41 protein-coding genes and 7 pseudogenes are annotated in these 50,832 nt (G+C 71.1%); 19 read left to right on the top strand and 29 right to left on the bottom strand.

Annotated elements, in window-relative coordinates:
- On the bottom strand, window positions 1-365 hold a 365-nt coding region (locus ACZ62B_RS29630), incomplete at its 3' end, for an IS6 family transposase (protein WP_469692746.1).
- A 93-nt stretch (window positions 366-458) separates the two neighbouring features.
- Window positions 459-905, bottom strand: a pseudogene (locus tag ACZ62B_RS29625) (hypothetical protein); the annotation flags it as partial.
- Between the two features lie 282 nt (window positions 906-1,187).
- On the opposite strand from ACZ62B_RS29625, the gene ACZ62B_RS29620 reads away from it, so the two are divergent.
- The 3 genes and pseudogenes from ACZ62B_RS29620 (at window position 1,188) to ACZ62B_RS29610 (ending at window position 2,568) form a co-directional block, all read left to right on the top strand.
- Window positions 1,188-1,769, top strand: coding sequence for a hypothetical protein (locus tag ACZ62B_RS29620; protein WP_469692733.1), 582 nt, complete (start codon window positions 1,188-1,190; stop codon window positions 1,767-1,769).
- Window positions 1,770-1,830: 61 nt separating this feature from the next.
- Window positions 1,831-2,028 (top strand): annotated as a pseudogene (locus tag ACZ62B_RS29615) (hypothetical protein); the annotation flags it as partial.
- Window positions 2,029-2,142: 114 nt separating this feature from the next.
- Window positions 2,143-2,568 carry a CBS domain-containing protein gene (locus tag ACZ62B_RS29610; protein WP_469692731.1) on the top strand — a complete coding sequence of 142 codons (426 nt, stop codon included), beginning with the start codon at window positions 2,143-2,145 and terminating at the stop codon, window positions 2,566-2,568.
- A gap of 1,025 nt (window positions 2,569-3,593) precedes the next feature.
- On the opposite strand, the gene ACZ62B_RS29605 is transcribed toward ACZ62B_RS29610, so the two are convergent.
- Both ACZ62B_RS29605 and ACZ62B_RS29600 read right to left on the bottom strand, forming a co-directional pair.
- Entirely contained in the window at window positions 3,594-4,070 is a 477-nt protein-coding gene (locus ACZ62B_RS29605; RefSeq protein ID WP_344566529.1) for a hypothetical protein, read from the bottom strand.
- A 347-nt stretch (window positions 4,071-4,417) separates the two neighbouring features.
- Window positions 4,418-5,209 carry an MmyB family transcriptional regulator gene (locus ACZ62B_RS29600; protein ID WP_469692730.1) on the bottom strand — a complete coding sequence of 264 codons (792 nt, stop codon included), beginning with the start codon at window positions 5,207-5,209 and terminating at the stop codon, window positions 4,418-4,420.
- A gap of 133 nt (window positions 5,210-5,342) precedes the next feature.
- Here ACZ62B_RS29600 and ACZ62B_RS29595 point away from each other — a divergent pair, with 133 nt between their 5' ends.
- Entirely contained in the window at window positions 5,343-6,146 is an 804-nt protein-coding gene (locus ACZ62B_RS29595) for an SAM-dependent methyltransferase (RefSeq protein ID WP_468722312.1), read from the top strand.
- Between the two features lie 1,323 nt (window positions 6,147-7,469).
- Here ACZ62B_RS29595 and ACZ62B_RS29590 read toward each other — a convergent pair.
- From ACZ62B_RS29590 to ACZ62B_RS29580, 3 genes are all read right to left on the bottom strand, one after another.
- Window positions 7,470-7,979 (bottom strand): hypothetical protein, encoded by a 510-nt coding sequence (locus ACZ62B_RS29590; RefSeq protein WP_469692728.1) that lies wholly within the window; start codon window positions 7,977-7,979, stop codon window positions 7,470-7,472.
- Window positions 7,980-8,480: 501 nt separating this feature from the next.
- Window positions 8,481-8,945, bottom strand: coding sequence for a hypothetical protein (locus ACZ62B_RS29585; RefSeq protein ID WP_469692727.1), 465 nt, complete (start codon window positions 8,943-8,945; stop codon window positions 8,481-8,483).
- On the bottom strand, window positions 8,942-9,397 hold the full coding sequence (locus tag ACZ62B_RS29580) for a DUF6228 family protein (RefSeq protein WP_344566543.1): 456 nt from the start codon (window positions 9,395-9,397) through the stop codon (window positions 8,942-8,944). Before ACZ62B_RS29580 ends, ACZ62B_RS29585 begins: the two co-directional genes overlap by 4 nt.
- A 193-nt stretch (window positions 9,398-9,590) precedes the next feature.
- On the opposite strand from ACZ62B_RS29580, the gene ACZ62B_RS29575 reads away from it, so the two are divergent.
- Together ACZ62B_RS29575 and ACZ62B_RS29570 are read left to right on the top strand one after the other, a co-directional pair.
- Window positions 9,591-10,160, top strand: coding sequence for a DUF3885 domain-containing protein (locus ACZ62B_RS29575; RefSeq protein WP_469692725.1), 570 nt, complete (start codon window positions 9,591-9,593; stop codon window positions 10,158-10,160).
- A 588-nt stretch (window positions 10,161-10,748) separates the two neighbouring features.
- Entirely contained in the window at window positions 10,749-11,735 is a 987-nt protein-coding gene (locus ACZ62B_RS29570; RefSeq protein ID WP_469692724.1) for a hypothetical protein, read from the top strand.
- A 161-nt stretch (window positions 11,736-11,896) separates the two neighbouring features.
- Here the strand turns inward: ACZ62B_RS29570 and ACZ62B_RS29565 are convergent, their stop codons facing one another.
- The 4 genes and pseudogenes from ACZ62B_RS29565 to ACZ62B_RS29550 all read right to left on the bottom strand — a co-directional run bounded on the left by ACZ62B_RS29565 (window position 11,897) and on the right by ACZ62B_RS29550 (window position 15,178).
- The gene (locus ACZ62B_RS29565) at window positions 11,897-12,442 is read right to left on the bottom strand and encodes a hypothetical protein (protein WP_469692722.1); all 546 of its coding nucleotides are present in this window, start codon (window positions 12,440-12,442) and stop codon (window positions 11,897-11,899) included.
- A gap of 375 nt (window positions 12,443-12,817) precedes the next feature.
- A pseudogene (locus tag ACZ62B_RS29560) lies at window positions 12,818-13,135 on the bottom strand (inositol monophosphatase family protein); the annotation flags it as partial.
- A 61-nt stretch (window positions 13,136-13,196) separates the two neighbouring features.
- Complete coding sequence (locus ACZ62B_RS29555; RefSeq protein WP_468722302.1) at window positions 13,197-13,883, bottom strand: response regulator; 687 nt, start codon at window positions 13,881-13,883, stop codon at window positions 13,197-13,199.
- The gene (locus tag ACZ62B_RS29550) at window positions 13,880-15,178 is read right to left on the bottom strand and encodes a sensor histidine kinase (RefSeq protein ID WP_469692720.1); all 1,299 of its coding nucleotides are present in this window, start codon (window positions 15,176-15,178) and stop codon (window positions 13,880-13,882) included. Before ACZ62B_RS29550 ends, ACZ62B_RS29555 begins: the two co-directional genes overlap by 4 nt.
- A 221-nt stretch (window positions 15,179-15,399) precedes the next feature.
- On the opposite strand from ACZ62B_RS29550, the gene ACZ62B_RS29545 reads away from it, so the two are divergent.
- The 8 genes from ACZ62B_RS29545 to ACZ62B_RS29510 all read left to right on the top strand — a co-directional run bounded on the left by ACZ62B_RS29545 (window position 15,400) and on the right by ACZ62B_RS29510 (window position 24,513).
- Window positions 15,400-16,092 carry an ABC transporter ATP-binding protein gene (locus ACZ62B_RS29545; RefSeq protein ID WP_344566555.1) on the top strand — a complete coding sequence of 231 codons (693 nt, stop codon included), beginning with the start codon at window positions 15,400-15,402 and terminating at the stop codon, window positions 16,090-16,092.
- Entirely contained in the window at window positions 16,089-18,536 is a 2,448-nt protein-coding gene (locus ACZ62B_RS29540; RefSeq protein ID WP_469692719.1) for an ABC transporter permease, read from the top strand. Before ACZ62B_RS29545 ends, ACZ62B_RS29540 begins: the two co-directional genes overlap by 4 nt.
- A gap of 503 nt (window positions 18,537-19,039) precedes the next feature.
- Window positions 19,040-20,452, top strand: a complete 1,413-nt coding sequence (locus ACZ62B_RS29535) for a Mucin-2 (protein WP_469692717.1) — start codon at window positions 19,040-19,042, stop codon at window positions 20,450-20,452.
- A gap of 13 nt (window positions 20,453-20,465) precedes the next feature.
- Window positions 20,466-20,903: a contact-dependent growth inhibition system immunity protein gene (locus ACZ62B_RS29530; RefSeq protein WP_469692715.1), complete on the top strand. Its 438-nt coding sequence runs from the start codon at window positions 20,466-20,468 to the stop codon at window positions 20,901-20,903.
- 551 nt (window positions 20,904-21,454) lie between these two features.
- Window positions 21,455-21,961, top strand: coding sequence for a DUF2617 family protein (locus ACZ62B_RS29525; protein ID WP_468880411.1), 507 nt, complete (start codon window positions 21,455-21,457; stop codon window positions 21,959-21,961).
- Window positions 21,958-22,362: a DUF4247 domain-containing protein gene (locus ACZ62B_RS29520; protein WP_344566563.1), complete on the top strand. Its 405-nt coding sequence runs from the start codon at window positions 21,958-21,960 to the stop codon at window positions 22,360-22,362. Before ACZ62B_RS29525 ends, ACZ62B_RS29520 begins: the two co-directional genes overlap by 4 nt.
- A gap of 96 nt (window positions 22,363-22,458) precedes the next feature.
- Complete coding sequence (locus ACZ62B_RS29515) at window positions 22,459-22,896, top strand: DUF350 domain-containing protein (RefSeq protein ID WP_344566565.1); 438 nt, start codon at window positions 22,459-22,461, stop codon at window positions 22,894-22,896.
- 12 nt (window positions 22,897-22,908) lie between these two features.
- Window positions 22,909-24,513 (top strand): polyamine aminopropyltransferase, encoded by a 1,605-nt coding sequence (locus ACZ62B_RS29510; RefSeq protein ID WP_468722288.1) that lies wholly within the window; start codon window positions 22,909-22,911, stop codon window positions 24,511-24,513.
- 429 nt (window positions 24,514-24,942) lie between these two features.
- On the opposite strand, the gene ACZ62B_RS29505 is transcribed toward ACZ62B_RS29510, so the two are convergent.
- The 9 genes and pseudogenes from ACZ62B_RS29505 to ACZ62B_RS29465 all read right to left on the bottom strand — a co-directional run bounded on the left by ACZ62B_RS29505 (window position 24,943) and on the right by ACZ62B_RS29465 (window position 33,877).
- Window positions 24,943-25,881, bottom strand: a complete 939-nt coding sequence (locus tag ACZ62B_RS29505; RefSeq protein ID WP_344566569.1) for an NAD-dependent epimerase/dehydratase family protein — start codon at window positions 25,879-25,881, stop codon at window positions 24,943-24,945.
- Window positions 25,878-27,023, bottom strand: a complete 1,146-nt coding sequence (locus ACZ62B_RS29500) for a cytochrome P450 (protein ID WP_469692713.1) — start codon at window positions 27,021-27,023, stop codon at window positions 25,878-25,880. Before ACZ62B_RS29500 ends, ACZ62B_RS29505 begins: the two co-directional genes overlap by 4 nt.
- A complete protein-coding gene (locus tag ACZ62B_RS29495; RefSeq protein WP_344566575.1) occupies window positions 27,020-27,784 on the bottom strand; it encodes a glycosyltransferase in 765 nt (254 codons plus the stop codon). Before ACZ62B_RS29495 ends, ACZ62B_RS29500 begins: the two co-directional genes overlap by 4 nt.
- Window positions 27,781-29,244, bottom strand: a complete 1,464-nt coding sequence (locus ACZ62B_RS29490) for a class I adenylate-forming enzyme family protein (RefSeq protein WP_468722280.1) — start codon at window positions 29,242-29,244, stop codon at window positions 27,781-27,783. The genes ACZ62B_RS29495 and ACZ62B_RS29490 overlap by 4 nt, the downstream gene beginning before the upstream one ends.
- On the bottom strand, window positions 29,244-29,984 hold the full coding sequence (locus ACZ62B_RS29485) for a glycosyltransferase family 2 protein (RefSeq protein WP_468880422.1): 741 nt from the start codon (window positions 29,982-29,984) through the stop codon (window positions 29,244-29,246). Before ACZ62B_RS29485 ends, ACZ62B_RS29490 begins: the two co-directional genes overlap by 1 nt.
- Entirely contained in the window at window positions 29,981-31,009 is a 1,029-nt protein-coding gene (locus ACZ62B_RS29480; RefSeq protein ID WP_344566581.1) for a 3-oxoacyl-ACP synthase III family protein, read from the bottom strand. The genes ACZ62B_RS29485 and ACZ62B_RS29480 overlap by 4 nt, the downstream gene beginning before the upstream one ends.
- Before the next feature lie 702 nt (window positions 31,010-31,711).
- Window positions 31,712-32,245 carry a 2'-5' RNA ligase family protein gene (locus ACZ62B_RS29475; protein WP_344566585.1) on the bottom strand — a complete coding sequence of 178 codons (534 nt, stop codon included), beginning with the start codon at window positions 32,243-32,245 and terminating at the stop codon, window positions 31,712-31,714.
- Window positions 32,246-32,730: 485 nt separating this feature from the next.
- A pseudogene (locus tag ACZ62B_RS29470) lies at window positions 32,731-32,986 on the bottom strand (ISL3 family transposase); the annotation flags it as partial.
- An 18-nt stretch (window positions 32,987-33,004) separates the two neighbouring features.
- Complete coding sequence (locus tag ACZ62B_RS29465) at window positions 33,005-33,877, bottom strand: aldo/keto reductase family oxidoreductase (protein WP_344566587.1); 873 nt, start codon at window positions 33,875-33,877, stop codon at window positions 33,005-33,007.
- Window positions 33,878-34,009: 132 nt separating this feature from the next.
- On the opposite strand from ACZ62B_RS29465, the gene ACZ62B_RS29460 reads away from it, so the two are divergent.
- A complete protein-coding gene (locus ACZ62B_RS29460; protein ID WP_344566589.1) occupies window positions 34,010-34,456 on the top strand; it encodes a winged helix-turn-helix transcriptional regulator in 447 nt (148 codons plus the stop codon).
- Window positions 34,457-34,758: 302 nt separating this feature from the next.
- Here ACZ62B_RS29460 and ACZ62B_RS29455 read toward each other — a convergent pair whose 3' ends face one another.
- Window positions 34,759-35,754, bottom strand: coding sequence for an L-histidine N(alpha)-methyltransferase (locus tag ACZ62B_RS29455; RefSeq protein ID WP_468887150.1), 996 nt, complete (start codon window positions 35,752-35,754; stop codon window positions 34,759-34,761).
- A gap of 272 nt (window positions 35,755-36,026) precedes the next feature.
- A pseudogene (locus ACZ62B_RS29450) lies at window positions 36,027-36,155 on the bottom strand (IS5/IS1182 family transposase); the annotation flags it as partial.
- 709 nt (window positions 36,156-36,864) lie between these two features.
- Here ACZ62B_RS29450 and ACZ62B_RS29445 point away from each other — a divergent pair.
- Together ACZ62B_RS29445 and ACZ62B_RS29440 are read left to right on the top strand one after the other, a co-directional pair.
- Window positions 36,865-38,244: an FAD-dependent oxidoreductase gene (locus ACZ62B_RS29445; RefSeq protein ID WP_469692744.1), complete on the top strand. Its 1,380-nt coding sequence runs from the start codon at window positions 36,865-36,867 to the stop codon at window positions 38,242-38,244.
- Window positions 38,245-38,329: 85 nt separating this feature from the next.
- Window positions 38,330-38,657 (top strand): annotated as a pseudogene (locus tag ACZ62B_RS29440) (hypothetical protein); the annotation flags it as partial.
- A gap of 285 nt (window positions 38,658-38,942) precedes the next feature.
- Here the strand turns inward: ACZ62B_RS29440 and ACZ62B_RS29435 are convergent.
- Window positions 38,943-39,647 carry a S1 family peptidase gene (locus ACZ62B_RS29435; RefSeq protein ID WP_344566594.1) on the bottom strand — a complete coding sequence of 235 codons (705 nt, stop codon included), beginning with the start codon at window positions 39,645-39,647 and terminating at the stop codon, window positions 38,943-38,945.
- A 706-nt stretch (window positions 39,648-40,353) separates the two neighbouring features.
- Here ACZ62B_RS29435 and ACZ62B_RS29430 point away from each other — a divergent pair.
- A pseudogene (locus ACZ62B_RS29430) lies at window positions 40,354-40,527 on the top strand (helix-turn-helix domain-containing protein); the annotation flags it as partial.
- A 187-nt stretch (window positions 40,528-40,714) separates the two neighbouring features.
- Here ACZ62B_RS29430 and ACZ62B_RS29425 read toward each other — a convergent pair.
- From ACZ62B_RS29425 to ACZ62B_RS29410, 4 genes are all read right to left on the bottom strand, one after another.
- Window positions 40,715-42,058 carry an MFS transporter gene (locus ACZ62B_RS29425; protein ID WP_344566596.1) on the bottom strand — a complete coding sequence of 448 codons (1,344 nt, stop codon included), beginning with the start codon at window positions 42,056-42,058 and terminating at the stop codon, window positions 40,715-40,717.
- 778 nt (window positions 42,059-42,836) lie between these two features.
- Window positions 42,837-43,265, bottom strand: a complete 429-nt coding sequence (locus ACZ62B_RS29420; protein WP_344566598.1) for a VOC family protein — start codon at window positions 43,263-43,265, stop codon at window positions 42,837-42,839.
- Window positions 43,266-43,358: 93 nt separating this feature from the next.
- Window positions 43,359-44,849, bottom strand: a complete 1,491-nt coding sequence (locus tag ACZ62B_RS29415; RefSeq protein WP_469692709.1) for a carboxylesterase/lipase family protein — start codon at window positions 44,847-44,849, stop codon at window positions 43,359-43,361.
- 22 nt (window positions 44,850-44,871) lie between these two features.
- Entirely contained in the window at window positions 44,872-45,786 is a 915-nt protein-coding gene (locus tag ACZ62B_RS29410) for an MBL fold metallo-hydrolase (RefSeq protein WP_344566602.1), read from the bottom strand.
- A gap of 176 nt (window positions 45,787-45,962) precedes the next feature.
- Here ACZ62B_RS29410 and ACZ62B_RS29405 point away from each other — a divergent pair, with 176 nt between their 5' ends.
- A complete protein-coding gene (locus tag ACZ62B_RS29405; protein ID WP_469692707.1) occupies window positions 45,963-48,752 on the top strand; it encodes a helix-turn-helix transcriptional regulator in 2,790 nt (929 codons plus the stop codon).
- A 187-nt stretch (window positions 48,753-48,939) separates the two neighbouring features.
- On the opposite strand, the gene ACZ62B_RS29400 is transcribed toward ACZ62B_RS29405, so the two are convergent.
- Together ACZ62B_RS29400 and ACZ62B_RS29395 are read right to left on the bottom strand one after the other, a co-directional pair.
- The gene (locus ACZ62B_RS29400; RefSeq protein WP_469692705.1) at window positions 48,940-49,218 is read right to left on the bottom strand and encodes a hypothetical protein; all 279 of its coding nucleotides are present in this window, start codon (window positions 49,216-49,218) and stop codon (window positions 48,940-48,942) included.
- A 344-nt stretch (window positions 49,219-49,562) separates the two neighbouring features.
- Window positions 49,563-50,813 carry a GNAT family N-acetyltransferase gene (locus ACZ62B_RS29395; RefSeq protein WP_344566608.1) on the bottom strand — a complete coding sequence of 417 codons (1,251 nt, stop codon included), beginning with the start codon at window positions 50,811-50,813 and terminating at the stop codon, window positions 49,563-49,565.
- Between the last annotated feature and the right edge of the window lie 19 nt (window positions 50,814-50,832).

Raw genomic sequence — 50,832 nt, 5'->3', positions numbered from 1 at the left:
AAACGCCGGGCCGCGGCCTTGTCCCGCCGGTTCTGCACGAGGATGTCAAGGACGGCGCCGTCGGCGTCGACGGCCCGCCACAGGTACTTCGACTCACCGTTGATCCTCACGAAGACCTCGTCCAGGTGCCACTTGTCGCCCGGCCGGGGCCGCCGGCGGCGCAGGCCGTTCGCATAGACCTGCCCGAACTTCGCGCACCGGCGCCGGACCGTCTCGTGGGAGACGAGCACACCGCGCTCGAGCATCAGCTCCTCGACCTCGCGGAAGCTGAGCGGGAAACGGAAGTACAGCCACACGCAGTGCGCGATCACCTCGACTCCAAGATCATCCCAGGCCGGCCGGCCAACGTGACAACGCCTCCGCAGGGCCTTCGGAGTCGGCGAAGTGACCGGCACGTCCGCCCGCTTGTCCCGGACGAGCCGGTATCCGACTTCGGGAAAGAGACACATCGCCAGCAGGAAGTAGCTACCGACACGGGACGGCAGATCACGCAGTCGACTCTGGAGACGGCGGCAGCCGGCAAGGCAGGCCGTGGTGCGTTCGATGGTCCAACGGTGCAGGCCGAGCCGCTGGAACGCCTCGACGCCCTTGCGGGTGATGCGGTACCGGACACCGCGCTGGGACAGCCATTGCCGCAAGTGGCGGTGGTCGTAGCCCTTACTGCACGACGATCCGCTCACCGTTTTCTCCGGTGGTGATGACGTCCGCTCCTCTGTCGCCGGCACCGCCGTGCGCGCGCTGCACCTCGTGTCCGTCGCGTTCCAGCAGTGAAGCGATGAGCGGCTCGAACTCCCGGTCCAAGAGGTCGCACACCTGGTCGAGGGAGATGCTGTCGTCGCCAAGGAGACCAGCCCTTGCAGGTCGTCCCTGAGGACCGCCTCTGCCGCGCAGCGTCCGTAGCGCATCGCGAACGCGGCCTCCACATCCACAGACGTCGCCTGCTCAAGCGCCGACTCCAGCAGCTTGCGCACCGTGTGTTCGGGCGACGGGCGGATCGAATCCGCGGAAGGTTCCAACACGCTCATGCGAGCAGCCCGGAAACGACCACTGACGCCTCGGCTGGAGCTGGACCCACCACACCACCAAGAGCTTTCTCCAAAGCCGTTCTCCGAATCGGCTACTTTGGCTAAAGTGCTGAGGCGAGGCGGGGCGTGCCCGTCCGTCCACCGACGAGAGGACCGTCCGCCGTGCGCATCATCGAGGGCTCACCGCAGGAGATCGTGGAGTACGAGCACCTGGCCGGCGTCGGCACGGAACCAATGCCCGCAGAGGACAACGCCGCCTCTCCGGACGAGGCAACAGAACCCGCCCGTGAGACGGCGGCACCTGACGGCTCCGCTTCCCTGACGCCTGAAGACCATGTGGCCCTGATGAAGTTCATCTACGGACGGGCCGGCAAGAACGACGTGCGCACCTTCCTGACCGAACGGTTCATCATGCGCGTGCTGGACGAAGAGGACGTCGTCGTGGCATTCGGCCGCTCCTCCAAGACCTTCGACGGCCTCGCCGACTACCTGATGATCCGCGACGACGGTCCCCAGCGCTACGGGGCGGTCGCCTACCTCCGCCCCAGCAACGGCGGCATGACCGTACGCCTCGGCCCTGACGACATCGAGCACCTCGGCAAGGAGGACAACCCACACATCCAGTACCGCAACGTCGCGCCCTCCGACCCCTACAAGATCAACTGCCCCCTCGCCGACGAGGACGCCCTCGACCTCGCTCTCGAACTCGTGCGCGCCGCCCTCGACATCGTGCGCAACGAGTAAACCGGGCACACACCGCCCAACCGGCGAGGACCAGAAAGCCCGAAATCCAAAGCCGAGGGCACGGATCGGCAAGCTGCGCACCGGCATCGACATCCCGACCTCCGAGCAGGGCTGTCCCCTGAGCTGGGCCGAGCGACTCGTCCGGCGCCTGGCCGAGGCACCGGCGGACCTGCCGCCCAAGGACAACGCCAAGATCACCGGGTTCCGCCTGTCGCTGCTCAAGGGCATGGGAAGCGGCCGCGGCAACGGGCGGCCTGGACCTGGTTGAGGCGGCCGCGTCACCGAGATTCACCCGGATGACGCACACTGCTCGCTCGGTCGGGACCCTCTGCGGACGATGAAGTCGACCGAGCCGGCAGAGAGGAACACGCCCATGACCACGGCCGCCGACATCATGCACCCCGGGGCACAGTGGATCCCCGCCACCGAGACCCTGGACCGCGCCGCCCAACTCATGCGGGAACTCAACGTAGGCGCACTGCCCGTCAGCGACCCCCAGGATCCCAACGAACGCATGTGCGGGATCATCACGGACCGGGACATCGTGGTCGGCTGTGTCGCTGCCGGGCATGACCCCGCCCAGGTCACCGCAGGCGAGTTGTGCAAGGGCACCCCGCGCTGGATCAGCACCGATGCGAGCGTGGAGGAGGTGCTGCGGGAAATGGAGAACAGCCAGATCCGCCGCCTGCCGGTGATCGACCACAACAAGCGCCTCGTCGGCATGATCAGCGAAGCCGATCTGGCCCATCACCTGTCCGACAATCAACTCGCCCAGTTCGTCGAGCGGGTATACGCCTGACCGTTGCCGCGTCTGCCAGCCGACGCTGAGCGGCCTGCGCAGGCAGCCGGGCAGGACCGCCCCTGTCCGGCTGCCTGGCGGGCTTCGCGCTCGTCCCGCCGGCGACGTCGTGCGCTTCACGACGGTGGGTGCCGATCGCTTCCAGGAGCGTTCGGCGGTGAGCGGCCCGAAGCCGCCCGGCCTCGCCGAGTACCGCCTGTTTCCCTTCGGCTTGTTCTTCGAGGTCAGTCCGGGACAGCGGCGACGTGCGGCACCAAGTCGCCGACCGCCCGAGCAAATCCGTTGGCACCGAGCGCCTTCAGACGACAAGACCGCGCTGGTGAACGCCCTGCCGCCGTTGCCCGGCCCGCTCCCTCCGCCGGTACCGGACCCGCGTGCCCGCGATCACGGCATCATCGACGCGTTCACCAAAGCCAGGATCAGATGCTGGACGGGCAAGGCGTACCAGGGTGCCGGCCGACCGGTCCGCGTGCCGTTCAAGGGCCGGCGACGCCTGCGGAGACTCCGGTGCGGCACCAACCGGACCACCACGATCGTGAAAGCCGTATTCGTCCTTCACACGCATCAGCGTGAGGCTGCAAAGAGCTCAAGGACTCCTCCAACTCGTCTGCATCATCGTCCACTTGATACGGCTACGCACCGCATTCCGAAACGGATCAGTCAGGCCACGCCTTCGCCGGGGCGGTCTGCAGCAGGTCCTCGGTCCGGTGCGCTGCCGCTGTTGTCCAGCGCGCCGCTCATGCTCCCGCCGCCGTGCCCGTGCCATCGCCCTGACTCTCACTCCAGGTGAGCCATGTGACCCACGGATCGGATTGCCCAACGAGGCCCATGACCTGCGAATATCCCCGAAGTCGTTGCAATATAAAGTACCTCTCGGAAGGAACGGCTCCACCGGGAGCCGTGAGCATGGTCCGGCCCGGGGAGAACCGAGTGGCGAGAAAACGCAGGACCCCCGTGTCGGTACGCGGCCACAAGCGCCGCCTGCCCAACGGGAGAACGACGTACGTACGTCGGCACACCCGAACCTACTGGACCGGGCGGAAGCCCTCACTCTCCGTGCGCGGGCCGGAACGCTCCACGGAATCGGCGCGACGCATCCCGACGCGATCGACGTCAAGCAGTACGCGATCCCCCTCATCGAAGGCTTCGACGACCACATCGGCCAAGCCGACGGAGGCAAGCGCGGCCTGTGGCGCGTGGGGATGCTTCGGTCTTCTGTCCACCGTCATGATTCTCGCCTCGCTGATATCGGAGGACGGTGAGCGGCCGTACCTGTCCATCATCGTTCCGTTTTTCCTCGCGGCGGTGGTCGCGGGCTGGCTGTGCGGCCGCGCCTTCTCGCCCAGCACGCCCCAGGGACGGAGGCGGTTGACGACAGCCAGACGGATCGCGCTGGTCTCGGGCATCTCCATCGCGGTAGTACCGATGCTCATCTGGGAGGCGGTGTCCAACACCGCGGAGCTGGCGCCCCTGTGGCTCAACGTCATCCGAAACATCGGCATGGGCTTCCTCCTGTCCTGGGTGGCCGGCGCGCGGAGGGGAGTCCACCACGCCGCTTCGGCGCAGAGCGCGCCTCCCGAGTCATGCCCGCCACGGCATGAGGCTGCTCGGAACAACCGGACCGTCGCCCCGGAGGGGGCCGTACCGCCCCGTCCCACCAGGTATGACGAGCCGCAGATACGACACGAGGGCGAGTCGGGGGCGGCCTGAGGACGACTGATCGTTCCAGAACGAGACCGCTCGGTCGGGCGTGAGGGCCTGATACGCGGCGAGCTTGTGGACGAGGTTCCGTCTTGACCGTTGGCCGTCGGATGAAGTCCGACGGCATCCAGCCGACGGACGGCCCCCGTCACATCACATCGCCGGCTTCCGCCGGATCACCATCGAGCACCTCACAGGCCCTACCCGGCCGGGCGCGTGTCCGGCTGGGTGAAGAGGTGTTGGAGACGGTGTTCCGACAGGTTGCCGGACCGCTGGCGGTTTCGGAGACGCCGGGCCCTGGTGGCACGGCCTGCGGATCAGTCTCCGTCGTGCCGGTCTTCGCGGTGTGGTCGGGGGTGGCCGCCAGACCGGCGAGGAGCTTGAGACGTTCCTCGGAGGTGCTGCCCGGTTCGGTGGCGTAGAGACTCGGGTCGTGCACGGCCCGCTGGGAGACGGGCAGGTCCACCGACCGGTGGGTGAGTTCCAGCTCGCCGATCGGCTCGCGCAGGGTCCGGTCGTGGGGTTCACGCCCGGCCTCGGCACGCAGCAGAGCGACGGTGGCCCCCGCGCCGGCGTCCCAGTCGAGGAAGTGGTACCGGGCGGAGTTGGGACGGCCGCTTTTGTCGGTGGTGGGGCTGTCGGACATCGGCGCGTGCAGGGCGCGGCCGAGCGCGTTGTGGGCGATGACGTCCAAGCGGCCGTTGCGGACGGAGGCGGCGGACATCGTGACGGAGTCCAGCAACCAGTGGATGCGGGGCGGAACGGCGACGTCACGGCGGCGTGAGGGTGAGCGGTCGCGTTCTTCCGCCCAGTCCTGGGCGACCGTGCGGACCCACAGGCTGCGGCCGTTGAGTGTGGCCTGCGGTGGCGGGACGTCGCGCTGGTCGCGGGAGATGCGGGCGCACAGGGTGGAGGCCACGATGCCGCCGATCTGTGCCATCTCGGCTGCGCCGGTGAGCTGGTCGGCGGCGGGTTCCGGCGCGGCCCTGGCGGCGTTCCTCAGCCCGAACGAAGTCGAACCGGTATCCCGGTAGTTGCTCTACGGAGCCACATCTCCGTGTGAAGCTTTCCCCATGACCCATCCGCGTGAAGAAGTCAGGGCCAGGCTGCAGACCGATCGCCCGCACTCCGCCCGTGTCTGGAACTATCTGCTGGGAGGCAAGGACAATTACCCTGCCGACAGTGAGGCCGGTGAGGTCATCCTGAAGACTTTCCCGGAGTTCGCCGCCGTCGCGCGGCTGCAGCGGGGGTTCCTCGCGCGTGCCGTGCGCTTCCTGGCGGGCGAGGCCGGTGTCCGCCAGTTCCTCGACATCGGCACCGGACTGCCCACCGCTGACAACACGCACGAACTGGCCCAGCGCATCGCGCCGGAGAGCCGCATCGTGTACGTCGACAACGACCCCCTCGTCCTGGTGCACGCGCAGGCCCTGCTCACCAGCAGCACCGAGGGAGCCTGCGCCTACATCGACGCCGACGTCAGGGACCCGGAACGCATCCTTGCCGAAGCAGCGAAGACCCTGGACCTCAGCCGCCCGGTCGCCCTGACCATGCTGGGCATCATGGGGCAGATCTCTGACGCCGAGCGTCCCGCCGACCTGGTGAGCACGCTGATGTCGGCCCTGCCCTCGGGCAGCTACCTGGCCCTGAGCGACGGCACGAACACCAACGGGGCACTCAACACCGCGGTCGGGGTCTACAACGAACAGTCGGCCAACACCTACCACCTGCGGTCACCGCAGGAGATCGCCTCCTTCTTCGCCGGGCTGGAGCTGATGGAGCCGGGAGTCGTGTCCACGGCCGCCTGGCGCCCGGACGCCGACCGGTCCGGGGAGGACACGGCCGACGTCTCCGTCTGCGGTATCGCGGTCAAGAAGTGACCCGGCCTGCCGCTCGGTAGTCCCGCAAAGGTACCCGGCTCGGGAAGGGCGTGGCGCGCGACGGTGCCCGCCGAACCGCTCGAGAACGCCTGGAAGTTCTACGGGTCCGGGTCGGCGGCGGCCGCGCGGGGCGCCGATCGGAGCCTGAGTGCACCGGTGGCATCCGGGACCGTGTGCGTGCCGAAAGCACGAAGGCACCACCCACTGGACGGAAGAGACTCTCACCCGGTATTTCTCTGTGTCCCAACAGGATTCGAACCTGCGACATCCGCTTCAGGAGTTCGATCCGGGCCCGCTGCGGTGGCTTTCGTCGACTGGTGCGACAGCCGGACAGAGGTGCTGGTGTATGCCTCCGTCCGGTGCCGTGGATGTCAGAAGTCTTCTGATCCGTAGTCATAGCCGGAGCGGTCACTGGGGTTGTGGTGCGGCGCTGCTGTACCGACGTGGAGACCTTGTCGAACGTCTGGGCGCCCCACCGCCGGAGGCTCAACACATCCTGCCCGCCTTCGTCCCGCCTCTTGCTGGAGGCGACGTTCGGAGAACCGAGCACTCTTCATGCGCCTTGGCCGTACAGCGGCCCGGCAGACGGGCCCACGGACACGCTTCCGTGGCCCCTGCTGGAGGCGCAGCCGGCGAAGCTCCCCGGCCGAGGAGGGTACGCATAGGGCGCACGACGCATCGGGGCCGGTTTCCCGTGCAGGAAACCGGCCCTGAGCTCTGCCGCTTCAGCTGTCGGGGGCGGGATTTGATCCCACGGTCTCTTCGCCCGAAGCAACTCGGGTGAGGCTGCGGCCTTGGGCTGGCGTGCTCCTCACCCGTGCTGGTGGTCCGCAGACGTCCAGGCCCGTCCGCCGGTGTGCGTCGGCGTTGTCACGCAGTTGGACACTCATGGCTGCTGTGCAGTTCGTTTCACTGCCACGTTCCGGGCATGGGCTTCGCGCCGTAGTCGGCGTTCGTAGTCAGCGACTTGACGGGCTACGGGAACGCTGGTGGCCGTTCGGATCAACCGCCCGTTCTCTCGATCCACCAGGAAAGGGCCGTTGCCTCCCAGCCGAGGGCGCCGGCCGCTCTGGTCGTCCCGGACTGCTCCCCAGTAGAAGATCCACCCGAATGACAGGGCTCCTACGCGCAGGATCTGCAGGTCGTACTCGACGTTGCCTCGTGAGTCGTTGATCTCGGCCAGCACAAGTCGGCGCGCTTCCTCCTCAGTCAGCATCACCCGATGATGACACGACGTCTCCACACGCCCGGGACGCCTTGCCCGCTCGCGTACACCCGTTTCAGAGGAATCGTCTCGGTTCCCTCGGACGTGACGGTGCCGGGTCAGCACCAGGCAGTGCCGTCATGGCTGGCTGTGACTTCCAAGCCGTAGTCGTCGGGACTGTCCCCGAGATCACTGGGGAACCACACAGCGAGATGGGCGGTAGTGCCCGCGGCGGGCTTCTCGAAGCAGAGCGATGAAGTGTCGATCGCGAGGCTGTCGGGTGCCGGGGACGGTGAAGGGTTGGCGTCCTTGAGCCGCCAGCCGTCCTCTGCGGCGGCCTTGCGATAGAAAGCCAGCACGTTGGCCCGGGAGGTCGTGAGTCGGTAGTACTGCCCGGCGTAGGCGAATCCGTCGTCCTCATCGCATCCGGAGTACCGCTCGTCCTCGGGTTGCGTCTGGCCCGGATGCGCGTCGAGGATGGACAAGGACGCCAGTGTGGGGGCGAGCTCTTCGTCAGCCCTGGTACAACCGTAGAGCCCACCCGACAACGCCCACACCCCCGTTGCCGCGACGATGGCCATGCCGCCCCCGCCGACGAGAATCAGTGTGGCCGCTGCCCTCAGCTTCATGACGCGGAGCGTAGCGCAGTGGATCCGGAAGACGGGGTGTGCACGGCCCGGGCCCACCCGGTAAGCCCCCGTGCCGTGGAGGAGCGGCGACTCAGGGGCTTACGGCTGTGGACCTGCTTCTTCTTGCCCTGGGTCCTGCCGGGGATCTTGGTGAGCTGGGTTTTTGCTGGTCGGAGGTAATGAGACCGTGCGTCTGGTGGTCGTCGTTGGTCGTCATCGGCCGCTGTCGAACCGGCCTCGGACGGCCCGGTACTGACGCCCACCGGCTTCTCATGAGCAGGCCGTTGTCAGTGGCTACGGCCAGGGTCGCGGGCACGCGGTCGGCATCCGAGGTGCCCAGCTCCGTAGCGCAGTCGCATCCCCGGCTCTGTCCGGGGGCGGCCCGGGAACAGTCCGGGACCCAACCGACGGCCGGGCTTCGTCGATGGCCAAGAGCGAGACGGTACGGACTGACTCGGTTCATCGAACCTGAGCAGTGTGCGCTGTTCCTGAGGACAGGTTTCAGGGGTGCTGGTGAGTGCGCCAGTGACGTCTGAGGGCTTCGAGTTCGGTTCGGGGGAAGGGCTCACCCCACTTGCCTCGATAGCCGCTCTCACCATAGGTCTGTGCGACTTCGTCGAAGCATCGGATCACGGCGCGGGCGAACCGGTCGACGCCGGACCGACTCGACCAGATCTCGGTCCCCCTGTTGTCGTGATCGCTGCCATCGCGCAGTTCCAGCACGCGGCTCCGGACGTCCTCGCCTTCGCGATGGAAGATCCACCGGTAGGCGGTCGGCTCGGCCTCGAACTGGACGCGAGTCTCCGTCTCACCCGCGACGACCCGGGTCACCGCGGTCAGGAAATCCTCGGGCGCACTGGTGATGCGGGACGCGGTGAGCTCGGTCGTCGTGCGGTGATCCTCAAGGGTGCAGTCGGCCCGTCCGTGTGCCCCGAGCGTCCAGGTGATGCGGATGCCGGATGTCACTGCTGCTCCCCGGCGAGGAAGTGCCGGACATCGGCCGCCAAGGAAGCCATCTGCTCGCCGGCCTCCAGCCAGGTGGTCACCGATGCGCCCCAGCCGCCGACGGCCTTCGGCCATGGCCGCAGGGTCCAGGTCAACCCGACGTGCCCGCCGGACCGGAAGACGGCCGACACCGCCAGGTCCCGGTCGTTGGTCTGCCAGCTCCGTTCGCCGTCCCATCCCCGGTGGTCGGCGGCGAGTTCTTCCAGGAACGGGGCGAGATCGCTGTCCCGGATCCAGGCGACGACCTCGTTGACGCGAGCGGTCAGACCCGGGGCCCGCAGTTCTACGGCGTAGTGCACGGAGTCCGCGTCGAAGCCGAACCGGTCGCAGAACGTCACGCCGACGGACGCGTTGTCCTGGCAGCGGACGGTGACGCTGGGCTCGTCGTCGGTGTCGTCTCCCGCGGAGGTCATGGGCAGAACGTTAGGTCAGCACCACGTGTGCCGTCCTTCGGATTCGCCGCCGACCGGCACCGACAACGCAACGGACTGGACCGGCTGTATCAGCAGCCGACGAAGCGACAGCCAAGAAGTCGGTTTCTCTCACTCGTGAGCACCGGCATCATGGTCGCCGGTGAGTTCATACACGAGAGGACGAGTACGGCGGATGTCTGGAGACGGGCGAGCGGATCTGACGGAGCTGTGGCAGCGGCGTTGGCCCGGTTGCCCTCCGGTCGGATACAAGCTCCGCGTCCCGTACCAGGACGTCTGGGTACGTTTTCACAGCCTGCCGGAGTCGAAGCGGTACGCGGAGGACGAGAGCGAGTACGCCATCGTCCTCGATCGTCACAACACCGTCCTCGATGAATTGTTCGCCGGCACGGACGTATATGTGATCACTCCGCTCTGGGCGACCGAAGCCGGGGTTCCGCCGGCGCAACCCGGCACGGAGTACTGGCAGAGCCTGCTGGTGAAGGACGATCCTGACCCTGAGTTCCGCACGTACTGCCACCTCTTCTTCATCCGTCGGCCCTGGAGGCGCGGCTGCATCGACGAGTCGCTCCGGGACACCGCCGACGACAAGGTGGCGGGAATCCTCATCACCGACACCCGCATGCACCGCATCCACCACCCCTATGACGGTGGCGCCGACGTCTTCCTCGCCACGCCCGAAGAACGGGACCGGACGCGCGACCGGCATGCCGCCTGGCTTTCCCGTCATCCCTCGGGTCTCTGACCGGCTCGAATCGCCTCCCCGCTCAGAACGGTCTTTAGCTGGAGGCTCATGTCCGCCATATCGGACAGTACCTGGCCGAGGAGGAACCCGCCTGGTCCGACGACGCCGCGCTCAAGGCACGTTGGGACAAGGCCCGGGCGTCGTATCTCGCCCTGGTCCACCGTGCGGACTGGTGCAGCACGGCACGGGAGGGCCTCGCGGCCGGGGACTGGCGGCTGACGTGGCTCGCGGACTCCGTGGCCTTGGAAACTCGGTCTGTGTGCCTTCCACAACGACAGGCCGAGAGCCGAGGAACAGCGCACGTCAGGAATACGTGACCTCCGCCAGTACCACTGTGCACCCAGGGACGCCGCGTTCTCCGAACCACTGGGGGTCGGTGCCGGCGTCCTGGAGATCTCTGACATCGGCCAGGGCCGCTTGTCGTCTCACGCGGTCCGGCGTTCACGTGAGCGGGAAACTTCAAAGCGGGGAACTTCAACGAGCACCGCGAGTGTTTCCGGCGGGGTTACCCGCTTGTGGAGTGTGTGGGTCGAATCGGCCGGCCAAGGACATCATCGGCGCCCCGCAGTCGCCGTCTACGCTCTTGGCATGCAGCGCAGTGATGTCACGCGGGACGACGGCACATGGGTGGGCCTGTCCTTGGACGTACGGGACCGCCGCCAGCCGGAGCTGTGCGTTTTCAGCGCTGGGCCGCGGCTGTTGATCTCCCAGCTGTCGCGGCCTGTGCTGCTCGCCGTCGTCGAAGAGCCCCTACAGGGCGTGGACTTCTGGCGTACCGACGAATACCGCTCCTTCGTCCCACCGCTGCGCGCCGACGTGGGACGTGCCCTGTCGGGCAGCCCGCAACGGTGGGCTCACCGCTTCGCGCGGTACCTCATCGACTCGCCGGGCAGCCCGTTGCACGAAGGCCGGTGGCTGCTCTCGTGCGAGAGCCCGCTCCCGCGCTGGCGCCACGCCGCCACTTCGCATGCCGAGTACTGGAGCTCGATGCTCGTCGAGGGTCATCCGGACGGATACATCGACTGGTTTCTCCACTCCACATCGTTCGAGGTCCTGCCGCTGCGGCCCATGCCCGGCCCGGGCGACAGCCGGGTCAAGGCATACCGCAAGCAGGTCCGTGAGGGGACACTCCCGCCCGTTCTGCTGTGGAGGGTCAGTGGCCTGGATTGTCATCTGATCCTGGACGGTCACGCACGACTCGCCGCGGCGATCGCCGAGTCCGTCGAGCCTCCGTTGCTGCAGTTGCACCGCACGGTGCCGCACGACGACCTGGCCGCACGTATCGATGACGCCGTGGGCTTCTACGAGGACGAGCTGGAACGCTTCGCCGAACTCCGCGCCGTCCACGGCCCCACCGTCCCGGACGGCGCCGCCACCGCCGGCCCACAGCTCACCCGCCTCCTCCACGACCTGAACACCGCGGAACAGCCGACCTGGGCCTGGCCCCTGCCCGGAGGGGAAGAGCAGTGGCATCACATCACACGCGAGGTGACCACCGGCAAGGGCCGTCTTCCACCGGCCATCGAGCCTGAGGGCGGCAACGGTCCAGTCGCGAAGGCTCCGACGGTGAAGTGACCGTTGGGGTGCGGGCAACGATCTCCCGGAGAGTGGGAGTTCCCAGGTCGACAGGCTGCTGTGGCACGGCCACGGTCATCGAGGCCGCACCACGGCGTACCTGAGCCCGCTTCGCGGGTGTCCAGGTGCGAGAGCACCGAGCACCCCATGACCGTCATTGCCTATCGGAGTTCAGGCAGTGGTCCGGAGTTCTTCGGCCAGCGGCCCTCTTCAAGCCGGAAGAGGTACTTCTGGAGGTCCGCGCCGAGCCCTTCAGTGATGTAGGCGGCGAAGTCCCTCAGCCCCTCCGCGGCTTCCCGCTCGTCCGGCCTGTCGCTGGACGACCATCCGGGCAGGAGGGACTCCAGGTACTCGGTGATCCGCCCACGGTCGCGCCACCAGTCCCGAACAGCCTCGGGTGTCCATCGGCTGTCGCCGTCGCAGGCACAGCCACGGTACGGATCTTCCTGGGCTGCTGCCATCAGGTTCATGACCTCGGCCGTGGTCGCCGGCTGACGATACACATATTCACCGAAGTACTCGCCGCCGTAGAGCACATGACGCGGTGCGTGCAGCCGGCCCGTCCAACAGTTGTCGGTGATGCCGGTGCAGAAGGGGCCAGGTACGTTCAACCAGAGCCGGTCCTCCCAGCGCCCGCCGAAGGACGTCTCGGGCTCGCCTTCCGGAAGTGCCGCTATCGGTTCCCGGCACAGCTCTTCATAGGTCATCCGCGAAGCGTAGGACCCGATGGGAAGGGTCTCTCAGCGTCGGCGCTGCTTCGTCCGGTGTCGCGGCGCGCCCGGGCTGCGCCTACCGCGCGGCCCGCAAGGACCGCCGCGTCCGGCCGGCGGAGACGGAGGCCGCCGACCTCGCCAACGCGCACGCCGCTCACTGCCGTGCGATCATCCGAGGCGTCCCGGCGATCCCCGACGACGCTGCCGCGCAGCTCGTGCGCAGCCGCCTGTGGAGCAAGCGCCCGCACGGCGACCCGCCGTACCCGGTGCACCTGGCCGACTTCCTCGAGGACCGCGTCGACCTCCAGCGGCAGCACCGGCACCGGCACCGGGTTCCTGGCCCAGCCGCACCCGCCCCGCACCTGACCCATCGGCCCCGTCGTACCGCACCCAGGCGGTCTCCCCGTCGGTGAAAAAGACCTCGCCGCTGAACGGGTCGGCCACCGCCCCGTCGCGCGGCGCCACGTTGACGGCCACCAGCATGTTGCCGACGGCGTAGTTCAGCGTGCCGCACAGGGGATCCACCAACCACTGGCGCACAGCGTCGGCGGCGGTGGCGAAGTCCGCGGCACCCTTGTCGATACGGCTGAGCCGCCGGCCGTACATGCTGCGGACCACGTCCGCGCCGGCCCGCGCCCCGGCTGTCGCGACTGCGGCATCGTCGGAGCTCGCGTAGGAGCCGATCACGCCGTGCAGACTGTCGAGGCGCAGCTGTCGCCTCGGCGAGCCTTCCCGGACGAAGCACTGGCTAGGCGCCCCCGCCCGGGGCGATCAGCCCCGTCTCGTAGGCGAAGACGACGGCCTGGACGCGGTCGCGCAGGTCCAGCTTCGACAGGATGCGGCCGACGTGGCTCTTGACCGTGGTCGGGCTGAGGAAGAGCCGGGAGGCGAGTTCGGCGTTGCTGAGGCCCGTCGCGAGCAGGCGGAGTACCTCGAGTTCCCGCGGGGTCAGGGCGGACAGATCACGGTGCGGGGCGATGGTCCGTGGTTCGTCGTGATGGGCGAAGCGTTCGATCAGGCGGCGGGTGATCGTGGGTGCGAGGAGAGCGTCGCCGGTCTGCACCAGGCGTAAGGCGGCCACCAGATGTTCGGGGGTGACGTCCTTGAGCAGGAAGCCGCTGGCACCGGCCGTGAGCGCGGCGTAGACGTAGTGGTCGAGGTCGTACGTGGTGAGGATCATGACCCGCGTTCCGGCCGGGCCGGTGTCGCCGACGATGCGCCTGGTGGCCTCGATGCCGTCCGTCTCCGGCATCCGGATGTCCATGAGGACGACGTCGGGCCGCGTACGGCGAACCGCTGCGACGGCCTCGGTCCCGTCGGCGGCCTCGGCCGTCACTTCGATGCCGTCCGCAGCCAGGATCATCTTGAAACCGGTGCGTACGAGGGCTTGATCGTCGGCGATGACGGCGCGCAGAGGTGGCCGGTCCGCGGTCATACCGCGCTCCGTGGGATGCGGGCCGTCACCCGGTAGCCGCCGGTCGGCGTCGGTCCGGCCGTCAGCTCGCCCTTGTAGACGGCCAACCGCTCGCGCAGCCCCATGTGGCCACGGCCGTTGCTCTGCACCGGCGGGGAATCCCCGGCGCCACCGGTGTCCGTGATCTCGATCTCCAGACAGGTGTCGGTGTGACCGATGGCGACGGACGCCTGCGCGCCGCGCGCATGTTTGATCGTGTTGGTCAGCGCCTCCTGTACGACGCGATACGCCGCGAGGTCCACGCCCGCCGGCAGCGGTTGCGGCGGCAGCGACAGTCCGACGCTCACGGGCGTCCCGGCGGCGCGTACCCGTGCGACCAGGGCGTCGAGCCGCGCGAGCCCGGGCTGGGGCTCCAGACCGTCGGGCCTCTCGTGGTCCGGGGCGGCCAACAGCCCCATCGCATGGCGCAGTTCGGCCATAGCGGCCCGACCGCCCGCCTCGACGGCCAACAGCGCCTCCTTCGACTGCTCGGGCAGCACGTCCATCACTTTGCGCGCCGCGCCCGCCTGGATCACCATCACGCTCACATTGTGGGTCACGACGTCGTGCAACTCGGCGGCGATGCGGGCACGTTCCTCCTCGACGGCCCGGCGCATGGCCTCCTCCTGGGCCTCCTGCAGTTCTGTGACCCGGTCCCGGCTGGAGGCCAGTCTCAGTTGCAGGAAGCGGACGAGGCTGGCCAGCATCCCGGCCACCAGGAGTACGAATCCCGGGCTGGACCAGCCGGGGAGCACGGGTTCCGCGTTGCGGAAAGCGAAACCGGACAGCGCGGCGGCGATCACCAGGACGGCGATCGCCGTGATCCGGTAACGGCTGTGCACGACGGCGCTGTAGGCGCCGATGACACAGGCCAGGACGGTGATCCAGGAGGCGGAGCTGCCAATGGCCAGTGCTGCGCCCAGCACCACCACGAACAGGGTCAGCGGATACCGGCGCCGGGCTGCCAGCGGCAGCGTCGACAGGACGACCAGGGCCCAGGGGACAGAGGAGGGTTCTTCCTCCACGGGCACCTGACCGGGGTCGGGCGGCGGGGGCGGGGCCGGGATCCCGGTCCCGCCGTCCACCGTAGGGGGGTTGATGTTCACCGGCCCCTCGCCGGGATGGCGCACCGCCACGAACAGGGCGATGACGGTCAGTACGAACGCCAGCACCACATCGGCGCGCACCGCTCGCCGGGACAGCGGGGCGGCCTTCGCCTCCGGGCGTAGCGCGTCGATGAGTCGCTGAGGCCGGCCGTACCGGTCTTCCGTCACCATCCGTGCATTGTGCTGCACCCTCCGCCCGGCCCGCGTCCGCCTGTCCGGCCAGGGGCATTGTCCCGGAGGCGTACTTCTCAGGTATGACTCCGCGGCCGATTCCTCCGCGGGAAGGGCCTGATGTCGGTTCCGCGGCCGACGCGCCCCGTACGCGGCACCTCTAGGTTCGCAGGACCGGCAACAGCACGTGCCTCTCGCGACCGCAAGGACGGACAACTCGTATGCGTCAAGTGATCGAACTGAAGGGTGTGGCGAAGCGCTACGACAGCGCCGGCGCGCCGTCGCTCGGACCGCTCACGCTCAGCGTCGCCAAGGGTGAGGCACTTGCCGTTACGGGCCCTTCCGGCAGCGGCAAGTCCACGCTGCTGAACCTCGTCGCCGGCCTGGACAAGCCGACCGATGGCGCCGTGATCGTGGCCGGGCGACGGATCGACCGGTTGAGCGAGCACGCCCTCGCCGAGTTCCGTCGCGAGCACATCGGCATGGCCTTCCAGTTCTTCAATCTTCTCGACGATCTCACTGTCACCGACAACATCCAGCTCCCGGCCCGGCTGACCGGGACCGGTCGGCGCAAGGCTGCGGCCCGTGCGGGTGAGCTCATGGAGATGCTGGGCATCCAGAAGCACGCCCGCGCCTACCCGGGCCGACTGTCCGGAGGCGAACGCCAACGGGTCGCGGTCGCCCGGGCCTTGGTCAACCGGCCCGCGCTGCTGCTCGCCGACGAGCCCACCGGTGCGCTCGACACCGCCTCGGGCCACGACGTCCGAAACCTGCTGATGGATCTGCACCGCGCCGGACAGACGATCGTGCTGGTGACGCACGACCTGACGCTGGCAAAGGCCTGCGCGAGCCGCACGATCCACCTGGTCGACGGTCACGTCGCCCTCGACTCCTACGCGCAGGCCGTCCGATGAGCCTGTTCGGTACCGGCGCGCCGGGCCGGGTCGTACGCTCCGGCATCGGCAGGCGGCGGGTGCAGACCGTGGTGATCGCCGTGGCCACGATGACGGCCGTGGCCTCGGCCGTGGTCGCAGGGTCGCTGATGGTCGCCGCGGCCGCCCCCTTCGACAACGCCTTCAAGCAGCAGCGGGGCGCGCACATCACCGCGCAGTTCGATCCGGCCAGGGCGAGTGCGGCCGAGCTGGCGAAGACCGGGAAGCTGCCCGGCGTCGCCGCGAGCGCGGGACCGTATCCATCCACGTCGGTCCGTCCGGTGGACCGGGCGGGCTTCCGGTTACCGACGCTGGCCCTGGTCGGGCGGTCCGGTCCGGACGGCGCCGTGGACCGGGTGGATCTGAAGTCGGGGCGGTGGGCGCGGAAGCCCGGCGAGATCGTGCTCGACGCGTCGTTCGAGGGGCCCGCCCTCGGGATCGGCGCCCCCTTGAAGACGTCGGACGCCAAGGACGCCCCGACCCTTTCGATCGTCGGCTTCGCCGTGTCGGCCGGCAAGACCGCCGACGCCTGGGCGGCCCCCGCGCAGGTCGACGCGCTGGCGTCGGAGGGCCACCCGGTCACGAGTCAGATGCTCTACCGCTTCGACTCCGCGAGCACGAAGCAGCAGATCCTCGCCGGCCGGAAGAAGCTCGCCGCCTCCGTGGGGTCCGGGGCACTGCTCGGGACCCAGTCCTGGCTGGACACCAAGCGCGCCGCTGATCAGGGTGCGGCGGCGACCGTCCCGTTCGTGATGGCTTTCGGCGTGCTCGGCATCGTGATGTCGGTGATCATCGTCGGCGGTGTGGTCAGTGGCGCGGTCGGCACCGACCTGCGCGGGATCGGCATCCTCAAGGCCATCGGCTTCACTCCGCGCCAGGTCGTACGCGCCTACGTGGCCCAGGCCCTGATCCCGGCCGTCGTGGGCATCACCCTGGGTGTCGTCCTGGGCAACCTCCTTGCCGTGCCCCTGCTGTCCGACACCGAGTCGGTGCACGGCGGCGTCTCGCTCTCGGTGGCCTGGTGGGTGGACGTCGCCGTACCGGCCGCCGCCCTGGTCGTCGTGGGGCTCGCGGCGCTGATTCCCGCACTGCGGGCCGGAAGACTGCGTACCGTCGAGGCCATCGCGGTCGGCCGGTCGCCGCGCGCAGGACGCGGCCGGTGGGCGCATCGGGCGATGGGGACGCTGCCGCTGCCGCGACAGGTGACCTATGGTCTCGCCACCCCCTTCACGCATCCGGTACGTACCCTCGCGATGCTGCTCGCGGTGGCGTCCGGCACGGTCGCGGCGACGTTCGCGGTGGGGCTGACCTCGTCCCTGAACGCGATCGGCACCTCCCAGGACCCCGAGAGCCGTGCCGCGGTCACGGTCACGACGACCAAGGCGATCGAAGCCGCTCCCCCGCCGCCTCCTACGGGGGGCGATACGGAAGACCCGCCTCCCTCTGGCGGCAGCGAGTCAGGCCCGTCTCCCGTGGAGAACAGCGCGGCAGGCACGTCCGAAAAGCCCAAGGCCGCCGATCCGGCGGAGGTGCGGTCCGCCGTCACGTCGCAGCCGGGCACGGAGTCGTACTACGGCAAGGCCCGGACCGAGGTCGCCGTGGCCGGGGTCTCCGGCCCCGTTCAGGCCAGCCTCTACGAGGGCGATTCGGGCTCCGGCAGCTACGAGCTGCTCTCCGGGCACTGGATCACCGGCAAGGGGCAGGTCGTGGTGCCCACCCGCTTCCTGGAGAGGACCGGCACCGAGATCGGTGACGTGGTGCGGGTGACCTACGAGGAGGACACCGCGAACCTGCGGATCGTGGGCGAGTCCTTCGACACGTCGGGCAGCCGGCTGGAGATCCACGCGGACATGGCCGACTTCGAGTCGGCCGAGCCCAGCGCCTTCCTCGTCGAGACCAAGTCCGGCGTCTCCGCCGACGAGTACGCCCAGAAGGTCGCCGCGGTCGTACGACCGCTGGGGGGCGAAGCCACGGCCGGCTCCGAGTCGGGGCAGGACGGCGTCATCCTCGTCATGGCCGCGATGGCCGTGCTGCTCACCCTCATGCTGATCACCGTGGCCGGTCTCGGCGTACTCGGCTCCGTGGTCCTCGACACCCGGGAACGCGTCCACGACCTGGGCGTCTGCAAGGCGATCGGCATGACGCCGCGGCAGACCGTGAGCCTCGTGCTCGCCTCGGTGACCGCGGTCGGCGTGACCGGCGGGCTGATCGGCGTGCCGGCGGGGTACGCGCTGCACGGCCTCGTCATGCCGGTGATGGGGCGTGCCGTAGGCACCGGCCTGCCGTCGCCGGTCCTCAATGTGTACGGACCTGTCCAGCTGCTCCTGCTGGGACTCGGCGGGGTCGTGATCGCGCTGCTGGGTGCGCTGCTCCCGGCGGGCTGGGCGGCCAGGACGCGTACGGCCACGGCGCTGCGCACCGAGTAGCGTCCGGCGGAGCGCGAGCCGCTGGGGCGGATCCGCCAGGTCCGCGGGGTCGGGCCGCCCGTACGGGCACGGGTGCCGATGCGCCGCCGGCGAAGCGTAGTCGATCCGCGTCGTGCGGAACTTCCGCCCTATGACACCCGGCGCCGGGACCGCCCACGGGATCGGTGCCTCGGGCGGCTCGGCGGGCAGCGGCGGAACCTCATGGACCAGCAGGTAGGTGAACTCCTGGCTCCGCATCCCGGTGCCCAGCAGCAGGCCGCCCATCGCCGCGTTCCGGCCCGGGAACCGGCCGCGGAACGTCGCGTCCTGCAGCCCGGCGTGGAACGGCGGCCGGCAAATGCCGGGCACGGCAAGGGCCCGATGTGTCTCGGCATGGCCGGGTTTCCCGGTACCCGGACAGCGCGGACTCGGCCGGACAGCCGGCGCCGTTCGGCGGTTCCTGACGGGCATACGGGAGATCATGGTCACGGACCGACCGGGGAAGACACAGGGGCAGGGGAATCATGGTGGCGTTCCACGCATCCGCGCTGGACGGAGTCGCCCGCAATCCGGCACTGCCGACACCGCTGCTGCTGCGCTTGCTGGCCTTCGACGGCGGCGGTGACGGCCCGCCCCGTGACGCCCTTCAGCGTGCCGGACTTCCCGAGCCGGCCGTCGTGGTGATCCTGGCCCACCCGAACCCGGGCGCCCGGATCGACTTCGCCATGAGCGCCAGGGCCGAGCCCGCGCAGCGGGCCCGGCTCGCGGACGACCTCTCCCCCGAGGTGCGGGCCGCTCTCGCACACGGGCCCGAGTGGCGCGGCCCGCGTACGACGGTCGCGCCACTGCCGGACGACGTGTGCGCCCGCCTGCTCGACGACCCCGCCCCCTCCGTACGGACGGCCCTGCTGGACTCGCCCCACCTCGCGCCGTCGTTCGTGGCCTCGCTGGCCACGCACCGCGATCCGGCGGCGCGCCGAAGCGCGACGCGCGCATGGGAGATCCTGGCGCCGGGCGAGCGGTCGGCTCTGCTGGCCGACCCCGACCCCGAGGTGCGGCGGGCCGCCGCGTCGTGGGAGTGCCGGCGGGACGCACACGTCACGGCCGGACTTCTCCGCGATCCGAAGTCCGCGGCCGAGGCGCTGCGCCGCGGGCTCCTGCACCGCGCCGACGCCGAGCGGTGCGTCGCCGGGCGGACGCACCTGGCCGCCCTCGCCGAGAACCCGTCGCTGCCCACCGACCTCGTGGAGCGGCTCGCCGTCGACCCCGACGAGGCCGTACGGCTCGCCGTCTCCCTCAGGCCGGAACTGGGCGAGACGCGGCGCATGGCGATCGACTTCACGGTCGGCGACTTCGACAGGGGGGACGTGGAGTGGGTACGGGACGGGCTCACCGACCCCGAGGTACTACGACGGGCCGCGACCTCCGCCCACCCGCTGCTCCGGCGCACCGCCGCCCAGAGCCCCCACCTGCCGCCCGACCTCGTGCGCCTGCTCGCACGCACCGAGGACCCCCTGGTGGAAAACCTCTTGAGCGTGCACCACCCCGACACCCCGGAGGAGGTCCTGATGCGTGTGTACGCGCGGCTCGGTGGGACGTTCTCCGCCTGGATGGCGGAGACGCACCCCCGCTTCCCCCGCGAGGGCCTCGCCGCCCGCTACGCGAACCACCCGGACGGGAACTACCGCCGACTGGCCGTCCGGGACCCGGCCGCCACACCCGCGCTGATCGAACGGCTCAGCCACGACCCCGCGGTCTGGACCCGCCAGGCGGCCGCCGGCGACCCGCGTCTGCCGCTCCACCGGCTCCGCGAGGCACTCCATGTCCCCGAACTGGCCTCCAGTGCGGGGGCCAACCCGGCGCTCCCCGAGGACGAGATGGCCGCCGTCCTGAACCGGGCGGGCGTTCCGCGCCGAACCGAGCGGCGTCTGCCGTGACCGTCCGCGCCAGATGCCGGACCGCGTTCGGGATCTGGCATGGGACGATTCCTTGGTGACTCGACATCCGAACCGTGACCGCTCTCTTGAGGAACTGGAGGACGACCGCTGGCCAGCCCCGCCGGCCGACGCGACTCGCCTTATAGCGACCGCGCACGTGCTTCGGCGTAAGCCGATCGGCGAGTTGACAGTCGAGGACATGAGGCTGCTGATCAGGCAGAACGAGGGCCTGCCCCACCTCCTGCCGCTGGCGTTGGAGGTCCTGCGGCTGGACCCGCTGGCAGAAGGTCACATGTACGAGGGTGATCTGCTGTCCGCGGTGCTGACCAGGAGTCCGGAGATCTGGAGCACGTCGCCCGAGCTCGGGCGTGAGCTTCGTCTGATCGTCTCGGATCTGAGGGATCTGGCACCGCACCTCGAGCACGAGGTGGAGCGGTTCCTGGCTCTGTAGCACGCCGGCGGCACCGCCCTGCAGGTGCCCAGGCGGGAGCATCGTTCACGAGGGCCGTCGTACGAGCGGGCGCGGGCCCAGCCGCCTTGCGGGACAGTCGCGGGTGAGACGACGACCATGACACCGATCACCGCCCAGCGGAACATGGACTCCGCGTGGGCCGGACTGGTCTCGTAGCTTCTCGCGAGGCGCCGGTGGGCGGTGATCCACGACGTGGACGGCCAGGGGCAAGCCGAGCGTGCCGGTTGCGGGGAACCGCTTGCGGCCCTTGGCCTTCTTCCCCGCATCGAAGCCCCTGGTGGCGACGGGGACGGTGTCGGCGGTGGGGGTGCCGAGATCGTCGAGGAGGGGCGCGAGGACTGGGCTGGCGCGAAACTGCGCACGGAACTCCTCGCGCTTCTCGGAGTGGGAACGGTCGCCGGCCCCGTTTCATCCCCCGCACCCGCAGCCACCCTGCCCTACGGCCGTATCCCTCCCCCACCCCTCAAGTCCCGCGAACGCATGTGTCATACTCGAGCGCCGATCATGGCAAGAAACGACCGGGGGGCCGTGTGAACGCCGTCTCTCTGGACGCCCCCTATCTGGACACGGATGCGGATCAACTCTGCTTCTCGCTGGACCTGACGGAGCGTCCGGCGCTGGCAGAACGAGTGGTGTCGCTCGACGGGCTGGACGTGCGGCTGCGGCTGCTCGGGGCCTCGCACCAGGTGTTCGCCGGCCCCGTGCGGGAGACGGTGGCCTGTCTGCAGGGCGCGGTGAGGGGGCTGCCCGAGACCCGCACCCATCATCTACCGGGCTGGGTCTACGACTTCGGCGCCACCACCCGCCGACTGACCCCCGAGGAGTTCAGCGCCGAGGTGGCACGGGTCCTCGGCCGGGCCACCGCCGCCGAGCACAGCCTGTGCGGGGTCTTCCCCGGCTCGCCGGAGGCGGTCACGGCCGTGGTCGTCGAGTCGGTCGGGGGACCGTACGGCGCCGGACTCGTCTGGCGCACCTGGCACACGTATCCGCAGAACGGCCAGATCGTATCGACGCACAGCCGGCTGGAGGCCCGATGAACAGCGCCCGACTCGTCCGCGCAGCGGTGGCGGCCACGCTGGCCGCGACCCTGCTCACCGCCTGCTCCAGCGACGGGGACAACAACGCGGTCCCGCGCGAATGGATCAGGAAGACGTACACCGCGACCGGGGCGGACTGGCTCGACCCTGACAGCACCCCGAGCGAGGTCGCCCAGGCGATCCACACCGAGCGGGCGGAACTGGACCGTGCCTCCGGCGACAACATGGAGTTCCTGCGCTACGGCGACGACATGGTCACCGTCTCGCCGTACCGAAGCGGCAGCCTGATCGAGATCGAGGACTACCGCAACGGCTACCACCGCCACCAGCGGCACCTCACCTACTGGCCGGACCCGGACAGCGCGAGCTTCCGCGGCGGCGGCCCCGGCGAGGGCAAGTAGCGCCCGGTGACCGGCCGGCTCACCGGCCGACGCATCCCACGTTCCTCCCGCACACCACCCGATCACGCCCCGACCCCGTCCCAAGAAAGGCACGCAGTGACCGAGATCTTCGAGTCGACCGGCCAGGCCCTGCTCTACGGAGTCGTGGGCCTCGTCGTGATGGCCGTCGGCTTCATCGCGCTCGACCTCGTCACGCCGGGCAAGCTGTACCACGTGGTATGGACCGACCGGAACCGCGGCGCGGCCGTCCTGCTGGGCAGTCAGTCCGTCGCCGTGGGCCTGGTCATCATGAAGGCCATCGAGGCGAGCGAGTCCGAACAGGGCCTCGGCCACGGCCTGGTCAGCACGCTGTTGTACGGCCTGGCCGGGGTGCTGGTGATGACCGTCGTCGGCATCGTGATCGGCGTGTTCACGCCGGGCCAGATGGGCGCGGTCGTCCTCGACGACCAGGACGGCCGTCCGCACCCCGCCGCCTGGGTCCAGGCCGGCATGTACCTGGGCACCGGGTTCATGGTCGGCGCGGCGATCTCGTAACGGCGCCCCCCGATGAGCGCCACCACCGTGCAAGGCCACGACACCACCGCGGCACCCTCCCGCCCCCCGGCCGTCCGGCCCACCCGGGGGGCTCGTTTCCTGCTGCTGTTCGCCGTCTTCCTCTGCGCGGCCTGCGGCCTCGTGTACGAGCTGGCCCTGACCGCGCTGGGCAGCTACCTCATCGGCAACTCGGTGCTCCAGACCTCCGTGGTGATCTCCGTGATGGTGTTCGCCATGGGGCTCGGCTCGCTCGCCGCCAAACCCCTGCGCCGCCGCGCGGTGGGCGCGTTCGCGCTCGTGGAGGGCGCGCTGGCGCTGGTCGGCGGGCTGTCGGTGCTGGTGCTGTACTCGGCGTTCGCCTGGCTCCAGCTGTACACCCCGGCGATGATCGTGGTCGCGGTGGCCGTCGGCCTGCTGATCGGCGCCGAGATCCCGCTGCTCATGACCATGCTCCAGCGGATCCGGCGGCAGGAGGCGGGCAGCGCGGTCGCCGACATGTTCGCCGTCGACTACATCGGAGCGCTGGTCGGCGGCCTGTGCTTCCCGCTGTGGCTCCTGCCGACGTTCGGCCAGCTCAAGGGCGCGCTGGTCGTCGGCGCGGTCAACGCGGTGGCCGGTGTCATCGTGGTGGTGTTCATCTTCCGCCGGCAGATCCGGCGCTGGGTGCGCAATGCCCTGCTGGCCGGGGTCACGGCGGTACTGGCCGTGCTCGGTACGGCGTACGCGCTCGCGGACGACCTGGAGGTGACCGCGCGCCAGCAGATGTACCGGGACCCGATCGTCCACGCGGAGACGACGCCGTACCAGGAGATCGTCGTCACCCGCTCCACGGCCTTCACCGGCGAACCGGACATCAGGCTCTTCCTCAACGGCGATCTCCAGTTCAGCTCCGTCGACGAGTACCGCTACCACGAGTCCCTCGTCCACCCCGCGCTCGCGGGCCCCCGCGCCAACGTGCTGATCATGGGCGGCGGTGACGGGCTCGCCCTGCGCGAGGTACTGCGCTACGACGACGTGCAGCACGTCACTCTCGTGGAACTGGACCCGGCGATGACCCGGCTCGCGCGCGACTACGAGCCCCTGCGCGACCTCAACGACAAGGCGCTCGACGACCCGAGGGTCAAGGTCGTCAACGCCGACGCCTTCAACTGGCTGCGCGGCGCCCGCCAGTCGTACGACGCGGTCGTCATCGACTTCCCCGACCCGGACACGGCGGCGCTGGCCAAGCTGTACTCGGTGGAGTTCTACCACCTGCTCGGGCAGGTCCTGACGCCGCGGAGCAGCGTGATGGTGCAGAGCGGATCGCCGTTCTTCGCACCGAAGACGTACTGGTCGATCGCGAAGACGATCGAGACGGCGGGCTACTCGACCACCCCGTTCCAGATCGACGTACCGAGCTTCGGCAACTGGGGCTTCGTCCTGGCCACCCCGGGCGACGGTACGTCCCCAGCGCTGCGGCTGGCATCGGACGCCCCGCGACTGCGCTACCTGGACGAGGCGGTCCTGAAGGCCGCCTCGGTGTTCCCCGTGGACCGCCGCCGCCAGGACGTACAGCCGAGCACGCTGATGGACCCGGCCGTGCTGGAGTACGTGCTGGACGAGTGGGAGAACTACTGACCACCCGCGCTCGGGATCATCCGCGTTGCGGGCGAGGACGGGTTCGCGACAACAGCCCCCACGCCCCCGGTCGTCGGCGGCCGGCAGGCGGGCCCAGGGGTCGGCCAGGCGGGCCGACAGGACCGGGAGCGCCGCGTTGCAGTGCCGGACGACGTCCCGCAAGGCCCTGTCCACGAGCGGTCGGCTTGGTGCCGGTTCGGCCGGTGAGACCGGCCGCCTCTCCGCGGGGCCGGCCTGCGACAAGCCGGACGGGCGTGCCTGTCAAGCGGCGGCGACCTCGTCCTTGGACCCGCGCCCGCCGGTCTGCGGCCCTGGCCCCCTGCTCCGGCGTACCGTCGACGAAGCGGCCGCCCCGATACGAGGCGGCCGCTGTGGTGTGGAGAATCCCTTCGGCATGCGAGTTCGCCGGCTTCGCCTCCTGCGCCCCGGTCAACCACCCTGTCGTCCTGCGGCTGTTCTCCTGCTCAGGAGGGCGACTTCGTAGTCCTTGAGGAAGCGGCCGGCCACCCACCCCTGCGACTCGGCCCTGGACACGTCCAGGACCACGGAATGCGCCAGCTGGTCCACGGCGTAGCGGGTGAGCGGCGGCTCGGTGTGGGGGCGTGGCCGGGCCATCGCCTGGACGGCGCCCGCGGCAGCACGGGCCACCGACAGCGGGATGTGGCCGATGCGGGCCCGTACGCCATGGGCCCGCAGGACTGTACGGATCGCCTCGTCCCGGTCGTACGGTGCCGGGTCGGCGATGTTGTACGCGCCGGGCGGCCAGCCGGCGGCCATGAGGCAGGCGTCGGTGAGGTTCTCGACAGCGGTCAGGCTGAGACGGACGCTGGGTCCGGGCAGCATCAGCAGGCCGCGGCGGACGCGGGACAGCAGCCGGGGCACCAGGTGCGGGTCCCCGGCGCCGTAGACCGCCCGCGGCCGCAGCACCACGGCGCCCGCCGCGAGCGCCAGCGCCTCGCCGGCGGCCTTGGTCCTGCCGTACGCGTTCAGGTGCCCGCGCACCGGATGGTCCTCGGCGACACGGGAACGCCCGGGGCCGGGTGCGTAGACGCTGGCGCTGCTCACCCACACCACCGGCCGTCCGGCGGCTGCCCGAAGCAGCCGCGTCGTGCCGTCGACGTTGACGGCACGCATGGCGGCCTCGGCCGGGGAGCCGGGCACCGGGTCGCCGACGGCCGCCGCGCAGTGCACGACGAGGTCGGCGCCGGACAGGTCAGGGACGTCCCGTGCGGCGTCCCAGGGGACGTGCCGGCCGACCGGGCCGGGACGCCGGCCGACACACAGGACGTCGGCGCCACGGGCGGCCGCCGCGGTGGCGACGTGGGAGCCGCAGAAGCCGCTCGCGCCGGTGACAGCGATCGTGGTCATGGGTTCTCCGGGGATCGGCGGCCGCCGGCGCGGACGGTGAGGGAGCGCCAGCCGGGCAGGGCCGCGGCCCGGTCGACGCGGGCGCGCAGGACGGTGGGGCGGTGCGGGGCGAGCGCGGCGAGGGTGTCATCGAGCTGGGCGCGCGCCAGGCGTGCGCCGGGACAGAAATGGCTGCCCGCGCCGAAGACGAGCTGGGCCACGGTGGGCGGGGCCGGGTGGTGGGCGTCCGGCGGCTGGTCGTGGGCCCGGGCGGCGTGCCGGGCCACCAGGATCAGGCGGTCCTCGGCCCGGACCGGGCAGCCGTCCAGCTCCGCGTCGGCCGCCGCCACGCGGGGCAGCAGCGGGGAGGGGGCGGTCACGCGGAGCAGTTCGTCCACCAGGGCCGGGCGCAGCCGGTCGTCGGCCGCCTGGTCCCAGAGCCCTGCGTCGGCGCACCAGGCGGCGGCGCGCGGGAGGGCGGCGACGGTGGTGTTGACGGCGGCGACCGCAAGCATGGTCCGCAGGCCCGGCTCGGTCGTTCCTCCGGCCGCGGGGGCGAGCAACGCCTCCAGCCGCGCGGTCGCCGCGGCGGCCGCCCGTGCGGTGCCCGGCGGCCGAGGACCGGGAAGGTGGTCGCGTACGGCGGCGGCCGCCGCCGTGGCCGCCGCCGCGGTGATGGCCTCCGGGTCGCCGGTCGCGCCCAGCAGCGTACGGACGGTGGCCCCGGCCAGTTCACGGGCCAGCGGTACGAGGTCGACGTCGCGGCCCGCGCCGAGCGGGGAGAGCCGGCGGTCCAGGACGTCCAGCCACACCGGGCGCAGCCGCTCCACCTCTGCCGCGCCGAGACCGGCGGCGACGGCGCGCCGGGTGGCGCGGTGTCCGGCGCCCTCCTGGTCGAACAGCGTGCCGCCCGAGGAGAGTTCCCGGGCGGCGCCGCCGGTGGTGCCGGCGGCGGTGCGGTCCAGCGGGATGCGGGTGAGGGCCTGCCGGTAGGGCTCGGTGCCGTGCACCAGCACCGTACTGCCGAGACGGGTGACCGCGCGGCGGCGGGCGGCGGCGAGGAGGGCGAACAGCACGGGGTGGGAGCGGGTGTACACACGTCGGTCGCGGCGCCGGGCGGCACGGAGGGCGGATGAGGCGGGGGCGGTGGGAAGGGTGGTCATCTGACGTGCACCTGCTTCGGGTCGGCGGGGCGGTAGCGGCGGTCCCAGCACCACAGCAGGGTCCGGCGTGCGCCCCAGGCCCGCAGGCGGCGCAGGCTGGTGTGCACCACCATCCGCTCGGCCCGTGCGATCCGGTCGCTGTGCTCGCGCGCCCTGTTGAGGAGGACGACGTCCTCGGGCGGTCCCTCCAGCGGGATGCGGGGCGTCCCACCGCAGCGCAGGTAGAGCGCGGCCGTGATGGCGAGGTTGTGGCCGTGGCACAGCACGTAGGGAGTGCGGTAGCGCGGGTGCCGGTGCCGGGCGCGGTAGCGCCCGTACAGCGCGGTGGCCCCGACGACCGCCGGGAGCACGTACCGCTCGGCGAGTGAGGGCCGTTCGTCCCGACGCGGAAGGCTGCGGCCGCAGGCCATCTCCGTCCCGCTCGCGAACTCCTGGCGAGCGGCGGCGATCCAGTCGGCGGCGGGCAGGCAGTCGGCGTCCGTCCGTACGAGCAGTTCGGCGCCGTGCGCGACGGCATACCGGAATCCGGTGTCGACGGCGGCACCGGTGCCCCGCTCCTCCTCGCGGACAAGACGCACGGGGAAGGGCGCGCCGGCGGCGAAGCGGCGTACGACGGCGGCGGTCGCGTCGGTGGAGGCGTTGTCGACGACGACGAGGGTGAAGCGGGTGTCGGTCTGGGAGGCGAGCGCGGCGAGGGTGGCCCCGATCCCGGTTTCCTCGTTGTACGCGGGTACCACGGCCCACAGCGTCGGCGCGCTCATCCCCGGCTCCGTCCGGCGAGGCGCGCGGTCGCGGCGCGGTCGGGCTTGAGGGAACGGCCGGACAACGGGATGTCGGCGAGCAGCACCGCGTCCGGCCGGGCGGAACCCATGCGCTCCAGCGGCCCGCCCAGGGCCGCCCGCAGCGCGGCACGGTCGGCCCCGGGCGTCGGCTGGACGACGGCGACCAGGCGTTCGTCGCCGTCGCCGGCCGGTACGCCCACGAGCAGGGCCAGTTCGACGCCCGGTATGTGCAGGGCCGGCTCGTACAGTCCCGGGTAGATGTTCTCCGCGTGCCGCAGGATCATGTCCTTGCGGCGGCCCTCCAGCACGATCCGGCCGCCGTCGAGGCGTGCCCGGTCGCCGGTGGCGACCCACGGGTCCGGGTCCTCGCCCAGGTAGCGGTCCCGGGTGGCGGGGCCGGACAGCAGCAGCTCCCCGGAGGCGTCGGTCCTGGCCGCCACTCCGGGAAGGAGCGCGCCGACCAGGTCCCCCTCGCCGGTGAAGGCGGCCTTGTCGGCCTGCTCGACCGCGGCGGCGGGGAACAGCTCGGTCAGTGCGTACACGCCCCACGCCTCGTCGGCGCCCGCGCGCTTGACGCGGGTGAGCAGCTCGGTGCTCGCGGGAGCCGACCCGGTCCACACCCGTCCGCTGAAGCGGGCGCCCTCCGTCAGCAGCCGCCTCAGCTGCGGTGGCGTCAGATAGGTGGCCTGCGGGGTGAGACGGCGCAGTTGGCGGCGCAGCACGGGCGCGGAGCGGGCGGGCAGCGCGACCGGCGCTCCGCTCGCCAGGGACGGTACGAGCACGAAGAAGGTGCCGCCGAGGACGGGCCGCCCGGCCTCGGGCCGTACCAGTTCGGCCACCGTGGCCATGCCGGCGGCGAGGGAGGAGCGGGTGTGCACCACGGCTCGGGGCCGCGAGGTGGTGCCCGAGGTGAACACGACGACCGCGTCGCCGTCCCCGTCCACCGGCGGCGGCAGCGGTACGGTCCGGACGTCGCCGTCCAGGGCGGGGGCGCAGCCGGGCAGCCGTGGTCCGACCGTGGCCACGGGGCCCAGCTCCCCGAGGTCCGGCAGGGCCAGGCGGGCCCGGCGGGCGAGCGGCCGGGCCCATCCGGCGACCGCCTGGGCGGTGGCGTCGGCGAGGACGACGTCGGGGCGGGCCAGGGCGAGCCGGGCGCGCAGCACGTCCGGTCCGGCGCCGGGGTCGAGCACCGCGGCCCGGGCGCCGAGCCGGTGCACGGCGAGCATCACGGCCAGGGCCCGGGGCCCTGGCCGTACGGCGACGCCGACGGTGCCGCCGCGTGCGACGCCCCGCGCGTGGAGGGCGGCGGTGTAGTGGTCGGCGAGGTCGGCCAACTCGCCGTAGGTGGCCTTGGTGCGTACGGCCCCGGTGCGGGTGGTGCCGAGGACGGCGGGCCGGTCGGGGTGGCGGCGCAGGGTGTGCGCGAGGGTGTCGAGCATCAGCGCGGGTCCTCCCCGTGACGGCCCGGGCCCTTGTCGAGGTACCAGCGGGCGGTGCCGACGAGGCCGTAGGCGCGCAGCCGGCGTGTGGAGTTCTCCACGACCATGTCGCGGGCGTGGACGATAGCGGTGGTGTGGCGGCGCACCCGGTTCAGGAAGAGCCGGTCGGTGGGGGAAGGGCGGCGCGGCATCCCGCCGACGGCTTCGTAGAGCGTGGCGGTGACGGCCATGTTGTTGCCGGCGTGCATCCGGTAGGGGGCGAGGTAGCCGTGCCGGCGGTGATGGGCGGGGCGTATCCGGCCGAAGAAGGCGGCGACGCGGACGAGCGCGCGGAAGGCCGCCCGCCCGAGCGGTCCGTGCTCGTCGTGGCGCGCGTCGATGCGCCCGCACACCAGGCCCGCGCCGCGCCCGAGGGCGGCGCGGGCGCCGGCCGTCCAGCCGGGGTGGGGCAGGCAGTCGGCGTCGGTGCGGGCCAGCAGCGTCGCGCCGTGCTCTATCGCGTACCGGAACCCGGTGTCCACCGCGCAGCCCACGCCCTTCTCCGGCTCGTCGAGGACGTGGACCGGGAAGGGCGCGCGGCGGGCGAAGTCGCGCGCGATGGCCGCGGTGGCGTCGGTGGAGGCGTTGTCCACGACGACGAGGGTGAAGTCGCGGTCGCGCTGGCTCGCGAGCGCGTCCAGCGTGGTGCCGATCCGCGCGTCCTCCTGGTGCGCGGGCACCACCACCCACAGGGTGCTCATGCCTTCTCCCAGACCATCGTCATGATGCTCACGCCGCCGCCCAGGCCCACGAAGAGGACCCGGTCGCCGGGGCGGAGCCGCTCGTGAACACGGTCGAGCTGCACGCCCAGGGTGGCGCTGGCCGTGTTCCCGAGCTCGGGGACCGTGACGACGAGCCGGTCCCGGGGGACGCCGGTGAGCTCCACGAACCGCTCCAGGTACGGCACGGTGACCTGGTGCACCAGGACGTGCCGGAAGTCGTCCCACGCCAGTCCGGTGCGCTGCCGCATCCGGTCGAGCACCGACGTGCCGACCTTCTCGAACACCTCGCGCAACTCGCTGCCGTCACCGTGGAAGTAGGTGTGCTCGTCCCCTCGGGGGTGGCGTGAACCGCCGCCGAAGATGCCGCCGACCGGCCAGTGCTCGGAGTGGGTCTCGGTGTCCACGTCGAGGATGCCGCCCCGGTCCACCGCCTCCACGACGACCGCGGCCCCGGCGTCGCCGAAGGTGTAGCCGGCGAACCCGTCCCGCAGCTGGTCGGGGCCGGAGGGGTCGTGGCGCACGGCGCGGCTGGGCGTCTCCCCGGTGACGACCAGGGCCCGGCGGGCACGGCCGGCGAGGATCATCGCCCGTGCCGTGTCGATGCCGTTGACGAAGCTGTTGCACGCGTTCGTCACGTCCAGCGCGTGCGCCCGGGAGCCGAGTTCCGCCTGGACGATGTGCGCGGTCGCCGGTTCCGCCACGTCCCGCGTGGCGGAGGCGAACACCAGCAGATCCACGTCGTACGGGGTGAGCCCGGCGCGGTCCAGCGCGGTACGGGCCGCCCGCGTCGCGAGCGTCGAGGCGTACTCGTCCTCCGCGGCCACCCGGCGCGAGACGATGCCGGTGGCCCGTTCGAGCATCCGCGCCGGCAGGGACAGTCCGGAGGCCGCGGCGATCCGCTCCTGCAACTGCCGCGACGTCACTTCGCGCTCCGGCAGGCTGGAGGCCACCGCGGTGATGCCCGTCCGGCGCGCCGGGCCGTGAGCAGCGTGGTCTATGTGCATGGGCTGGACGCTACGAGCGAATCAGGACAGCCCGCCTGAGCGCTGATACTCAGCCGGACTGAGTGATCGGACCGGTCCACACCTCATGCCGTGACGACCACGGTGTGGGGCGTGGGGATCTTCCTGACGAGCGGTGGTCGGTGTCGGGGTCGTTGCTGCCTGCGGCTGGTGTGAGCCGCGGGTCGCCGCCCCGGCGGATGCCGAACCCGGCGGCGAGACGGGCGTACACGCCATCGCATCGCGGACGGGCGAAGGCGAGAAGAGCCTGCCGACCGGCGCTCGGACGCCGCCACCGGGTCCCGATCTCCCCTCGCCGGGCAGCGAGCCGCCCGGTCAGGCACCGCAGGACGCGACCGGACAGGCCGGTCGACGACGGGTGGACAAGCACGTGAAGCCCCCTGGCGGCTGCGGGCGGTCTCGATCGAGAACCCGTCCGCCAGGAGCTTCGTCGTTCCCCTGAGCCGACCGACACGCAGCCAACGCTGTCGGGTCGGAAAAGCTCACTCACCCTGTCACGGCCTGAGCGTGTTCAGGGGAACTGCCGGGAGCGCGGACATGCGGCGGTCTCGTACGGGTCCAGACGCAGGGCGCGGATGTCGTCGATGTCGACCGGGTGGGCGGCGGCAGGCGTTGCGGACGGTGCCGCCGGCCACTGGGCCGCCACTTCGGCGGGAGCGCTGACCGGTCGGTGTCCGGGACCTTTCAGGGGCAGGGCTCCAGCACCTCCAGGGTGCCGGTCTCGGTGTCGTAGCTGCGCAGGGTGACAAACCGGGCCGACAGCGGCGGTGCCGGCAGCAGTTCGGGGACTCGACGGCCGGTGAAGGCACCTGTCCGCCGGGTACGGCCGAGGGTGATGTGCGGGATCCAGCGCCCGGGTTCGTGGAACGGGCTGAGGCTCCCGGGCGGGCTGTCCGAGGCCACCGCCTCCCACACCCGGCGGTGCAGGCCGGCCAGCGCGGAGTCGAGATCCAGCGACCAGGCCAGCACCGAGGTGGGCCGCTCGAAGCGGACCACGCCGGTGAATCGCACCGGCAGCGGCAGGGCGGCGGCCGCCTCGGCAAGCTCCCAGCGGATCGGGGCAGTCAGCTCCGGGCAGGCGGCCAGGGTCAGGTGCGGGCTGTTGGTCGGTGAGCGGTGGCGCGCCTGACTGGGCAGCCCCGCGTCCGCGAGCCGCCGCCAGGCCTCGCGGACCGCTAGCTCCGCCGTCTCGTCCAACAGAAGCTCGACCGTGCGCACCGCCGTAGCCTACCGGTGGTCTGTGGGTGAGCATGCCCGCGGGAGCAGGCCGCACTGTTCAGGAAGTGCGGGGGCCGTCCTGGCGGCGGAGCGCCGGGCGGTGACCGACGTCTCCGCCTGTCCAACTCCCTGGTCACGGCCGCCGAACGCCCGTGAAGGAGCACCCACCACGGCAAGCGGGCTGTTCGTGCTGCCGATCAACAGCGCGAGACGGTTGCAGGCGGTGTCCTTCGCGCACGGCACCGGCAGTCACAAGGACGACTCCCGTCCACGCAGCGTGGTGATTTCGTGTCCGCGCCGGTGCTCGCGCAGGCGTCGGCGGGTGCTGCCGGCGCCGGTCGGCGGCGCACACGACTTCAGCGGCGCGGAGTTGCCCGCCTTGCCCAAGGGCAGGCTGGACCCCAAGTCCAGTGGGGTGTACTCGGCCTGCACCCTGGTGGCCTTCCAACGCCTCCACCACGTCCACGACGGTCCTGGCGAGGTCCTCCGACGGCCAGGAGAGCGTCGTCGGCGGTGTTCCAGGCGGCCCCGAGCCCTTCGGCGACACAGGCGACAGTGAGGTGCCGGCAGACGATGGCTTCAAGCGTCCACCGCGGCCCGCGGCCCGCGGCGCGAGAGCTTCGCCCGCGGTTCAGCCGCCTCGGTGGTGTCTTGCCTCCGCACATGCCCACAGCCGGTGCAGCGGTAGCGTCGGATCGTGACGTGAAGGGTCGTGGGCCGCCGGCCGAGTGGCTCATGGGCCGTTCAGCTCTGGGGCGTTCAGCGGCCGATGTCCTCCAGCTCGGTCAAGTCCTCATGAGAGAGGTGGAGTCCCGCGCCGGCGATGTTCTCGCGCAGGTGTGCCGTCGATGACGTGCCGGGGATGAGCAGGATGTTCGGTGATCGCTGCAGCAGCCAGGCCAGTGCGACGGACATCGGTGTCGCCTTCAGTCGAGCGGCGACCGCCGAGAGCGCCGAGGACTGGAGCGGGGTGAAGCCCCCGAGGGGGAAGAAGGGCACGTACGCGACGCCGTCGGTGGCGAGCCGGTCGATGAGCTTGTCGTCGTGGCGGTGGACGAGGTTGTACATGTTCTGCACGCACACGATCGGCGCGATGGCCTGCGCCTCGGTGACCTGCTCCTCCGTGGCGTTGCTGACCCCGAGATGGCGGATCAGGCCCTGCTGCCGGAGTTCGACGAGCGTCTCGAACGCCTCGGCGAGCGAGCCGGGTTGGGGGCCTTCGGCGTTGCCGAGTCGGAGGTTGACCAGGTCGAGTACGTCGAGTCGGAGGGACTTGAGGTTGTCGTGGACCTGACGGCGCAGATCTTCGGGTCGCCGGGCCGGAGGCCAGCCACCCTGTTCGTCGCGGGTCGCGCCCACCTTGGTCACGATGTGCAGCGACTCGGGATAGGGGTGCAGTGCCTCGCGGATCAATTCGTTGGTGACCCGCGGCCCGTAGGCATCGCTGGTGTCGATGTGGGTGACACCGAGGTCGACCGCTTCACGCAGAACGGCCAGGGCGCCCTCGTGATCGGCGGGCGGTCCCATCACCCACGGGCCGGCCAGTTGCATGGCACCGTAGCCGAACCGGGTGACGGTCAGGTCACCCAGAGTCCAGGTGCCGCCGGGAAGAGGGAGGGAGGGTGTGCTCATCGTGTCGCCTTTCGTCGTGTACTCGGGGAGTGGCGCCTGCGGCCTCCCTGCATCAGCATTGGAGAGAAACTTCCTGTCGGGAAGTAGGCACTTTGGAGTGCGTAACCCACCCATTGGTGAGAGGTGCGATCAGTGACGACGACGAAGGCGGCCCAGAAGAGGGCTCAGGCCAAAGTGGAGTACAACGCGTTCCTGGCAGGGTGCCCCAGTCGGCAGTTGCTCGACCGGATCTCGGACAAGTGGGTCGTCCTGATCCTGTGCGCGCTGGGCGGCGACAACAACCCCGAACCTCCCGGTGCGGCACACGCGGACGCTCCGAAGGCGATGCGTTACTCCGAGCTCTCTCGTCTTCTGGCCGGGGTCAGCCAGAAGATGCTGACCCAGACGCTACGGTCGCTGGAGCACGATGGTCTGCTCACCCGCACCGTGACGCCGACCGTCCCCGTGACCGTCTCCTACGAGCTGACCGACCTCGGCCTCTCGCTCCACCACATGACGCGCGGGCTCAGGAACTGGGCACAGACACACATGGCCGAGGTCCTCGCAAACCGCGAGAACCACGAATCTCGTACCTCCTGACGACTCACCTCCGACCGTCCGACACCTCTGCGTTCTCGGCGCTGCGCCCCCAACCGCGAAGAGCCGGTTTCACCTGCGCCGATCCCCCATAAAGCGATCATTCGCAATTCCTCATCGGCAGCCGAGTCGCCGTGGGGCACCGGGCGGCCCGTCACTGAGCCGTTTCCAATCCGACGGTGGCGCCCGGCCGTGGGCGGCGGAGGCCGTACGGGACGACGAAGCTCCTGGTGGACGGGTTCTCAACCGAGATCATCCGTGCCGCCGGGAGCTTCCGTGCTCGCCGCCCTCGTTTCGAGAGCTCCTCAGGTCAGCAGCACGGCCGCGTACTGACATTCCCTCTCCACCCAGTGCCGACGGTATCGGAACCCGAAGGATTCCAGCTCACTCACCAGTTCGCTCAGCTCGAACTTGTGCAGGACGTCGTGAACGAGCGTCTCGTCCTTGGCGAAGTCGAGGGTCAGGCCGAGGCCCGGGAGGGCCACCCGCTGCCGCCTGGTGCTACGGATCTCACCCCGTATCTGCCGGAGGGGGACGTCGTAGACCACTTCCGGTTCGAAGCAGCCGAGGTCGAAATCGGCCCCATACGCTCTGTTGAGGTGAGTCAGGGTGTTGAGGGCGAACAGTCGGCGTACCGGCCGCTCCCCCTTGTATCCGGCCTGGTACGCCCGGCGCACGGTGTCCACCGGCTGGAAGAGGTCGGCGCAGAGCAGAACGTGGTCGCACGGCTCGCAGCAGGCCCGCAGAGCGCGCAGGAAGGCGAACCGCTCGGGCGGTGTCAGGCACCCGAAGGTGCTGCCGAGCATCGCCATGAGACGCCCCGTCCCGCGGCCTCGGATCCATGGCAGAGCGGTAGCGAAGTCGCCGTGCACGGCCGTGACACGGGCCGTCGGCCACCGGGCCCTGATACGCAGGGCGGCCGCCCGTAGCGGCTGGAGACTCACATCGATTCCCGTGTAGCCGTGAAGAGTCCCGTTCGCGTCCATGGCCGCCAGCAGGATCTCCGACTTCTCCGCACTGCCTGCTCCGAGGTCGACGAGTTCGGTGGCGTTCGACAGACGCGCCATGTCGCTCCCATGGGCCCGCAACAGCTTGCGCTCCGAGCGGGGAGGGTAGTACGCGGGCAAGCGGCTGATCTCCTCGAACAATTGCGATCCTGCCGCGTCGTATCCGTAGCGGTGCGGGATCCGACGGGGCCGCTCGGCGAGACCCGCCCGCAGTTCCTCCGTCCCGTCTCCCGCCTGGCGATCCGGTCCGAGAAGGACTTCCACGACACCGGCTCCGTGACTGTCTGCGCTCATCCACCGCTCCTGAGGCTCGGGCCCGCCCCTGGCTTCCTTCCTCGCCGGCGCACTACGTGGTGCCTCCGCGACGGGCTCGGAGGACGCGGGGCGGCCATCTGGCGAAGTTCGGGTCGTCGGGTGCGCATCAGCACCGGTGTCGTCTTTTCAGCAACTCACGGCGCGCCTGGCACGTCCTGTCGGCTTCGGCCATCAGTGGGACACCCGGCCGCTGAAGGGTGTTGCGGAAGGCCGTGAACAGGCAGGCCGGAGCGGTGTTCGGGCGTGCGTGGTCATGCGGTGAGGGCAAGGTCGTGCATGCGGGTGACAGCGTGGTGGAGACCGTCGCCACGTTGCCGGCCGTCGCGGAGGATCTTGTAGTTCTTCAGCCGGGAGAGGGTGTGCTCGACACGGGCGTGGACCCACGGCATCAGCGGGGCCCGGGGCGGCTCCAGCGCGAGCTACCGCACGGTGAGGTTCGTGCGGTAGTGCACGGCCACCAGCAGCACCCCCTCGGCCAACGGCAACCGCCACGGGCCACCCCGGGCTTCGGTGCCCGTCTCCGGCTGCCGACCGAGGCCCGGCACGGGTGGGTACGGACCTGCAGCCCGGGACACCTGGGCCTGATCAAACGATTCGTGCAGGCACCGCTGCGCGAAGGGATTCCTTGGCACGACCACAAGCTCGAACAAGGCATCCGAACGGGTGGTGGGAGGAGTGGAACTCGCCCCGGAAGAGTGACAGTTCCGCCAGCGGCCCTCGATGGGCATCGTGATGCAGCAGGCTCATTCTCGCGGCCTTCGTACTAAACGTGTGTCCCTTGGCCGGAGCACATGTTCGGACGTAGGCCACTTCCGTGCACGGCGGTTACCGAACCGGATGGCCAGGTACGACGCACCGTTCGACGGCGCACGTCAAAGGTCAGGGCAGTGCGGGTTCAAGGTCCATGGCCTCGCCGAACCTCTCGGCTCGTGCTGCGGCTCCGGACGGGTGGGCAGATGGGCTGAAACTCGGTCAACCCGGCCTGGGCGGTGGGATACTTGTGTCGATTCGGTGTCGGGGCGACCAGGGAGTGGGCCGGTGAACTCTGCCGTAAGTGCGGGCCGTCGGGGTGGGCGGCATGTGGTGGTCGTGGGCGGGAGCCTCGCGGGGCTGCTCGCGGCGCATGTGCTGGCCGGGCACGCCGACCGGGTGACCGTCGTCGAGCGGGACCGGTTCCCGGACGGTGCCGAGCCGCGGTCCGGGGTGCCGCAGGGGCGCCATCCCCATGTGCTGCTGCAGGGTGGGCAGGTGGCCATGGAAGCGCTGCTGCCGGGCTTCCTCGCAGAGTTGCGGGAGGCGGGCGCGCCGTGGGTGGGCATGCCGTCGGACCTGGTGCTCTGGCAGGCCGGGCGCTGGTTCCGCCGACTGTCCGCCTCCACGCACATCTACACCGGTTCCCGCGCGCAACTGGAGGAGCTGGTACGGCGGCGGGTTCTCGCCAACCCGCTGATCGGCACCGTGGAGGGCGCCGATGTCGTGGGGCTCCTCGGTGACGCCTCGCGGGTGCGGGGCGTGCTGCTGCGGGAGCGGGGCGGGGACACGCGCGCAGAACCCCGGGCGTTGGAGGCCGACCTGGTCGTCGATGCCTCCGGTGCCGGTACGAAGGCCCCGCAGTGGCTCGCCGCGATCGGCGCCGCGGTCCCGCACGAGGAGACCCTCGACACCGGACTCGCCTACGCCTCCCGCGTCTACCGCGGTCCGAAGGGGGTTCTCGACGGTGCGACCGTCGGGTACTACGTCTACCCCGGCCCCTCCCAGCCGCACGGCGGCGGCGCGCTGCCCCTGGAGGACGGCACCCACCTGGTGATCGTCTCCGGGCTGCGCGGCGACGAACCGCCCACGGACGAGGGCGAGTTCGTGACGTACGCCAAGCGGCTGGGCCATCCGCTCCTGGACCGCTGGATGGACGAGGCCGAACCGCTCTCCCCGCCATTCGGCTACCGGCGCACCGCCAACGTCCGCCGCCGCTACGACCTGCCCGGCCCGCCGGCGGGATTCCTCGCCACCGGCGACGCGCTGTGCACCTTCAACCCGATCTACGGCCAGGGCATGGCCGTCGCCGCGATGAGCGCGGTCGCCCTGCGTGACGCGCTCGCCGATCCGCGCCGTACGCCTACGACCCGGCGCGTGCAGCGGGCGTTGCTCGCGGCGTCCCGGCAGGCGTGGGACATCTCCGCCGGGGCGGACCGCAAGATGCCGGGTGCCCTCGGCAACGCCCTCGACGGCGGCCCCGCGGACCGGGTCGCGGACTGGTACCTGCGCCGGGTCCAGGAGAGGGCGCCCGGCGACCCGGTCGTGGGCGGCGCCTTCCGTGCCGTACTCACGCTCGCCCGACCCGTCTCCGCGCTGTTCGCTCCGCCGGTGGCCCGCGCCGTCCTCTTCAGTCGGCCGGCGCCGACGCCGACGGAGCCTCCCGCGACACCGGAGGGACCCGGGGTCCGAGCGGGCGGGGTCCGGACAGGCGAATGACACTGGTCTAGACCTCTTCCGGGTTCTCCGGGACGATCGGAGCACGGAGAAAGCGTGTCCGCCGACCGCTGAGGCCGCCGTCCAGGTGATTCGTGAGATCGCGGTGCGGTTCGGGGTGAGCATGTCCGTCACGGACCACGTCGGCGCGGACCAGACCTCGCGGCGCGCGTCGGCCGGGCTGTTCACCGTGTCCGACCCCGACGGCTCGCTGCCGCACGAGGCGTTCGTGGAGCTGGCGGGATCGCACGCCGTGAGCGTCCGGCTGTTCCCCGAGGACGATGCCGGGATCACCGTCGAGGGGGCGGCTGTTCCCGCCCGGCCAGTGGCTCGTCGTGCCGCTGCCCGGGGACGAGACGTACAAGGAGCTGATCCTGGACTCCGACCTCACACCCTGGCCGGCCCGCAGCGCGCGGCGCTGGGTTCCCGGACGTACCTGGCGACCAGGTGGTCCAGGTGGGCGGGGCCGAATCGGCCTGTCGGCGGGCGTCGGCCGCTTCGCGGCGGGGATTGCCGATCGCCTCCAGGGTGTCTGGGGCGCGGGCGGCCGAAGCGCCGGAAGATCGCCCCGGCCGGGCCGTGCTCCTTCAGCTGCTTCCTGCCGGTAACCACCGGTGGGGAACTCGCCGTCGTACAAGTGGAAACCGTCGTGGGCGGTGCCCTGCCAGTGCCGGCGGGTCAGCCCGGCCGGCTCCGCCGCCTCAGTAGACGCTCAGGCCGTACGCCGACAGCCACTCGACCACCGGCTGGTAGTAGGTGAAGCCTCCCGAGCCGCAGTTCCCGCTGCCGCCGACGATGATGCCGAGAGCCGTGCCACCCGAGAAGGCCGGACCGCCGGTGTCCCCCGGCTCGGAGCAGAGGTTGGACCGGAACAGTCCGTGGACGGCTCCTCCCCCGTAGTTGATGGTGACGTTCACGGCCTGGACGGTCCCGCAGCGGTATCCGGTGGTCCGCCCCACGTGGCAGATGGACTGACCGACGACGGGATTCGCCGCGTCGGTGATGTCCCGGGTACCGGCACCGGGGCCCAGCGAGACCTCGCCCGGGTAGGCGACCGCCGTATTGGTGTACCGGACGCTCGCGTAGTCGTTGCCCGGGAAACTCACTCCCGCGGTGACGCCGACGACGATGGTCAGGGCGGCGTCGGCGTACCAGGTCCGGGCTCCCTGGGCGCACCGGCCCGGGACGAGCGCGTACAGCGTGGAGCCTGAGCGGGCGTTGAAGCCCACGGTGCAGCGGATGCCGGTGCTGTAGAGGGTGTCGCCCCCGCGCACCGCGACGGCCGCCTGCTGTCCCGCTCGCTGGCCGGCCTGCGCGGCCGATCCGACGGCGGCGGACCAGCCCAAGAGCAACGCCAGTACGACGACGGCCCGGAGGATGGTTCGGAGGGGTCTTTCGGAACGCACGGTACCCACGATGACCTCCTACGGCATGTACCTGCCATTGTGGGTCTCCCCGGCCCGGATGGTCAGGCCGAAAGCCGCCAACCACACGGCGCGGGCGGGGCCGCCGGCCGTCTCCGCATGCCGGACCGTCCCATCGCCGGCCAGATGATCCGGAACCGGCCTGGGTTCGCCGTTCGGCTCAAGCAGCAGATCCGCTTTGTGGGTCAGTGGCAGCATGTCCGCGCTGGCGTAGCAGTCCGTCCGGCCGACGCCGTGGCCCGACGGTGGCACACCCGGTCGGCGTGAGCGGTGGCCGACAGGTGGTGGGCGGGCTCACCGCCGAGATCCGTCTCGTGCGGTCCCGCGGTAGCTCACGTTCGAGGAGCTCGTGGAACCAACGTAACAAGACACCGGCATCCAGCCGTTCGCCCCGCGTTCGGATCGGGGCCGCTGTGGGGCGGCCCGTGCAGTCATCGCCTCCAGGAGCCCTGGGAGGGGACGTTCGGGCATGCGGCGACGAGCGGGACGAGAGGCCGGGCCGGCTGGTGCGTCGCCGTCCCCGGGCCGGCGGCAGCGCGGGATTCGTGGTGAGGGCCGAGCACGAAGGGCCCCAAGGTCTTCGTCGTGGCGCGCAGTGGGGTGGCCGTGGAGGCGGTTTCGAACCACTGGTACCGGTCCTCCGTCTGCGCGTCGGCGTACCGGAGGAAGTGAGCCTTTTCCGGCCTGACGGCGGCGGCGAGGTGTCGGAGGTTGCCGGCTGCACGGAACAACAATCGGCCGTCAGGCCCTGCTCGCCCCCGCCCGCCTGCGGTGCGGAGGCACCTACGCGCGGCTTGCCGTCGGGTTCGGCGTCGGCGTCGCGACCGTGTACCGGTACGTCCGTGAGGTGATCGGCGTCCTGGACGGCCCGGCGGATGAGCGACCTGGCGGCGCGGGATCAGCGCGGGGAACTGCTCCCGCACAGGAGCGGTGATGGAGGAAGACAGGACGAGCACGTGACCTTCTGCTCGGCCGGTGGTGATCGTGGACCTGTTGTTCCCGGGGCTGTGCCCGTCCGGCGGTCCGGACGGGCACAGCCCCGCCCAGGGTCACCCGAGTGTTTCCTCCGTCACCGCGGCGGGCGTGGAGATCCGCCGGGCGACGCACCCGGCCGCGGCGAGCCCGGCGACGGCCAGAAAGCCACTGACGAGGAACGGGTCGGTGCCGTCCAGGGTGGGAGCGAACCCGATGCCGACGTAGAGCGTGATCCCGGTGGAACCGCCCAGCTGGTCGGCGGCTCGCTGGACGCCGGAGGCGATGCCGGCGTCCTCCTCGGTCACGCCGGTCACCGCGACGTACTGCAGCCCGACGATCCCGAAACCCATCCCGGCCGCGATGAGCGTCATGGCCGGAATCATCGCCCAACCGGTGGCCCCGAGGGAGGAGACCAGGGCGATGGCGGCCATCGCCAGCACGGTGAAGCCGATCCCGGCCAGGACACAGGCCCGGGCACCCCACCGTCCGAGCAGCCGGGGAACCAGCACCGAGGCCGCGATCAGGGACACCGCCAGGGGCAGCATCGTCAGACCGGCCCGGAGCGGGCCGGCGCCCCACCGGTCCTGCAGGTAGTAGGCGAACAGCAGGAACGAGGTGGACAGCGCCGCGCTCAGCAGAGCGGTGGCGAGGTTGGCCAGGACACGCGGCCGGTTGCGGAAGAACCGCAGCGGTACGAGCGGGTTCCGTGAACGGCGTTCGACCCCGATGAACAGGGCTCCGGCTGCCACCGCGCCGACCAGCGCCACCGGTGGCAGCCATGGCGACGGGCTGTCCGCCTCTCCTGCCTCGATGACGCCGAGGGTGAACAGCAGCGGAGCCGCGACCAGCAGGAGTGAACCCGGAAGGTCCAGCGGTGCGGGTCCGGCGGGCCGTTCGCTCGGCACGAGAACGGCCACAGCGGCGAGCACGGCCAGGATGAACGGCACGGACACCAGGAAGATCCACCGCCAGCCGAGCAGCTCGGTGATGATTCCGGAGACCACGAACCCGAGGACGAGGCCACAGCTCGCGACGGCCGCCCACACGCTCAGCGCCCGCGACCTGCGCGGTCCCTCGGGGAACATGAGCACGATCACCGCCATCGCCGCCGGAAGCGCGATCGCCTCTCCGGCGCCCTGCAGCAGCCGGGCTGTCACCAGCACGGCGAAGGACGGCGCGAGCCCGGCCAGCAAGGACGCGGCACCGAAGAGCGTTGTGCCGAGCAGGAGGATGCGGCGCCTGCCGAGCACGTCACCAAGTCGGCCGCCGAGCATCAGCAGCCCGCCGCCGGTGATCGTGTACCCGACCACGACCCACGTCAGTGCGTGACCGTCGACCCCGAAGTCGGCGCCGATCGAGGGCAGGGCGACGTTGACCACGGTCACGTCAACCGCGATGAAGAACTGCAGCATGGCCATGCAGCACAGCACCGACCACGCACGCACCGGGGACGATCCGTCCCCGCGCGAAGAGAGAATGCCTGAGAACACCGAATGCTCCGTTGCCCAGAAGAAGTTCCGAGCAGCACGAACGTGCCGCTCCGGTCCAACCACGGAGCGACGGAACGTCCAACAGAAGTGAGATGAACGCCCCGCCGCTAGCGGAGCGTCCTCGTCACCGCGGCACAAGCCGCGCACGAAGCACCAGACATGCCGCCGATGCTACCGCAGCCGACGGCGAGTGATCCCTTGACGTCACTCCGCCGCAGGCCTACCAGCCGGCTCCTGCACCCCCCGTGTCCAAGGAGGGCCCGCGTGAAGATCTTCCGCGGCATCGACCGGGCGGAGGACCACCACGCCCTCGTCCAGGCGATCGCCGTCCTGGTCCGGGCCCGGCAAGACTCGGTCCGGAACCGCCGGCTGCCTCGCCGCACACCGGGCAGTCGCGCTCGCCGCCCGAGTCGATCGCGACCGGACGACCACGGAAGTCGCACGGCCGCATGACCTCACCAGCCGCCCCCTGGCCAAAGACGTAGGGACTCCCTCTTCGTCGACGAGCGGGGCCTCGTTCGCGTCCCGGGCCGACAGCACCGCCGTGGTACCGGAGGCGTCGCACGAGGCGGTACGACGCCGGCGGCGGTCACCCGGCATCGCCCGTCTGCACAGCCTCGCCCTCACGGAGTGGCTCCCGCTCGGTACAGGGCCGGAGAGGTCAGAGGAAGGCGGTTCCCACCTCTCCGGCTCGAGAACGCTCAGCTCAGTCGAGACAGAACTCGTTGCCCTCGATGTCCTGCATGGGGATGCACGCGTCGTTGCCGTCGTACAGCGTTCGCACGTGTACCGCGCCGAGCGGGACCAGTCGTGCGCATTCGGCCTCGAGTGCGGCGAGGCGCTCTTCGCCCACGAGTCCGGTGGCGACCCGCACATCGAGATGCACCCGGTTCTTGGCAGCCTTCCCCTCAGGGACGCGCTGGAAGTACAGGCGCGGGCCCGCACCTGTGGGGTCGACGCAGGCGAACCATGAATCCCGCTGCTCAGGGGGCTGCGACTGCTTGAAGTCGTCCCAAGTGGCGAACCCCTCCGGTGGCGGCGGTACGACGTACCCCAGCACCTCGCACCAGAAACGGGCGAGGCGCTCGGGTTCCGCGCAGTCGAAGGTGACTTGGAACTTCCTGATCGCCGGCATCGGCGCACCGTACCAGGAAGGACTCCGCCGCTCCGCCCATTTTCAGGTGGGCCGGCCTGCTCCAAGGTGTCCTCGGGGGTGGTGGCCGGAGGGTCAGCGCCAGGCCTGTCGTTCCTGGCCGCGTGGGTCGTCGGTCTGGGTCCATTCGGCGTCGATGCGCATGGTGGCCCGGCGCTCGTCGTCGTACGGGTCCCAGCCGGGGTCGCCGGTCCTGGCGAACCGGACCCATGCCCCGTGCGTACGGGCGGCGAGGTCCGCGGGGGGCTTGTCGGGGCCGAGCAGGGCGGCGGGGCCGTGCAGCCGCGGAAGGTGGGCGACATCGAAGACGAACGGCAGCTCGACCGCGTGGGTGGCGCCGAGCTCTCCGTCCAAGGCGTGGGAGCGCCAGGCGAACTCGTAGGCGTAGGTGGCGGATCCGCGGTGGGCGGCATGCGCGTCGGCCAAGGCCCGGCTGCCCGCGCCGAACAGCGCGTCGCCCATGATGGCGGAGCGCAGCTCGCCGGAGGACGCCTCGGGGCGTGCCTTTCGGTACGTCTCGACGAGTCGCGCCGGTTCCGGGTGCGAACGCGCCGCCACGTCGTCGACGTCACCGGTGGTCGAGGCGGCGTACTTGCCCACCGGGACCAGGTAGAGGTGTCCTTCCTCGGTGTTGGTCCCGATGAGCAGGTCGACGTCGGCGCTCAGGCCCGCGGCCACGGATTCGGCGGGCTGGGTGTCGAGGACCAGGCTGAAGGGGCTGAGTCCGATCAGCGGATCGTGGTGCGTCTCGGTCCGCAGGTCGATGCCCGCGAGCCCGGACGCTGCCTCGACCAGGCGCTCGTCGGAGATCTCCGCGAAGGCGTCGGCATGAGGCTCGATGCCCAGGGCCTCGGCCGCTGCCCGGGTGACGCGGGCGGCCTGCTCGGTGGTGAACGCCCCCAGGCCGCTGCCGCTCTGGACGATCGCCCGGCGGAAGAGGCCCGCGGCTTCCGGGGCGGCGAGGACGCCGCCGACGACGGTCGCCCCGGCCGACTGGCCGAAGAGGGTGACGTTGTGCGGGTCACCGCCGAAGGCGGCGATGTTCTCCCGCACCCAGCGCAGCGCGGCGACGACGTCGAGCAGGCCGCGGTTGGCGGGCGCGCCGGGGAGGTCGAGGAACCCGGCGATGCCGAGCCGGTAGTTGAGGGTGACGAGGACGACGCCGTCGCGGGCGAAGGCGGAGCCGTCGTACAGCGCGGACCGCGTCGATCCGGCGACGAATCCGCCGCCGTGGACGAACACCATGACGGGCAGGCCGCCGTCCGCGGCGGCGGGCGTCCAGACGTTGGCGGTGAGGTAGTCCTCGCCGCGGCTCCAACCGGTGCCGAAATAGGGGGACATGTCGATACTGCCGAGCCTGCGCTCGGACTGCGGCGCGTTGGGTCCCGGCACGGTGGCGTCCCGTACGCCGTCCCACGGCTCGTGCGGCCGGGGCGGCGCGAACCGGCCGGCGCCGCGGGGCGGGGCGGCGTAGGGGATGTCGAGGAAAACGGCTGTGTCGCCCTGGCGCAGGCCGCGGACGGTTCCCTGCGCCGTGGTCACGATGACGTCGGGGTGGTGGCTCATGTCTCGTGTCTTTCCGCAGGACTCAGGCCTGCTCGGTGTACGGGGCGAAGGGGGCCCAGCCCTTGATGGCGAACTTGTCTCCCTCGCGTGTCACTTCGGCGGCGCCGTGGCCGCCCAGATGCGCGGGGATCACCAGGGCGTTGTTGTCGGCCGCCCAGCCCAGCACCTTGCGGCGGGTGGCGCGGGCGCCCGCGGGGTCCTCGCAGAAGCAGCTGTTGGAGTCCGGCTCGAGGATCTGCACGGGGCTGTGCAGCATGTCGCCGACGAACACCGCGCGGTCCGTCCCGGAGGTGAGGGTCAGCACGGAGGAACCGGGGGTGTGTCCGGGAGCCGGGTCGAGGCGGAGGCCGGCGTCGATCCGGTGGCTGTTCTCCCACAGCAGTGTCTGGCCGGCCCGGTGCACCGGGGCCACGCTGTCCTCGAAGACGTTCTGGTTGCCGCGGCCGAGCAGTGGCTTGTGGTCGTTCTCGGGATTCCAGAAGTCGAAGTCGTCCTTCGGCATCAGATAGGTGGCGTTGGGAAAGGTGGGTACCCACTGCCGGCCCTTCAAGTACGTGTTCCAGCCGACGTGATCGATGTGGAGATGTGTGTTGATCACGATGTCCACGTCCTCGGGTTCGACGCCGGCGCGCGCGAGACCGGCCAGGAAGCCTGTTTCGAGGCGGTTCCAGACGGGCGCGTACGGGCGGTCCTTGTGGTTGCCCACGCCGGTGTCGACGAGGATGGTCCTGCCTTCGCTGCGCAGCAGCCAGGTCTGGATCGCGGAATTGACGACATTGTTCTCGGAATCGAGGAAATGCGGGGCCAGCCAGGAGGCTCCGTCGTTCCACACTTCCTTCGGACTTCCGGGGAAGAAGGTGTCGGGCGTCATTTCGACGGAACCGAAGTACTCCCATACCCGCGTGATGGTGACGTTGCCGAGCGTGATGTGGTCCATGGGGCGTCCTTGGAATGTGAAGGCTTTCCCGGAACCGTACGAGCGGCCTCGGCGCGGGCGGTATCCGTAACGTGACTGCACCCGTGCGCACGGCCCGGCACCGGCCCGGCCGCTTGTAGCCTGGACGGGCCAGGTCAGGGCGATTTCGATCGAGAGCCGCGATTCCGGGAGACTCCGTGGACGAGCACACAGGCGACCGCGGTGCGGTCATGGGACCGGGGCCGGATCCGGGGGAGCTGATCGTCGGCCGGGACGCGGTACGGGCACGCCTCTTCCGTGCGGCGGACTCGGTGCCGGCCGACAGGGTGCTGATGCTGGTCGGTGATGCGGGCGCGGGGAAGAGCACGCTGCTGGAGCACGCGGTGCGCCGGGCCGAAGCCGGCGGTGCCCGTGTACTGCGTGCCGAGGGAAGCGAGTCGGAGTCGAGTCTGGCGTTCTCCGGACTGCACCAGCTGCTGCGGCCGGTACTGGCCGAGGTGGACGGGCTCCCGGGCAGGCAGCGCGACGCGCTGTGGGACGCCTTCGGCACGGGGCCGGCCACGTCGGGACCCGATCCCATGCTGGTCGGGGTCGCCGTCCTGAGCCTGTTGTCGGGCCTGGGCGACCACCGTCCCGTGCTCGTGGTGCTGGATGACGCGCAGTGGTTCGATCGTGCTTCCCTGGACGCGCTGTCCTTCGCCGCCAGACGGCTGGAAGGGGAGCCGGTCAGGATGCTGATCGGGGCTCGTGACGGTGACCGCCTTCCGGGGTTCGACCGTCATGTGCCGACGCTCGCCCTGGGACCGCTCGACAACGCCGCGGCCCATCGGCTGCTGGACCTGCAGCCGAAGAGCCCCACCGGGCACACCAGGTCGCGGATCCTCGACCAGGCGGGCGGCAACCCGCTGGCGCTGGTGGAACTGACGAGGGCAGCCTCGGCACAACAGACGGCCGCGGGGCTGCCGTCCGCAGGTCCGCTTCCGCTCACCGCTCACCTGGAGCGGATCTTCGCCGCTCGTCTGAGCGGTCTCCCCGCCTCCACCACGCGGGCTCTGCTGCTCCTGGCCGCCATGGACAGCGCCGACTCCGCGATCGTCGGCTCGGCGGGGCTGCCGCGCGCCGAGGACCCGGCCTGGCTGCCGGCCGGGCAGGCCGGGCTGGTCCGGCGGACCGGCCGGCATGTCCGCTTCCGCCACCCACTGGTCCGGTCCGCCGTGTATCACGCCGCGTCCCCGGACGCCCAGCGCGCGGCTCACCTCGCGCTCGCCGAGATGCTGCGGGACGAACCGGACCGGCGTGCCTGGCACCTTGCCGCCGCCTGCCCGCACCCGGACGCGGCCGTGTCGGCGGAGCTGGAGCGGACCGCCGGCCGGGCCCGCCGCCGCGGCGGCCACGCGGCGGCGGCCCAGGCCCTGCAGCGCGCCGCGGAACTCGCACCGCGGCGCGAGGACAGTGCCCGGCTGCTGGTCGAAGCCGCCGCGGCGGCCGTGTTCACCGGAGATCTCGCCCGGGTCGAGGAACTGGTCGCCGCGGCGCGCATGCGCACGGACGACGCGGCCCTGCTGGCCTCCGCCGCCGTGCAGGCCGGACGGCTGGCGGTGCTGACCGTGCGCCACACCGTGGTCTTCTCCCGACTGGCCGACGCGGCCGCGAAGTCGGCGGTCTCCCAGCCCGCGGCCGCGCTGGATCTCCTGGCCGACGCCGCCGTGGTCCGCTTCTACTGTGGAGAGGACACCCAGCGCCACCGCATCCAGGACATCCTGCGGCGCCTTCCCGAGAACACCTCGCACCCGGGCTTGCGCACCTGGGTGAGGGCCGTGTCGGACCCCTTCGACGACCGGGCCCGACTCGTCTCCTCGCTGCCGCGGTTGGCTGCCGGGGCGGAGGACCGGCCGGAGCGGCTCACCGCCGTCGGGATCATGGCGTGGCTCCTGGACGAGACCGCGCAGGCCGTCCGCGCCTTCGACGAGGCCTTCGACCGCTGGGAACTGCAGGGAGCGCTGCCCGAGGGGCTGGGCGGTGCGGTCGCCTGGGCCTATGTGGAGCGAGGACGGTGGGAACAGGCCCGTCAGGCCTGCGCCCGCACCATCGCGGTCGGCCGGGCGGCCGGCCTCGACCACGCCGTGGCCTGTGCGGCCACCGTGGACGCCACCCTGTCGGCCTTCCAGGGCGATGCGTCCTCGGCCCGCACCCGGGCCGAGGAGGCGCTCGCTCTGATCGATCCGCTGGAAAGCCGCTCGGTCGCCGTCTACGCCCATCGTGCGCTCGGTGCCGCGGCAGCCGCGGAAGGCGCCTACGAGAGCGCGTACGGCCAACTCCGCCTGGTCTTCACGGCAGACGGCGCGCCCGTGCACTACCACGCCTCCTATCCGGCCCTCGCGGATCTGACGGCCGCCGCCGTGCGCTGCGGCCGCCACGAGGAGGCTGCCCTGATCGTCGAGCGCTCGGCATCCGCGCTGGCGGACAACGCTTCGCCTCGTCTGCGTGCGCTGATCAGCCGGGCCCGTGGCCTTCTGGCGGGCCCCGAGGAGGCCGAAGCGCACTTCCGGGCGGCCCTGGCGGATCCGGTACTGGAGTACTGGCCCTTCGAACGCGCGCAGACCTTGCTCGACCTCGCCGAGTGGCTGCGGCGCCGTCGGCGCATCGCAGAGGCGCGTGGGCCGCTCACGGAGGCCCTGGAGATCTTCCGTCGTCTGAGTGCGCGCCCGTGGATCGAGCGCGCCCGGGCCGAATCGCGCGCCGCCGGCCTCGACGTCACGGATGCGGGCCCCGACGCGCTCGCCGAACTCTCCCCGCAACAGCAGCAGATCGTCCGGCTCGCCGCCCGCGGGCTGACCAACCGGGAGATCGGCGAGAAGCTCTTCCTCTCCCCGCGCACGGTCGGCTCGCACCTCTACCGCAGCTTCCCCAAGCTGGGCATCACCGCCCGTTCCCAGCTGCGCGACCTCATCGAGGGGCCCCTCGCGACGGCGGCCCACCGGGAATAGGGACACGTCCGGCCACGGAAGCAGTCACGTGAGGCATACCGCGCGCCGTCCCGCCTGGTCACGTTCACGAGAACGGACAGCAGACGCTCACCACTTCGGGAGGCACCACCGTCTGGCGCTGTTCGATTGCGGAGGCGTGATCACCCGACAGGTCGGAGGTTGAGCGTCGGCGTCTTCTGTCGGCTGATCAGAAGAGGTGTGCGCGTGTTCCGCGTGAGGTTCTCAGGATCTCGCGCAGCCACGGGCTGCGGACGGCCGGCAGCCGGACCGGAGTGTGGTGGAAAACTCCCGGGTCGGGTCTGAAGAGGCTGCGGGGGTGCGGTGCGGGCGGATCGTCGCGCAGGACGCCGTCAGGCATGACGCCCGACGCGGGGGCGGGCAGGTGCGGCTCGTGGACCGGCAGGACCACCTGGGACAGCGAGGTGGTCAGCTCGGCACCACACCCCGCACACACGAAGACGAACACATACCCTCCGTTCGGGAAGCAGCATCGTCGCAGCTCGGCGGCGGCCGAGTAAGGGTGTTTCCCATCCGCCGCGGGGCACGAGCACCGCCACGACGTCGACAACGGGCTCCAGTGCGAACGGGGGCTGACCCCGCCCTGCGGCTGCGCCCTCTCCCCGTGAGACCCCGGTGGCCACCTTCCGGGCCACACCTCACGCAGCGTTCGGATCCTCGGTGTGCCGTGGTGCCTCCCGGAGCGGTGAACATCTGCTGTCCGTTCCCATGAACAGAGCCGGACCCCGGCACTCCGTACGAGCGGTGGCGAGCCTCGTGCGGACGAAGCCGTTGTCCCGCTTGTGGGCGCGTTCAGTAGGCGGGGAACGCCCAGCCGCCGGGGTAGAAGGGCTCGCGGTCGGCGCGGAAGGCGCGTGTGGCGCGGGCCAGCGCGCCGGGTCGTACTTCCTGGACCAGGCCCGCTGCCGCGAGGGAGGCGAGCGTGGTGCCGCCGAGGAAGGCCGCCCCGAGCTCGGCTGCGGTGAGCCGGAGGTCGGCGGGGGCCTTCGTACGCTCGCAGACGACCGCGTCCCCTTCGGTCTGCAACCGGTAGCGTCCGGTGTTCCAGGGGCAGAAGTCGTCCTGGACGTTCAGGACCACGTCCAGCGGGGTGGAGTAGCGGCGTGCTGCCAGGGCCCGGCCGACATCGACCAGTCGCACCCACAGCCGGTCGACCACGGTCGAGCGGACCGCCCGGGGTTCGGTCAGCAGGTGCGGCAGCGGCTCGTCCACGGCGGCCTCGTACTCGATCCACGGCACCAGGTCGATCCCGGCGAGGAAACGCCACAGCGCGGCGTAAGCGTGCCGGGTGGCGGCTGCCAGTTCCACGATCCGTACCGCGCTGGTGTCGTTGCCGGCAGCGTCGCTCGCTTCGTTGATCCGGTACAGCGCGTATCCGGTGGCGTCGCCACCAGGGTCGCGGTGTACGGCGTACCGCAGCGAGGTCGCGCCGCCGCGCGAGCGTGGCTCATCGGCCAGTCGGCTGTTCCAGGCCCGCTCGGCCCGGCCGGGCCAGGCGATCGAGTCCTCGCGGACACGGTCGTAGACCTTCTCGATCACAGGGCGGGCCGTGTGGCGGTCCAGGAGTTGGATGCTCCCGCCGCCGAAGTCGGTTCCGGGGCGGAAGAGCATGGACCTCTTCTCGCACCGGAGCCGGTTCCCGCGGGTGGCCGGACCGTAGCCGAAGCGGCCGTAGATCGCCGCCTCCGAGGGACGCAGTACGGCGACCGACTCGCCGCCGGACTCGTGCAGGTCAGTCAGTTGCCTGCGTGTCAGCGAGGTGAGGATGCCGCGGCGCCGGTGGGTGGGGGCCACGCCGACCCAGGTGACACCCGCGACCGGGAGATCGGCGCCGGGGACGGTGAGGGACCGGGTGTAGATCGCGGTGCCTCCCACGGGCATGCCGCCGTCGAACGCGGCGATCGTGCGGTCCAGTTCGATGGTGGCGCGTTCATCGGCGAGTTCCTCGTCGGACCGGTCGCTGCCGTAGGTGTTGGCGATCATTCGGGCCCATGCGGCGAACTCGTCGTCGGTGACGGGGCGGAGGAGGTAGGAGTCGGTCACTGCGCCTGTGTAGCGGACA

The organism is Streptomyces sp. NPDC053426, from assembly GCF_055585405.1.
The sequence above is the reverse complement of the archived record's forward strand: the minus strand, read 5'-3'. Positions and strand labels throughout refer to the sequence as shown.

Bases quoted from the DNA above. Each gene is read 5' to 3' on its own strand.
- ACZ62B_RS29610 (WP_469692731.1), top strand. From the start codon at position 2,143: ATGACCACGGCCGCCGACATCATGCACCCCGGGGCACAGTGGATCCCC.
- ACZ62B_RS29605 (WP_344566529.1), bottom strand. From the start codon at position 4,070: ATGCCGATGTTTCGGATGACGTTGAGCCACAGGGGCGCCAGCTCCGCG.
- ACZ62B_RS29600 (WP_469692730.1), bottom strand. From the start codon at position 5,209: ATGGCACAGATCGGCGGCATCGTGGCCTCCACCCTGTGCGCCCGCATC.
- ACZ62B_RS29595 (WP_468722312.1), top strand. From the start codon at position 5,343: ATGACCCATCCGCGTGAAGAAGTCAGGGCCAGGCTGCAGACCGATCGC.
- ACZ62B_RS29590 (WP_469692728.1), bottom strand. From the start codon at position 7,979: ATGAAGCTGAGGGCAGCGGCCACACTGATTCTCGTCGGCGGGGGCGGC.
- ACZ62B_RS29580 (WP_344566543.1), bottom strand. From the start codon at position 9,397: ATGACCTCCGCGGGAGACGACACCGACGACGAGCCCAGCGTCACCGTC.
- ACZ62B_RS29575 (WP_469692725.1), top strand. From the start codon at position 9,591: ATGTCTGGAGACGGGCGAGCGGATCTGACGGAGCTGTGGCAGCGGCGT.
- ACZ62B_RS29570 (WP_469692724.1), top strand. From the start codon at position 10,749: ATGCAGCGCAGTGATGTCACGCGGGACGACGGCACATGGGTGGGCCTG.
- ACZ62B_RS29565 (WP_469692722.1), bottom strand. From the start codon at position 12,442: ATGACCTATGAAGAGCTGTGCCGGGAACCGATAGCGGCACTTCCGGAA.
- ACZ62B_RS29555 (WP_468722302.1), bottom strand. From the start codon at position 13,883: ATGACCGCGGACCGGCCACCTCTGCGCGCCGTCATCGCCGACGATCAA.
- ACZ62B_RS29550 (WP_469692720.1), bottom strand. From the start codon at position 15,178: ATGGTGACGGAAGACCGGTACGGCCGGCCTCAGCGACTCATCGACGCG.
- ACZ62B_RS29545 (WP_344566555.1), top strand. From the start codon at position 15,400: ATGCGTCAAGTGATCGAACTGAAGGGTGTGGCGAAGCGCTACGACAGC.
- ACZ62B_RS29540 (WP_469692719.1), top strand. From the start codon at position 16,089: ATGAGCCTGTTCGGTACCGGCGCGCCGGGCCGGGTCGTACGCTCCGGC.
- ACZ62B_RS29535 (WP_469692717.1), top strand. From the start codon at position 19,040: ATGGTGGCGTTCCACGCATCCGCGCTGGACGGAGTCGCCCGCAATCCG.
- ACZ62B_RS29530 (WP_469692715.1), top strand. From the start codon at position 20,466: ATGCCGGACCGCGTTCGGGATCTGGCATGGGACGATTCCTTGGTGACT.
- ACZ62B_RS29520 (WP_344566563.1), top strand. From the start codon at position 21,958: ATGAACAGCGCCCGACTCGTCCGCGCAGCGGTGGCGGCCACGCTGGCC.
- ACZ62B_RS29510 (WP_468722288.1), top strand. From the start codon at position 22,909: ATGAGCGCCACCACCGTGCAAGGCCACGACACCACCGCGGCACCCTCC.
- ACZ62B_RS29505 (WP_344566569.1), bottom strand. From the start codon at position 25,881: ATGACCACGATCGCTGTCACCGGCGCGAGCGGCTTCTGCGGCTCCCAC.
- ACZ62B_RS29500 (WP_469692713.1), bottom strand. From the start codon at position 27,023: ATGACCACCCTTCCCACCGCCCCCGCCTCATCCGCCCTCCGTGCCGCC.
- ACZ62B_RS29495 (WP_344566575.1), bottom strand. From the start codon at position 27,784: ATGAGCGCGCCGACGCTGTGGGCCGTGGTACCCGCGTACAACGAGGAA.
- ACZ62B_RS29490 (WP_468722280.1), bottom strand. From the start codon at position 29,244: ATGCTCGACACCCTCGCGCACACCCTGCGCCGCCACCCCGACCGGCCC.
- ACZ62B_RS29485 (WP_468880422.1), bottom strand. From the start codon at position 29,984: ATGAGCACCCTGTGGGTGGTGGTGCCCGCGCACCAGGAGGACGCGCGG.
- ACZ62B_RS29480 (WP_344566581.1), bottom strand. From the start codon at position 31,009: ATGCACATAGACCACGCTGCTCACGGCCCGGCGCGCCGGACGGGCATC.
- ACZ62B_RS29465 (WP_344566587.1), bottom strand. From the start codon at position 33,877: ATGAGCACACCCTCCCTCCCTCTTCCCGGCGGCACCTGGACTCTGGGT.
- ACZ62B_RS29455 (WP_468887150.1), bottom strand. From the start codon at position 35,754: ATGAGCGCAGACAGTCACGGAGCCGGTGTCGTGGAAGTCCTTCTCGGA.
- ACZ62B_RS29425 (WP_344566596.1), bottom strand. From the start codon at position 42,058: ATGGCCATGCTGCAGTTCTTCATCGCGGTTGACGTGACCGTGGTCAAC.
- ACZ62B_RS29420 (WP_344566598.1), bottom strand. From the start codon at position 43,265: ATGCCGGCGATCAGGAAGTTCCAAGTCACCTTCGACTGCGCGGAACCC.
- ACZ62B_RS29415 (WP_469692709.1), bottom strand. From the start codon at position 44,849: ATGAGCCACCACCCCGACGTCATCGTGACCACGGCGCAGGGAACCGTC.
- ACZ62B_RS29410 (WP_344566602.1), bottom strand. From the start codon at position 45,786: ATGGACCACATCACGCTCGGCAACGTCACCATCACGCGGGTATGGGAG.